Origin of the sequence: Myxococcus sp. AM010 (assembly GCF_013372585.1) — a bacterium.
GTDB lineage: Bacteria > Myxococcota > Myxococcia > Myxococcales > Myxococcaceae > Myxococcus > Myxococcus vastator.
Map to the genome: position 1 here is coordinate 1 of NZ_JABXEO010000080.1, position 40,410 is coordinate 40,410.

General features: G+C 69.7%; 30 protein-coding genes, 3 tRNA genes and 1 pseudogene. 18 read left to right on the forward strand and 16 right to left on the reverse strand.

Going from position 1 to position 40,410, the window contains the following annotated elements:
* Positions 1 to 127: 127 nt before the first annotated feature.
* Positions 128 to 334, forward strand: a pseudogene (locus tag HV826_RS28745) (ATP-binding protein); the annotation flags it as partial.
* A gap of 891 nt (positions 335 to 1,225) precedes the next feature.
* Here HV826_RS28745 and HV826_RS28750 read toward each other — a convergent pair.
* The 7 genes from HV826_RS28750 to HV826_RS28780 all read right to left on the reverse strand — a co-directional run bounded on the left by HV826_RS28750 (position 1,226) and on the right by HV826_RS28780 (position 9,132).
* Positions 1,226 to 1,299, reverse strand: a tRNA-Asp gene (locus HV826_RS28750).
* Positions 1,300 to 1,391: 92 nt separating this feature from the next.
* Positions 1,392 to 1,468, reverse strand: a tRNA-Asp gene (locus tag HV826_RS28755).
* 15 nt (positions 1,469 to 1,483) lie between these two features.
* Positions 1,484 to 1,555, reverse strand: a tRNA-Val gene (locus HV826_RS28760).
* Between the two features lie 146 nt (positions 1,556 to 1,701).
* Positions 1,702 to 5,016, reverse strand: coding sequence for an IPT/TIG domain-containing protein (locus tag HV826_RS28765; protein ID WP_255208053.1), 3,315 nt, complete (start codon positions 5,014 to 5,016; stop codon positions 1,702 to 1,704).
* Positions 5,017 to 5,021: 5 nt separating this feature from the next.
* Positions 5,022 to 5,870, reverse strand: coding sequence for a sugar ABC transporter permease (locus HV826_RS28770; protein WP_163777498.1), 849 nt, complete (start codon positions 5,868 to 5,870; stop codon positions 5,022 to 5,024).
* Positions 5,867 to 8,047 (reverse strand): extracellular solute-binding protein, encoded by a 2,181-nt coding sequence (locus tag HV826_RS28775; RefSeq protein WP_176420166.1) that lies wholly within the window; start codon positions 8,045 to 8,047, stop codon positions 5,867 to 5,869. The genes HV826_RS28770 and HV826_RS28775 overlap by 4 nt, the downstream gene beginning before the upstream one ends.
* Positions 8,044 to 9,132, reverse strand: a complete 1,089-nt coding sequence (locus HV826_RS28780) for an ABC transporter ATP-binding protein (protein WP_176420204.1) — start codon at positions 9,130 to 9,132, stop codon at positions 8,044 to 8,046. The genes HV826_RS28775 and HV826_RS28780 overlap by 4 nt, the downstream gene beginning before the upstream one ends.
* Positions 9,133 to 9,386: 254 nt before the next feature.
* Here HV826_RS28780 and HV826_RS28785 point away from each other — a divergent pair, with 254 nt between their 5' ends.
* The 8 genes from HV826_RS28785 to HV826_RS28820 all read left to right on the forward strand — a co-directional run bounded on the left by HV826_RS28785 (position 9,387) and on the right by HV826_RS28820 (position 22,377).
* The gene (locus HV826_RS28785; protein WP_255208054.1) at positions 9,387 to 11,813 is read left to right on the forward strand and encodes a glycogen-debranching protein; all 2,427 of its coding nucleotides are present in this window, start codon (positions 9,387 to 9,389) and stop codon (positions 11,811 to 11,813) included.
* A 39-nt stretch (positions 11,814 to 11,852) separates the two neighbouring features.
* A complete protein-coding gene (locus HV826_RS28790) occupies positions 11,853 to 13,349 on the forward strand; it encodes a hypothetical protein (protein ID WP_176420170.1) in 1,497 nt (498 codons plus the stop codon).
* A 14-nt stretch (positions 13,350 to 13,363) separates the two neighbouring features.
* Positions 13,364 to 15,709 (forward strand): alpha-amylase family glycosyl hydrolase, encoded by a 2,346-nt coding sequence (locus HV826_RS28795; RefSeq protein ID WP_368671012.1) that lies wholly within the window; start codon positions 13,364 to 13,366, stop codon positions 15,707 to 15,709.
* Positions 15,710 to 15,764: 55 nt separating this feature from the next.
* Complete coding sequence (gene hemE / locus HV826_RS28800) at positions 15,765 to 16,811, forward strand: uroporphyrinogen decarboxylase (RefSeq protein ID WP_176420174.1); 1,047 nt, start codon at positions 15,765 to 15,767, stop codon at positions 16,809 to 16,811.
* A 134-nt stretch (positions 16,812 to 16,945) separates the two neighbouring features.
* A complete protein-coding gene (gene fadI, locus HV826_RS28805) occupies positions 16,946 to 18,247 on the forward strand; it encodes an acetyl-CoA C-acyltransferase FadI (protein ID WP_176420176.1) in 1,302 nt (433 codons plus the stop codon).
* Positions 18,247 to 20,487, forward strand: coding sequence for a fatty acid oxidation complex subunit alpha FadJ (gene fadJ, locus HV826_RS28810; RefSeq protein ID WP_176420178.1), 2,241 nt, complete (start codon positions 18,247 to 18,249; stop codon positions 20,485 to 20,487). The genes fadI and fadJ overlap by 1 nt, the downstream gene beginning before the upstream one ends.
* Before the next feature lie 91 nt (positions 20,488 to 20,578).
* Positions 20,579 to 21,712, forward strand: coding sequence for a mannosyltransferase family protein (locus HV826_RS28815; protein ID WP_176420180.1), 1,134 nt, complete (start codon positions 20,579 to 20,581; stop codon positions 21,710 to 21,712).
* On the forward strand, positions 21,709 to 22,377 hold the full coding sequence (locus HV826_RS28820) for a bifunctional 2-polyprenyl-6-hydroxyphenol methylase/3-demethylubiquinol 3-O-methyltransferase UbiG (protein WP_176420182.1): 669 nt from the start codon (positions 21,709 to 21,711) through the stop codon (positions 22,375 to 22,377). The genes HV826_RS28815 and HV826_RS28820 overlap by 4 nt, the downstream gene beginning before the upstream one ends.
* 251 nt (positions 22,378 to 22,628) lie before the next feature.
* Here HV826_RS28820 and HV826_RS28825 read toward each other — a convergent pair whose 3' ends face one another.
* Both HV826_RS28825 and HV826_RS28830 read right to left on the reverse strand, forming a co-directional pair.
* Positions 22,629 to 23,486, reverse strand: coding sequence for a ChbG/HpnK family deacetylase (locus HV826_RS28825; RefSeq protein WP_176420184.1), 858 nt, complete (start codon positions 23,484 to 23,486; stop codon positions 22,629 to 22,631).
* Positions 23,487 to 23,495: 9 nt separating this feature from the next.
* Positions 23,496 to 24,287 (reverse strand): glycosyltransferase family 2 protein, encoded by a 792-nt coding sequence (locus HV826_RS28830; RefSeq protein ID WP_176420186.1) that lies wholly within the window; start codon positions 24,285 to 24,287, stop codon positions 23,496 to 23,498.
* A 131-nt stretch (positions 24,288 to 24,418) separates the two neighbouring features.
* Between HV826_RS28830 and HV826_RS28835 the strand changes: the two genes are divergently transcribed.
* From HV826_RS28835 to HV826_RS28855, 5 genes are all read left to right on the forward strand, one after another.
* Complete coding sequence (locus tag HV826_RS28835; RefSeq protein ID WP_368671013.1) at positions 24,419 to 25,354, forward strand: GGDEF domain-containing protein; 936 nt, start codon at positions 24,419 to 24,421, stop codon at positions 25,352 to 25,354.
* A 169-nt stretch (positions 25,355 to 25,523) separates the two neighbouring features.
* Positions 25,524 to 27,107: a response regulator gene (locus HV826_RS28840; RefSeq protein ID WP_176420189.1), complete on the forward strand. Its 1,584-nt coding sequence runs from the start codon at positions 25,524 to 25,526 to the stop codon at positions 27,105 to 27,107.
* Positions 27,104 to 28,561, forward strand: a complete 1,458-nt coding sequence (locus HV826_RS28845) for a sigma-54 dependent transcriptional regulator (RefSeq protein WP_176420190.1) — start codon at positions 27,104 to 27,106, stop codon at positions 28,559 to 28,561. Before HV826_RS28840 ends, HV826_RS28845 begins: the two co-directional genes overlap by 4 nt.
* 75 nt (positions 28,562 to 28,636) lie before the next feature.
* Positions 28,637 to 29,482 (forward strand): NAD(+)/NADH kinase, encoded by an 846-nt coding sequence (locus HV826_RS28850; RefSeq protein WP_176420191.1) that lies wholly within the window; start codon positions 28,637 to 28,639, stop codon positions 29,480 to 29,482.
* Between the two features lie 15 nt (positions 29,483 to 29,497).
* Positions 29,498 to 30,274: a YdcF family protein gene (locus HV826_RS28855; protein ID WP_176420192.1), complete on the forward strand. Its 777-nt coding sequence runs from the start codon at positions 29,498 to 29,500 to the stop codon at positions 30,272 to 30,274.
* A 14-nt stretch (positions 30,275 to 30,288) separates the two neighbouring features.
* On the opposite strand, the gene HV826_RS28860 is transcribed toward HV826_RS28855, so the two are convergent.
* Positions 30,289 to 31,899 (reverse strand): bifunctional UDP-sugar hydrolase/5'-nucleotidase, encoded by a 1,611-nt coding sequence (locus HV826_RS28860; RefSeq protein WP_176420193.1) that lies wholly within the window; start codon positions 31,897 to 31,899, stop codon positions 30,289 to 30,291.
* A gap of 243 nt (positions 31,900 to 32,142) precedes the next feature.
* Between HV826_RS28860 and HV826_RS28865 the strand changes: the two genes are divergently transcribed.
* Positions 32,143 to 34,053, forward strand: coding sequence for an alpha-amylase family glycosyl hydrolase (locus tag HV826_RS28865; protein ID WP_176420194.1), 1,911 nt, complete (start codon positions 32,143 to 32,145; stop codon positions 34,051 to 34,053).
* 54 nt (positions 34,054 to 34,107) lie between these two features.
* On the opposite strand, the gene HV826_RS28870 is transcribed toward HV826_RS28865, so the two are convergent.
* The 4 genes from HV826_RS28870 to HV826_RS28885 are packed head-to-tail and all read right to left on the reverse strand — an operon-like array spanning position 34,108 to position 37,164.
* Positions 34,108 to 34,854, reverse strand: coding sequence for an MBL fold metallo-hydrolase (locus HV826_RS28870; RefSeq protein ID WP_176420195.1), 747 nt, complete (start codon positions 34,852 to 34,854; stop codon positions 34,108 to 34,110).
* On the reverse strand, positions 34,851 to 35,348 hold the full coding sequence (gene coaD / locus HV826_RS28875) for a pantetheine-phosphate adenylyltransferase (protein ID WP_140794461.1): 498 nt from the start codon (positions 35,346 to 35,348) through the stop codon (positions 34,851 to 34,853). Before coaD ends, HV826_RS28870 begins: the two co-directional genes overlap by 4 nt.
* Positions 35,348 to 36,559: an MFS transporter gene (locus tag HV826_RS28880; protein ID WP_176420196.1), complete on the reverse strand. Its 1,212-nt coding sequence runs from the start codon at positions 36,557 to 36,559 to the stop codon at positions 35,348 to 35,350. The genes coaD and HV826_RS28880 overlap by 1 nt, the downstream gene beginning before the upstream one ends.
* A complete protein-coding gene (locus tag HV826_RS28885; RefSeq protein WP_176420197.1) occupies positions 36,556 to 37,164 on the reverse strand; it encodes a TetR/AcrR family transcriptional regulator in 609 nt (202 codons plus the stop codon). Before HV826_RS28885 ends, HV826_RS28880 begins: the two co-directional genes overlap by 4 nt.
* A gap of 228 nt (positions 37,165 to 37,392) precedes the next feature.
* Here HV826_RS28885 and HV826_RS28890 point away from each other — a divergent pair, with 228 nt between their 5' ends.
* Together HV826_RS28890 and HV826_RS28895 are read left to right on the forward strand one after the other, a co-directional pair.
* Positions 37,393 to 37,686: a hypothetical protein gene (locus tag HV826_RS28890; RefSeq protein WP_176420163.1), complete on the forward strand. Its 294-nt coding sequence runs from the start codon at positions 37,393 to 37,395 to the stop codon at positions 37,684 to 37,686.
* Positions 37,687 to 37,695: 9 nt separating this feature from the next.
* On the forward strand, positions 37,696 to 38,391 hold the full coding sequence (locus tag HV826_RS28895; protein WP_255217470.1) for a hypothetical protein: 696 nt from the start codon (positions 37,696 to 37,698) through the stop codon (positions 38,389 to 38,391).
* 13 nt (positions 38,392 to 38,404) lie between these two features.
* Here HV826_RS28895 and HV826_RS28900 read toward each other — a convergent pair whose 3' ends face one another.
* Positions 38,405 to 39,235 (reverse strand): alpha/beta fold hydrolase, encoded by an 831-nt coding sequence (locus tag HV826_RS28900; RefSeq protein WP_176420198.1) that lies wholly within the window; start codon positions 39,233 to 39,235, stop codon positions 38,405 to 38,407.
* A gap of 184 nt (positions 39,236 to 39,419) precedes the next feature.
* On the opposite strand from HV826_RS28900, the gene HV826_RS28905 reads away from it, so the two are divergent.
* Positions 39,420 to 39,761 (forward strand): hypothetical protein, encoded by a 342-nt coding sequence (locus tag HV826_RS28905; RefSeq protein WP_176420200.1) that lies wholly within the window; start codon positions 39,420 to 39,422, stop codon positions 39,759 to 39,761.
* Between the two features lie 63 nt (positions 39,762 to 39,824).
* On the opposite strand, the gene HV826_RS28910 is transcribed toward HV826_RS28905, so the two are convergent.
* The gene (locus HV826_RS28910) at positions 39,825 to 40,379 is read right to left on the reverse strand and encodes an adenine phosphoribosyltransferase (RefSeq protein WP_176420202.1); all 555 of its coding nucleotides are present in this window, start codon (positions 40,377 to 40,379) and stop codon (positions 39,825 to 39,827) included.
* Positions 40,380 to 40,410 lie beyond the last annotated feature (31 nt).

A 40,410-nucleotide genomic window follows, 5' to 3' on the forward strand; every position in this document is an offset into this window, starting at 1 on the left:
CTGGTATAACCCGCTCAGGCGCCACTCCGCGCTCGACTACGAGTCACCCGCTGGTTACGAGAAGAAGCACCGCGCTGCCGCTTGAGGGCGAAAGCGCGGAACGCTCTGCGGAACCGGGGCAACTTCAGTCCTGGAGGCCCGCTACCACCAGTCCTCCACGGTGGTGACATCCCAACTGGAGCCCAAGGACTGGCACGCCGTCATTGGCGACGCGACGCTGGCCGACGCCATCCTCGACCGGCTCGTCCACAACGCCCACCGCCTCCGGCTCGCCGGGGACTCCACCCGCAAGGCGGACGCGAATTTGACGAAGGCGCGTAAGCAGGTGAAGTGAACGAACGTCCCAGCGTCGCTGACGCTCCGACTGCTCGCCATGGCCGGAACGGCTGCTCGGCTTGAACTGGAATGGGTGCTCACCTTCGCCGGAATACGCATTGAGGAGGTGGTTGCGTCGTCGCCTTGCGTACTACGGGAGCGTAGAGGCGAATTGCCGGCGCGCCAGGATGCGGACCCTCGTTGGCGCGCCAGCGCTGTGTACTCACGCGCGGAGGTGTTGCAACTCGTCACTGACGGTCATGTACCGGAGGACCGGCGCATCCTGTACGCCATCCTCTTCCTGGCAGGTGTTCGCTCGGGGGAGGCGGCCGCGCTGACGTGGAACGCCTACGAGCAGACGCTCAGTCCTCTGGGGCGGCTGTGGGTGCATTCCAGCTTCAGTCACCGCCGCTTGGCGGTGAAGTCGACGAAGACGGACGTCGTGCGCGCCGTTCCCGTGCACCCCTGGCTTGCACGCCTGCTTGCGTCCTGGCGTGAGGAAGGGTGGTCGCGATTCATGGGGCGAAATCCGGGACTCGAAGACCTGGTGGTCCCTTCCCCGCGTGGACAGCACCGCCGGCAGCAGGCTGTCCTCCGGCTGCTCCACGAGGACTTAGGGGCGCTTGGGCGGCCTCTGCGGCGCGCTCATGACACGCGGCGGACGTTCATCAGCTTGGCTGTCGCTGATGGCGCTAGGCCCGAAATCCTGAAGTGGGTCACTCACGGCCCGCCTCCTGGAATCATCAACGCCTACACCACGCTGCCGTGGGAGGCGCTCTGCACCGAAGTCGAGAAACTGCGGCTCGATCCGCAAGGGGGCATCAACATGACGAACTGCTACAGTCGCGCTACAGGCGAAGCCGGAAACGAAAAAGCCCCCAAGTCTCAGGGACTTGGGGGCTCATTCGAGCGAGGAGTACGGGACTTGAACCCGTGGCCTCCGGCGTGACAGGCCGGCGTTCTAACCAACTGAACTAACTCCCCAGAATGGGAACCGCGAGCGGCAGCGCCGAAAACCGAGCCTCTCACTAAAAGGCGAAGGGCCCGGAACCTTGCGATTCCGGGCCCTTCTTATTTGGCGAGGAGTACGGGACTTGAACCCGTGGCCTCCGGCGTGACAGGCCGGCGTTCTAACCAACTGAACTAACTCCCCACATCGGTACGACAGTGGGCGGAACAGGGATTGAACCTGTGACCATCGCCTTGTAAGGGCGCCGCTCTACCTCTGAGCTATCCGCCCGTCAGGCGTCCGCCGCGCTTCGGTGAGGCGGGCTTTTATCGGCCTCATCCGACACTGTCAAGCATACGCTTCAGCAGCCCCGATCATTCCGGGAGGCCGCCCGGGCCCTGGTGGGCATCCGGGCGGCCAGCCTGAACGCCGCCTGGCTACGGGGTGACCGTGCCGATGTCCCCACCGCTGAAGCCGTTGGTGCTGCCACCCCGGTCGTTCCGGTCGCCGTAGCAGAACGGCCCACCATTGAGGGAGTAACGGTACGTGTAGGACGTCCCGGCCGGCACGCCCGTTGGCAGGCTCACGGAGTACTGGTCATTGTCGCCCTCGTCGCTGAGGTACGTCGCCGCCAGCCATGTCCAGCCGGAGACACCCGGGTCGCTGCTCACGGGGCCATAGCCGAGCTCCGCGACGACGCCCGCGCCCTGGCCTCCTCCGGGGGTGACGCCTTCCGCCCACAACTGGCCATAGACGATACGCGGGTCACCTTCGGCGCCCGCCGCGATCTCGAAGGGCCACTGGAGATTGCAGTAGCCAATCCCCGCGTGGTTACCCACCGTGAGGGCGTGCTGCTGGCCCAGCGTGTAGCCACCCACGTCGCTGCCGTCCTTGTCGCAGTACGTCCACGCGGTGCCATCCGTGGAGTAGCGCAGGCTGATGGCGCGGTCGCCGGTGTAGGCCGGCGTCACGGTGGTGGAGAACTCGTCCGTGTCCGCCTCGCCATCCGCCTCGCCGGTGTACTCCGCGGCCTTCCAGGTGAACGCGGCCGCCTGGGTGGACGCGTTGGCGTCCGCGGCGCCCACGCCCACCTGGACCTGGATGCCAGCGCCCGCACCAGTCCCCGCGGTGACGCCCGGGATGTGCACCCGGCCCACCACGGTGACGGTGTCGCCGCTGCCCACCGTCGTGCCGCTCACGCTCTGGAGGCGGCAGTAGGCATCCGTGGGCTCGGGGTCCGGGTCCTCACTCACCGCCAGGTTGCCCGTCAGCGCCGCGTCGAAGCCATCCGGGCCGGTGCTGTTGCCGTCCGCGTCGCAGTAGAGGAACTCCCCGCCGTTCACCTGGAAGCGGTAGGCGAACCGGTAGCCGCCCACCACGCCCGGGTTGGGCAGCGTGGCCTGGTACCGGTCGTTGTCGAAGAAGTCCTCCGCGAACTGGCCCGTCGTGCTCCAGTCCCACGCACCGGACGTGGCCGGGTCCTCACCGGCGGGGCCCCAGCCGAGCTGGCCCACGATGTCCGCGCCCTCGCCCGTGGTGGTGTCGGTGATGCCCGCCACGTTCACGTACGCGACGATGACGTGGCTGGCCGCCTCACCGGCGGTGTACGCCAGCGACTGCGGCGTGTTGTTCCCGTCCGGCCCCAGCTTGCAGTAGTTGACGACGTTGATGGCCTGCGCCTCCGTCACCGTGAGCGTGCCCGTCAGCGCGGCGTCGAAGCCGGTGGCCCCGCCGCTGTTGCCGTCCGCGTCGCACAGCAGGAACTCGCCGTCGTTCACCTGGAAGCGATAGGCGAACCGGTAGCTGCCCACCGTGCCCGGGTTGGGCAGCGTGGCCTCGTACGCGTCATTGCTGCCGAGGTCCGACGCGTATTCGCCGCTCGTGGTCCAGCTCCACTGCGAGGACGTGGCCGGGTCCTCACCGGCGGGCCCCCAGCCCAGCTGACCGACGATGCCCTCGCCCTCGCCCGCGGAATTCGTCACGCCCTGCACGAACACCTGGGCCTCCACGCGGCGACTGGCCGTGGTGGTCGTCGTGTACGTCACCGTCTCCGGGGTGTTGTTCCCATCCGGCCCCAGCTTGCAGTAGCCGATGACGCGCGGGATGACGGGCTGGCCCGTCACGTTGAGCGTGCCGAGTTGGTCCAGCTCGAAGTCCTGGCCGCCGTCGTCCACGCCGTTGCCGTCGCACACGCGGATGGGGCCGCCGTCGTGGCTGAAGCGCACCGCATAGCGGTACTCGCCGTTGATGGCCGGGTTGGGCAGCGTGCCCTTCCACTGGTCGTTCACCTCGAAGTTGTCCTGGTCGAACGTCAGCGAGGCCGACCAGTTCCACAGGGGCGAGGTGCGCGGGTCCTCGCCCACGGGGCCCCAGCCGAGCTGGCCCGACAGGCCCGGTCCCGCGCCTTCGCGGTCCGTGACGCCCGGCAGGTTGACCTGGGCATGCACCGTCTTCAGGCCCGAGGTCTGCGTCGTCGTGTAGTTGATGACCTCCGGCGGCGTCTGGTCGAGGCCAATCTTGCACCACGTCACCGGCGGCTTCGGCGCCTCGTCACCCACGGTGAGCGTGCCCAGCTTGGACAGGCTGAAGGTCAGCTCGCCCTCGGTGCTGTCGTTGACGCCGTCCACGTCGCAGAAGCGCCACGCGTTCTCGCTGATGCTGAAGCGGTAGGCGACGCGCCAGGTGCCCTCGGTGCCTGGGTTGGGCATGTCCGCTTCCCACTCGTCGTTGTTGCCGTGGTCCGTCTTGTACGTGGCGTTCACCCACGTCCAGCCGCTGTCACTGCGCGGGTCCGAGTCCGCCGGGCCGTAGCCGAGCTGCGCCACCAGGCCCGAGCCCGCGCCGCTGCCCTGGGTGACGCCCGCCGCGTACACCTGGCCGGCCACCTTCACGAGCGTGGTGTCGCCCGGCCGGTAGAAGACGTTGAGCGGCCCGCGGTTGTTGTCCGGGCCCAGCTTGCAGTAGTCCACGCGCGGCCGGGAGATGAACACCCGGCGCAGCATGTCCTCCGACACGCCGTTGGCGCTGCCGTCGCCGTCCGCCATCACCCACGTCGCGCCGTTGTCGATGGAGAAGCGCATGGTGACGACCCACTCGCGGCTCTCACCGCCAATGGCCGGCTGGAGCAGCACAGTGCCCTGGTAGATGTCCGCCTCGCGGCTGTCCGAGTCAGCCTCGTAGGTGGCCTCCTCCCAGGTGTAGCGCTCCGGGTTGAGCAGCTCCGCGTCCGCCGGGGCGAAGCCCACCTGCGCGCGGATGCCGCCGCCCTGGCCCGTGCCGCGGGTGATGCCGGCCACGGTGACGGCGCCGCGCACGGTGGTGCCCACCGGCTGGCCGTTGCTGACCGCGTCCACGTTGCCGTTGAGCACCTCGGCCTGGTCGATGTTCGCCGACGGCGCGCCTTCGTAGGTGAAGCCGCCCACCAGGGTGCCGTGGGCGCTGTCGGGGTTCACCACGCGCACGTCCACCGCGCCGGAGGTGGCCGTGGGGGTGTAGCCGTAGATGCGGTAGGTGTTGACCACCACCACCCGCAGGGCCTCCTGCTGACCGAAGTACAGCTTCGCGCCTTCCTTGAAGCCGGAGCCGTAGACGTTGATGAGGGTGTTTCCCGCGACGGGGCCGCCCGAGGGCTGGACCTCCCGCACGATGGGCGCGTTGTCGCTGGGAGGAGGGCCTCCGTCTGAGTCATCGCCACAGGCGACGACCAGCAGAGGCAGGACGAGGAAGAGGGCACGGAGGCAGCGAGACGACATCGACATCACCCCTTGACGCCGCCAGCGGTCAACCCGCCGACGAGGTGTTTCTGGAGAGCGAAGAACAAAGCCATGACCGGCGCGGAGACGATGAGCGCGCCCGCGGCGAACTTGCCCCACTCCACCTTGTGCTCGCCGACGAAGCGCTGGAGCGCGACGGGCAGGGTGAAGCGGGACGGGTCATTGAGCAGCGTGGCGGCGAGGATGAACTCGTTCCACGCCGTCATGAAGGAGAAGAGCGCCGTCACGGCCAGCGCGGGCCGGGCCAGCGGGAGCACCACGCGCACGAACACCTGGAAGGTGGAGGCGCCGTCCATCACCGCCGCCTCTTCCAGCTCGCGCGGCAGCGTGTCGAAGTAGCCCTTGAGGTTCCAGATGCAGAAGGGCAGGGCGGTGGTGGCGTAGACGAGGACGAGCCCCGTGAGGCTGTCCAGCAGGTGCAGCTTCTGGAGGATGCTGTAGATGGGCACCATCATCAGCGTCGCCGGGAACATCTGCGTCACCAGCAGCGCCTGCATCCCACCTTCCTTGCCGGGGAAGCGGAAGCGCGACAGCGCGTAGGCCGCGGACACCGCCAGCGTCAGGCCCACCAGCGTGGTGGCGCCGGCCACGACGATGCTCGCCAGGAGCTGCCGGCCGAACACCCACCGCCCCGCCGCGTCCGTGCCGGAGAGCACCTGCCGGAAGTGCTCCAGCGTGACGGTGTCGGGGAAGGGGTTGGCGGTGAGCGCCAGCCCATCCGTGGGCGACAGCGCCATCTTCACCACCCAGAGCACCGGGTAGAGCGTGGCCATGCACAAGAGCGTCAGCCCGGCGTGGATGGCGGCCATCTTCAAGCGCGAGGGGCGGTTCATCCCATCACCTCCGAGGACGACCGCATCAGGCGCCTGGTGAAGGTGGACCAGGCCAGCAACACCACGAAGATGAGGACCGAGTACGCCGCCGCGAAGCCGTACTGCTCGTTGCGCTGGAAGGCCCAACGGTATGCCTCGGACACCAGGATGTCGGTGCCGCCGCCCGGCTCACCGCCGGACACCAGGTAGATGATGTTGAACATGTTGAAGGTCCACACGCTGCCCAGGATGACGGCCGGCAGCATGGCGGGCTTCAGCAGCGGCAGGGTGATGCGGCGGAACTGCGTCCACTTGCTCGCGCCGTCCACCTCCGCGGCCTCGTAGAGCTCCTGGGGGATGGACTGGAGCGCGCCCAGCGCGACCACCATCATGAAGGGGAAGCCCAGCCAGGTGTTGGTGGCCACGTTGGCCGCGAAGGCCGTGGAGAAGCGGGTGAACCAGCTCACCGGCTCCAAATCCAGGGCCACCAGCAGGCCGTTGATGGCGCCGAACTGCCGGTGGAACATGCCCTTCCACATGAGCGCGGTGATGTAGTTGGGTACGGCCCAGGGGATGATGAGCAGCACCCGGTAGACACCCCGCAGCTTCAGCAGCGGATCCTTCAACAGCAGCGCCAGGAACAGGCCGATGCTGACGTGGAGCACCACGTTGACCACCGCCCACAGCAGCGTCACGGCGAGCGTGAAGTAGAAGGACAGGGGCTCGGTGAGGCTGTAGCCGCGGCTGGCCAGGATGTCCACGAAGTTGGCCAGGCCCACGAAGGAGTACTCCCCGGCCTCGTGGTGGAACAGCGACAGGCTGAGGCCCACCGCGAAGGGCACGAACACCAGCACCGCCACGCCGGCCGCCGCGGGGGTGATGTACGCCACCGCCTGCGCCACGTCCGGATACCGTCGCTTGAAGGGCAGCGTCGCCGCCGGGCGCCGCAGCACGTAGACGGAGCCGCCCAGCGCCATGGCGCCCACCAATCCCAGCCACGGCAGCGGGCTGGCCTCGGGCGGGCGCTCGCGGTGCAGCGCGCGGTAGCGCCGGTCCGCCAGCGCGCCCGCGTCCTGGGGCTCGGTGCCGCCCTGGAGCACCGCGCGCAGCGCCAGCTTCATGGGCTCCCACACGCGCGCCATCTCCAACGTGTTGGGCATGGGCGTCGCGTGGCGGGCCGCCTCCCGGAAGGAGGAGATGAGCGTGTCCTCCCGCACCTCGCGCAAGCTGTACGCTGCCACGTCCGCCGGAATCTGCCGGCCCACCGTGGCGCGAACGCGGGAGGCCTCGCCCAGCGAGATGAAGCGCGCCAGCGCCTGGGCCTGCTCCGCCCGCGCGGAGCGCGATGACACGTAGGCCGTCTCCACGCCCAGGAAGGGGCGGATGGGGAGGTTCGTGGCGCTCACCACCGGCAGCCCCACCACGCGGTAGTCCACGTCCGGGGCAATCTCCCCGGCAAACCAGGGCCCGCTGATGACCATGGCGGCGCGGCCGTCGTTGAAGAGGCTCTTCACCAGCGCGCCCGAGGCCTCCTGGGGAATGAAGCGCCGGTCCTGCAGGTCCTTCACGAAGGCCAGCGAGCGGGCCATGCCCTGCGTGTCGAAGCTCGCGCGGCCGGAGGCGTCGAACAGCTCGCCGCCGAAGCCGAAGAGGAAGCCCGCGTGGAAGTAGAAGTCACCACTCTCGTAGGCCATGCCGAAGCGGCCCTCGCCCGCGTCCGACAGCGCGGGCAGCATGGCCAGCAGCGCGTCCGTCGTCTCCGGCGGCTGGGGCACGAGCTTCGTGTTGACGTACAGCGCCAGCGACTTGAGCGACATGGGATAGCCGTACACCTGGCCATCCACCTCCAGCGCCTCGATGGCGTTGGGGAAGTAGTCCGCGCGCGCCAGGCCGCTGGCGGGAGCCACCAGGTGCTGCGCGTGGAAGTTGCGCAGCCGCTCGTGGTTGAAGATGAAGACGTCTGGGCCCACGCCGTGCGGAATGGCGTTGGTCAGCTTGGCCGCGTAGGCGTCGTAGGGCAGGGCGAGCAGCTCCACCTGGACGCCCGTGTTCGCGGTGAAGAGCTCCGTGGCCTGGACGAGCGCCGTCTCCTCGCCGCCGCGGTACGCGTGCCACAGCTTCAGCGGCTTCGCCGTCTCCGGCGCGGCGTGCGCGCTCAGCGCCGTGGCGAGCAGCGCCAGGCAGAGCCACCTGCTCACGACGCGACCTCCAACGCGGCGCACTGCTCCGGATGGCGGAGCGCCACCGCGCCGTCCTGGGAGAAGACGTGCAGGGCGTCCGCCACGGGGGCCAGCTGCACCTTGTCACCCACTGCGACGTGGACGCCCTTGTCGAAGCGCGCGGCCACCAGCCCTGCCTCCGTGGTGACGAAGGCGTACCCGTCGAAGCCCAGGCGCTCCACCGCGTCCACGGTGCCGGTGAGCGGCCCCTGGGCCACCACGCGCAAATCCTGGGGGCGCAGGCCCAGCAGCACCGTGGCTTGCTCGGTGGGCACGTCCGCGGGACAGGGCAGGGTGAAGCCCTTGCCGGTGAACAGCGCCCCCTCGCGCCGCGCCTCCAGGAAGTTCATGGCGGGCGAGCCGAGGAACCCCGCGACGAACCGGTTGGCGGGGCGGTTGTAGAGCTCCAGCGGCGGTCCCACCTGCTGGAGGAGCCCGCCATTGAAGACGGCCACGCGGGTGGCCAGCGTCATGGCCTCCACCTGGTCGTGGGTGACGTAGATCATCGTCGCGCTCAGCCGGCGGTGCAGCCGCGCCAGCTCGCCGCGCATCTGGACGCGGAGCGCGGTGTCCAGGTTGGAGAGGGGCTCGTCGAAGAGGAAGACCTTGGGCCTGCGGACGATGGCGCGGCCCATGGCCACGCGCTGGCGCTGGCCGCCGGACAGGGCCTTGGGCTTGCGCTCCAGCAGGTGGCGCAGCTCCAGCATCCCAGCCACCTCCTGCACGCGCGCGTCAATCTCCGCCGCGGGGAACTTCCGGAGCGTCAGGCCGAAGGCCAGGTTCTCCCGCACCGTCATGTGCGGGTAGAGCGCGTAGGACTGGAACACCATCGCCACGTCGCGATCACGCGGCGGCACGTCGTTCACCCGGGCGCCCCCGATGCGCACCTCACCCGCGTCCACCTGCTCCAGGCCCGCGATGAGCCGAAGCAGGGTCGTCTTTCCGCACCCGGAGGGGCCGACCATCACCAGGAATTCGCCTTCGCCCACCTGAAGGTCCACGCCCTTCACGATGAGGTTCTGGCCAAACGACTTCTTGATCCCACTCAGGGTGACTTCGGACAAGTCGTGCTCGGAGAAATTTATGGGAAGACGGTCGCGCACCTTACCCGGGCGCTCGTCTTTTCCTCAAACCTCCTTGGTTGCACGCACTGCGTCATCCAGGGGTGTACACCACTGAACGGAGGGCCGCCCCCGAGGCGACGCCGGGGCCCTGCCTTGTCAGCCACGGAAGGCGCTTGTTATGGAAGCGGAGATTTATTGCCGGGCCGAGTCATGTCCGGACCTCGAGGTCAGCCTACCTGATGCGCACTCCCAGAATGTCCCGTCTCGTGGGCGTGGCGCTGTCCGCCGCCCTGTTCGCCGCTGGCTGTAGCGAGAGCGACTACGTCCGGCTGTACCACGGTGAGGCTCGGGCCCCGAGCTACTCGGTGGATGACATCGAGTCGCTTCGCCAGATTGGCCCCACGTACGTGGACAAGGGCGTGAACTTCGCCCTGTATTCGGAGAACGCCACCCGGCTGGAGCTGCTGCTCTTCGAGGATCCGGAGAGCAACCGCCCGGCGCGCACCTACGAGATGACGCGCTACGGCGACGTGTGGAGCGTCTACGTGGAAGGCGTGGGCGTGGGGCAGCACTACGGCTTCCGCGCGTGGGGCCCCAACTGGGAATATGACCCGCGGTGGTTCCCCGGGTCCATCCACGGCTTCAAGGCGGACGCGGACGTCTACGGCAACCGCTTCAACCCGAACAAGCTCCTGACGGACCCGTACTCCAAGGCCCTGCACCGCGACCACGACTGGACCAAGGGCAGCACGGCCAGTGGCCCCGCCCGCACGGAGGTGACGTACGCGGCCTCCGCCAAGAGCGTGCTCGTCAAGGACGGCGACTACTCGTGGGGCGAGGTGGAGCAGCAGTGGCGCGCCAACCGCCAGGACGAGCACTGGCAGGGCCACGGCTGGCAGGACCTCATCGTCTACGAGGTCCACGCCAAGGGCTTCACGGCGGACCCCGCCAGCGGCGTGCGCTTCCCTGGCACCTACCGCGGCTTCGGTGAGAAGGCGGCCTACCTGGCCGAGCTGGGCATCACCGCGGTGGAGTTGTTGCCCATCCACGAGAAGCCGCTGGACGGTGGCTACTGGGGCTACCAGACCATCAACTTCTTCGCGCCCGAGGTGTCCTACGCGGCCTTCAAGGAGCCGCACCAGGTCATCAACGAGTTCAAGTGGATGGTGGAGCAGCTCCACAAGCACGGCATCGAGGTGCTGGTCGACGTCGTCTACAACCACACCGGCGAAGGCGGCCTGTGGCGCGAGAAGCTGGAGACGGATGACGTCATGCCCGGCGAGCCGCTGGAGTCCCTGGACCCCGCGGAGACGGCCGGCCTCTATTCGTTCCGCGGCATCGACAACCAGGCGTACTACGCGCTCAACCCGGACCGCCGCACGTACTGGAACAACACCGGCGTCGGCAACCAGATGCGGCCCAACCACCGGCCCACGCGCAAGCTCATCATCGACAGCCTGCGCTTCTACGTGGAAGAGCTCCACGTGGACGGCTTCCGCTTCGACCTGGCGCCCATCCTGGGGGAGCGCGACGGCGACTACAACCGCTGGGACGACCCGCGCAACACCGTGCTCCAGGACGTCATCGACGACCCGGTGCTCCAGAAGTACAACACCCGCATCATCGCCGAGCCTTGGAGCGCGGGCGGCTGGTACTGCATGCCGCTGGGCGAGTTCCCCAACGCCAGGACGCAGCCGGGCAACGGCTGGTACGAGTGGAACGGCCGCTTCCGTGACTGGTGGCGCGCGTTCATCAACCAGGACGGCTGGAAGCTCAACTCCAATGAGGGGTCGCTGTGCGGCCGGCCCGGCACGGTGGACGGCGGCTTCCTGATGTACGGCAGCCAGGAGTGGTTCGAGCGCAACGGCCGCCGCCCGTATCACTCCATGAACTTCATCACCGTGCACGACGGCTTCACGATGTACGACCTGTTCGCGTACGACGAGAAGCAGAACCGCTGCGGTCCGCTGAACCCGGTGTGCTGTGACAACCCGAACAGCCCCTTCTGCGACAAGGTCAGCGGCGAGGAGCACAACCGCTCCCGCAACTGGGGGCCCATTGGCGACGAGCGCGCGGAGAGCATGCGCCGGCAGATGATTCGCAATGCCTTCATGTCGATGATGATCAGCCACGGCACGCCGATGATTCTCGGCGGCGACGAGTGGATGCGCACGCAGCTGGGCAACAACAACGCCTACTCCACGCTCTCCGACAACGCCTTCAACTGGTATCAGTGGGGCGCGTACCTGGCGCGCGACGAACGCCACCGCATGTTCGAGTTCGTGAAGGCAGCCATCCGCCTGCGCAAGGAGCACGCCTACGCCTTCGCGCCGAAGGACTACGGCGCGGGCGCGCCCCTGGCCTGGAAGAGCGCCCAGAACACCGAGGCGGCGTGGGACAGCAAGCAATTGATGATTCACTACCACGACGCGTCCTACGGGCCGGAGCTGCTGGTGCTCATCAACATGGAGCCCCGCGCGGTGGAGTTCACGCTGCCCGAAGGCCGCAAGTGGACGCGGCTCATCGACACGCAGGCGTACTTCGACAGCCCGGCCTATCTCACGACCGCGGGGTTGGACAGCCGGTCCACGGGCAACGCGTGGCTGGATATCCCGTCGCCTGTGAACGGCCCGACGTATGGGATGCCGGAAAGAACCATCGTCGTCCTGCGCGCGGAGTAGGGCAGGCAGCCGAGGTTGCGCTATAAGCAGGGCCCGCCCATGCGAGTCCTGCCTGCGCGCCTCGGCGCCCTCCTGTTGACGTTCCTCCCACTCGTTGCCCTGGCCGATGCTCCTCGAGATCGCTTCGGGGCCGCGGGCTACTTCCGCATCATGACCCGCCCGGACTTCTCGGGCGGCTCCGGTCAGCTGGGCTATTACTGGCTCTACGGCCGGCTCCTCAACGAGAGCCCTTACGGCGAGCTCAACCTCCGGCTGGATGCGCTCCAGGCCACGCCGGGGTCCGATGAGGTGTGGGCCGAGGTCCACTCCCGCATCTCCGGCACTTCGTTCCGTTCAGCGGACCCCGGCAACGGCTCGCTGGTGAACTTCAGCGCCGACTACCTCTTCGTCCGCGCCGGCAACATCCTGCTGGACCGGGTGACGTGGCAGTTGGGCACGCTCGAGGACCGCTGGAACGACCTGCACATCTACGACCAGCGTCCCGGCACGGTGCTCTGGGACACGGTGGGCCTGTCCGGCACGTACCAGGGCGACCGCTACGACGTCCTCCTGGCGGTCGGTGACAGCGGCTACACGCTGCGGCCCCGGAACTACAACACGGTGCTGACGGGCGCCGCGTCGTTCCGCTACCGGCTGATTCCCGGGCACCTGGAGGTGGGTATCCGCGGACAGGTGGGCTACGAGCCCGCGGTGAGCGGCAACCGGAACGCGCTCTATGCGTCGCCCGGGACCAGCTACGAGAACTTCGCGCGGCGCGAGGTGGTGCGGCGCTACTTCGAGGCAAACCCGGGCGTGGAGGACCTGGTCCCGGACCTCCAGGCGCGCAGCGCGCTGTCGTACCGGGCCATGGGCTACCTGGGCTTCGGCAATGTGGGGCCGCTGGTGTGGAGCAACATGTACCTCACCTTCGAGAAGCGCCACCCACAGCCCTTCTACACGGAGAACTTCCGGGGCCGGGACTGGACCGTGTACGTCACGGACCAGACCGACGAGCGCTACGACGCCAACCTCGGCAACGAGGCCTACCTGCGCATCATCCCCGACAAGCTGGAGGCGCTCTGGGGCGTGTGGGCCGGCTACTCGTTCAACAAGGACAACGAAATCGTCGCGGGCGAGGACAACCGCGTCATCGCCTCCACGGTGCTTCGCCTCCAGTACTTCCTCACCGACAGGGTCCACCTCCTGGTGGAGAGCAGCCTCGCGCGCGAGAAGAGCCTGAACGGCAACCTCTACCGCAACCACGTGGACTCGGTGTTCACCAGCACCGGCGGCATGGCGGACGCGCGTGGCCTGGAGTTCGGTGACAGCGACACGCGCGACACCTGGCAGTTCAAGGCCGGCGTGGTGCTCAACCCCACGGGCCGCAGCATCTACGCGCGCCCCAGCCTGCGGCTGCTGTACGGGCTCCAGCGCTCCACCCAGCACGCGGCGTTCGGCAACTCCTTCGTGGACAGCCTGGACCAGTACAACGTTTACGTCGGCCCCGAGCGTCACTGGCACTCGGTGGTCGCGATTGAGGCCGAAGGATGGTTCTGACAAGGCGATGGAGCGTGGTGGTCTCCCTCACGGCGGCGCTGGCCGCGGTGACGCTCGCGGCGTGTCTTCCCCGCGCGGCGCCGCCGCCCCTGGCGCCCGTCGGCACGGTGGTCGCAGTGGCCTACGTGCGGGATGACGCGCGGCGGGCCGGCGTGGTGGCGGACGTCCCGGAGGGGCTGAAGCAGCGCATCGCGGAGACCCTGGCCAAACGCAACCTGCGCGCGGAGGTGGTGCCCTACGCGGACTACGCCGCCTACTTCGCGAAGGTGCGCGACTCGCAGCGCCGCTTCGAGATGCTGAAGGCGCTGACGCCGGAGGCGCCGCTGCACCTGCTGGTGGAGACGCGGGTGACGTTCTTCAGCCAGGTGGGCGGCCGCTTCTCGTGGGACATCTCCGTGCGGACCACGGGCGCGCGCGCGGACTCCGCCATGGCGCCCACCGTCGTCAGCCAGGACTACGGCGCCGCCCTCCAGTTCGACCAGCAGCGCGAGGACGACGCGCAGCTGGAGGTGGCCCCGCAAATCGCCAGTCAGGCGGGCGCGCTGTTCGACTCCTTCCTGGCCTCGCCCTTCCTGGTGCCGGACACGGACGGTGGCCCGGGCACGGTGCCGGGCCTCAACGCGCCGGCCGGGCCGGGCATCGAGCCGGGCAAGGGCACGCCGGTCGCGCCCCAGCCCTACCGGGGTTCGTGGGAGCCGCCGGCGGGAGACGCGGTCTACTTCGTGATGGTGGACCGCTTCTCCAATGGAGACCCGAAGAACGACGGCGCGGTGGACCTGGAGGACGCGCAGGCCTTTCACGGCGGAGACCTGCAAGGTGTCATTGACCGGCTGGACGGGCTTCAGCAGCTCGGTGTCCGCACGGTGTGGCTTTCACCCGTCTTCCAGATGCGCACCGACACGTTCTACGGGTACGGCGCCTTCCACGGGTACTGGGTGGAGGACTTCGGCCGGGTGGAGCCGCGCTTCGGCGACGAGGCGCTGCTGAAGACGCTGTCGGCGGAGCTGCGCCGCCGGGACATGCGGCTGGTGCTGGACGTGGTGCTCAACCACGTGGGGCCGGAGACGCGCCTGTCGCGTGAGCGGCCCGACTGGTTCCACGGCCTGGGGCCCATCAAGGACTGGAGCGACTCGCGCGAGCTGGTGATGGGGGACGTGCACGGCCTGCCGGACCTCGCCGTGGAGAAGGAAGAGGTGTACGCGCACCTGCTGGCGCATTCGCGCCGGTGGGTGGACGTGCTCAAGCCCGCGGGCTTCCGGCTGGACGCGGTGAAGCACATGCCCACCTCCTTCTGGGCTCGCTACAACGACGACCTTCGCCAGCACGCGGGGCCGGGCTTCCTGCTGCTGGGGGAGATGCTGGACGGCGACCCGGTGCTGCTGTCGGACACGATGAAGGAAGGTCGCTTCGGGACGATGTTCGACTTCCCGCTGGCCTTCGCGCTGGTGGACGTCTTCTGCAGGGACCGCTCTCCGTCGCACCTGGGCGCCATCCTCTTCAACGACCGGCTGTACCCGGCGCCGGGCTCGCTGGTGACGATGGTGGACAACCACGACCTGCCCCGGGTCATGAGTGAGTGCGGCGGCGACGTGGAGCGGGTGAAGCGGGCGCTGGCGGTGCAGCTCACCGCGCGCGGCGTGCCGGCGCTCACCTACGGCACCGAGGAGGGCCTGACGGGCGCGAAGGAGCCGGAGAACCGAGGCGACATGCGCTTCACGAACCACCCGCTGCGCGCATGGATTGGCGGGCTGCTGGCGTTGCGTCGTGGCAGTGAGGCCCTCCAGCGCGGCGAGACGTTGATGCTCGCCGCCCGGGAGGACCTCTTCGCCTACGCGCGCGTCACCGCCGACGAGGCCGTCGTCATCGCCGTGAATACCCGTGACAGCGCCGTGGACGTGCCGCTGCCGGACGGGCTGGCTGGCTCGAAGCTGGAGCCGCTGGCCCTGGCGCCGCCGCTGGCCGCCGGAGAGGTGGGCTCTGTGCGTGTGCCCGCTGGAGAGGTGGCCCTGGCGCGGCTGACGCCCCAGACGGCGGGCGGCTTCGCCACGGCGGCGAAGCTCGCGGGCCTGCGGTGGCGGGGGATGGGCACGCGGCGCACGGTGGAGCTGGCAGTGGAGGACCCGGCGGTGCGGCTGGTGGGCAGCGGGCCGGAGCTGGGCGGGTGGAAGCCCGAGCGCTCGCTTCGTCCAGGGCCTGACGGCTTCGCGCTGTCGCTGCCCGTTGGCGCCATCTTCGAGTACAAGCTCCTGCGCGACGGCTCCCAGGGCACGCTCGACTGGGAGGACGGCGCCAACCGCTTGTTGTTCGTGGACGAAGGCACCGGGCCGCTGCGCCAGACCTTGGCGTGGAGCCGGCGCTGACCGCACCTGCTTCCTTTCGCCCCGCCTGGAGCGGGGCCCACCTCCGAGGTCCGAAGTGAACGACCGACTCCTCCGCGCGGCGCGCCGCCAGCCCACTGACACGACGCCGGTATGGCTGATGCGCCAGGCCGGCCGCTACCTGCCCGAGTACCGGGCCATCCGCGGCAACATCGCCTTCCTGGATTTGTGCAAGCACCCGGACCTGGCGGCGGAGGTCACCGTCCAGCCGGTGACACGCCTGGGCGTGGACGCGGCCATCATCTTCTCCGACATCCTCATCCCCGTGGAGGCCATGGGCATCACCCTGGAGTTGGGGGACAAGGGGCCGCACTTCCCCAACCCCGTGCGCTCCGCGGCGGACATCGACAAGCTGGGCGTGCCGGACCCCGTGGAGGGCACCGGCTTCGTGGCCGAGGCCATCCGCCGCACGCGCAAGGCGCTCCATGACGCCGTGCCCGTCATCGGCTTCGCGGGCGCGCCCTTCACGCTGGCCGCGTACATGGTGGAGGGCGGCGGCTCCAAGAGCTACATCCTCATCAAGCGGCTGATGTTCGAGCAGCCCGAGCTGGCGCACCGCCTCTTCGGCAAGCTCACCGACACGCTCATCCCCTACCTGAAGATGCAGGTGGAGGCGGGCGCGAGCATCGTCCAGATTTTCGACTCGTGGGGCGGCGAGCTGTCGCCGTGGGACTACGAGCGCTTCTGCATGCCGTACCTCAAGCGCATGGTGTCCGAGCTGAAGGCCACCGGCGTGCCCGTCATCGTCTTCGGCGTGGGCATGTCCACGCACCTGTCGCTGCTCAAGAGCACCGGTGCGGACGTGGTGGGCCTGGACTGGACGCTGCCCATGGACGAGGGCCGGAAGGTGCTGGGGCCGGACGTGGCGGTGCAGGGCAACCTGGACCCGCTGCACCTGTTCCTCCCCCGCGAGGAGCTGGACGGCCGCGTGAAGGACATCCTCCGCCGCGCGGGCCCCGAGGGGCACATCTTCAACCTGGGCCACGGCATCCTCCCGCCCACGGACCCCGAGTCCGCGAAGTTCCTGGTGGAGGCCGTCCACCGCCACGGCGTGGCGCTGCGCCAGGGCACGCTGGGGCCGTAGGGTCGCTTTCACCCCCCGCGGGCAGCCCCGTAGGGAGTGTCAACCGATTGATTTTTGAATCAACGGACGATTGACGCGGCGCATTGCCGCTCGTTAGATGCCCACCTCCCGACGTCGCTGGAGGTGAGGCACACATGGCAAGCGAGAAGCGCAACGGCCCCCGAAGGGTGGCCATCGTCCGCGGCCTGCGGACCCCGTTCGTCAAGGCGGGCTCCGTCTTCTCGGGGCTGACGGCGCTGGATTTGGGCCGCCTGGTGGTCCAGGAGCTGGTGCAGAAGACGGACCTGGACCCGAACGTCATCGACCAGGTGGTGTTCGGTCAGGTCATCCCCACGTTGACGGCGCCGTCCATTGCCCGCGAGGTCGTCATCGCGGCGGGGCTGCCGAAGACGATTGACGCCTTCACGGTGTCGCGCGCGTGCGCCACGTCCATCCAGGCGATGACGACGGCGGCCAACGCGATTGCCATGGGCGAGGCGGACGTCATCATCGCCGGCGGCACCGAGTCCATGTCGGACGCGCCGATTTTCACCAGCCGGCCGCTGGCCCACGCGCTGGTGGCGGCGTCCAAGGGGCGCTCGCTGCCGGACAAGCTCAAGCCCTTCCAGCGCCTCAAGGCCAAGGACTTGCTGCCGGTGCCCCCGGCCATCGCCGAGTACTCCACCGGCATGACGATGGGGGAGAGCGCGGAGAAGATGGCCAAGGAGAACGGCATCTCCCGCGAGGAGCAGGACCGCATCGCCTTCAACTCGCACCGCAACGCGGCCAAGGCGTGGAAGGACGGCCTGTTCGACAACGAGGTCATGCACGTCGTCGTGCCGCCGAAGTTCGACAAGACGGCGGAGCGCGACAACATCGTCCGTGAGGACGCCAGCCTGGAGGCGCTGGGCCAGCTCCGGCCAGCGTTCGACCGCAAGTACGGCACGATTACGGCGGGCAACGCGTCGCCGCTGACGGACGGCGCCGCGGCGCTGCTGCTGATGAGCGAGGAGAAGGCGCGCGCGCTGGGCTACGAGCCGCTGGGCTTCCTGCGCAGCCACGCCTACGCCGCCACGGACCCGGGGGACCAGCTGCTCCAGGGTCCGGCCTACGCGGTGCCCACGGCGCTCAAGCGCGCGGGCATGAAGCTTTCGGACATCGACCTGGTGGAGATGCACGAGGCCTTCGCCGCGCAGGTGGCCAGCAACCTCCAGGCGCTGGCGTCCCCGGCCTTCGCGAAGAAGGCGGGCTGGAGCGCGCCGGTGGGCGAAGTCGACCGCGAGCGGCTGAATGTGACGGGCGGCTCCATCGCCATTGGCCATCCCTTCGGGGCCACGGGGGCGCGCATCGTCACCCAGGCCCTCAATGAGCTGAAGCGTCGGAACAAGAACACGGTGATGTGCACCGTCTGCGCGGCGGGCGGCCTGGGCGCCGTCGTCATCCTGGAGCGTGCGTGATGGCCACCAAGGCGGAAGAGCTCGAGGTGAAGCAGGGCTTCTCGTACCAGGTGGAGGACGGCGTCGCCGTCATCACCTTCGATTTGCCGGACTCCCCGGTGAATACGCTGTCGCCGGAGACGGGCGAGGCCTTCCTGCGCGTCATGACGCGCGCGGAGCGAGAGCCCGAGGTGAAGGCCGTCGTCTTCACGTCCGGCAAGAAGGACTCGTTCGTCGCCGGGGCGAAGATCGACTTCCTGCAGACCATCAAGACGGCGGAGGAGGCCACCGCCATCAGCCGCAACGGACAGGAGGGCTTCGACAAGCTGGACGCCTTCCCCAAGCCCGTCGTCGCGGCCATCCACGGCGCCTGTCTGGGCGGCGGCCTGGAGTGGGCGCTGGCGTGTGACTACCGCATCGCCACCGACAGCCCGAAGACGTCGCTGGGCCTGCCGGAGGTGCAGCTGGGCCTGATTCCGGGCGCGGGCGGCACCCAGCGGCTGCCGGCGCTGATTGGCGTGCAGGCGGCGCTGGACCTCATCCTCACCGGCAAGAGCCTCAAGCCGGCGAAGGCGAAGAAGCTGGGCGTGGTGGATGAAGTGGTGCCGGCGCCCATCCTCCGCGCCATCGCCGTGCGGCGCGCGAAGGAGCTGGCCGAAGGGAAGCTGAAGGTGGACCGCCGTCACGGCCAGGGCTTCAAGGGTGTGGCCGCGAGCGGCAAGGCGAAGGGGCTGGCGGGCTTCATCCAGGGCCTGGCCAACAAGGAGCTGTGGGCGGAGGTGGCGCTGGAGGACAACCCGCTGGGCCGCAAGGTCCTCTTCGACCAGGCGCGCAAGCAGCTCCTGAAGAAGACGCGCGGCAAGTTCCCCGCGCCGGAGAAGGCGCTTCAAGTCGTGCGCGTGGGCCTGGAGTCCGGGCACAAGGCGGGCCAGGAGGCGGAGGCGAAGGCCTTTGGCGAGCTGGTGGTGTCGGACGTCTCCAAGCGGCTGGTTGAAATCTTCTTCGCCACCACGGCGCTGAAGAAGGAGAACGGCACCGCCAACCCCGACGCGAAGCCGCGCGAGGTGAAGAAGGTGGCGGTGCTGGGCGGCGGGCTGATGGGCGGCGGCATCGCCTATGTCACCAGCGTGCTCCAGGGCGTGCCCGTGCGCGTGAAGGACAAGGACGACGCGGGCGTGGGCCGGGCCATGAAGCAGGTGCAGTCTATCCTGGATGAGCGCGTGAAGCGGCGCTCGCTCACCCGCCGCGATGCCACTGCGAAGTCGGCCCTGGTGACGGCGGGCACGGACTACGCCGGCTTCAAGTCGGCGGACCTGGTCATCGAGGCGGTGTTCGAGGACCTCAAGCTCAAGCACCGCATCATCGCGGAGGTGGAGGCCGTCACCGGCGACCAGACCATCTTCGCGTCCAACACCTCCAGCATCCCGATTACGGAGCTGGCCAAGGGCAGCCGCCGGCCGGCGCAAGTCATCGGCATGCATTACTTCAGCCCGGTCCACAAGATGCCGCTGCTGGAGGTCATCACCCACGCGGGCACCGCGGACTGGGTGACGGCCACCTGCGTGGAGGTGGGGCGCAAGCAGGGCAAGACGGTCATCGTCGTCAACGACGGGCCGGGCTTCTACACCTCGCGCATCCTCGCGCCGTACATGAATGAGGCGGCGTACCTGCTGGCGGAAGGCGCGGACATCGCGGAGCTGGACCGGGCGCTGGTCGAGTTCGGCTTCCCCGTGGGCCCGATTACCCTCCTGGACGAGGTGGGCATCGACGTGGCGCAGAAGGTGGGCCCCATCATGGAGGCCGCCTTCGGCAAGCGCATGGCGGCGCCCAAGGCCCTGGAGAAGGTCGTGGCCGACGGCCGCCTGGGCCGCAAGACGCAGAAGGGCTTCTACCTGTACGAGGACGGGAAGAAGCAGGAGGTGGACAGCTCCATCTACGCCCTGTTGCCCCACGGCACGGAGCGCCGCTCCTTCGACCGCGCGGAGATGGCGGAGCGCGTGGTGCTGCAGATGGTCAACGAGGCCATCCGCTGCCTGGGCGAGGGCATCCTCCGCAGCGCGCGTGACGGCGACGTGGGCGCCATCTTCGGCCTGGGCTTCCCGCCGTTCCTCGGTGGCCCCTTCCACTACGTGGACAGCCGCGGCCCCGCCGAGGTGCTGCGCAAGCTGGAGCACTACCACGACAAGCTCGGGGAGCGTTTCGCCCCCGCGCCGCATCTGGTGGAGTTGGTGAAGGCGGGCAAGACGTTCTACCCGCGCTGAGTCATTCCAGTGACCGCACCCGGGAGCTCCACATATCAGGGGCTCCCGGGCTTGACCGGAGGCCGTCACTGGCCCGAGCCTCCCGGGCCGAATGGCACGCTCCGCGTCCCGCACCATCGCCCTCGTCGTCCTGTCGGCAGTCGTGGCCTGTGGCGCAGCCGCCACCGCCGGGGCCTGGCGCTTCTTCCACAAGGACCCCGACAACCCCGTCGTCCGGCTCGACGAGTACTTCACCATGGGCTGGGTGGCCTGGGATTCCAGCTGGTACATGCGGATTGCCCAGGAGGGCTACCAGTTCGTCCCGGGGCAGCAGAGCTCGGTGGCGTTCTTCCCGCTGTACCCGCTGCTCATCCGCGCGGTGGAGTCGCTGGGGCCCAACGTGTACCAGTCCGGCGTGTTCATCACGCTGCTGTGCGGCCCGCTGGCGCTGGTGCTCTTCACCGTCTGGGCGCGCAAGCTGACGGACGAGGCCACGGCGCTGAAGGCCGGGCTGCTGATGGCCTGCTACCCCTTCACGCTCTTCTTCTACGGCGCCATGTATTCGGACGCGCTGTTCGTCCTGCTGGTGGTGGCGGCCTTCCTGCTGCTGGAGCGTGGGCACCTGGGGCCCGCCATCCTCGTCGCGGCGGTGGCCACCGCGGCCCGGCCCGTGGCGCCCGCGGTGGTGCTGGGCCTGCTGGTGCGCCGCCTGGAGTGGAAGCACGCGCGAGGTGAGAAGTGGAGCGCGGTGGACTTCTTGCCGGTGCTGTCGGGCCTGGGCTTCGGCGCGTACATGCTCTTCCTGTGGCACCAGTTCGGTGACCCTGTGGCCTTCGTGAAGGTGCAGGGGGCGCCCGGCTGGGAGCAGATTCCCGGCTGGCACACGTGGCTGAAGGTGAGCTGGTTCGAGCGCGTCGTGCTGGCGCCGCAGGACAAGCGCGAGGCCCTCCGGCTGGCCGCGCATGCCTTCTTCACGGTGCTGGCGCTGGCGCTGGTGTGGCCCACGCGCAAGCTGCTGGGGTGGGGCTACGCCGTCTACGTGCTGGCCATCGTCGGGCTGCCCGCGTGGTCCACCAAGGACTTCATGGGCATGGGGCGCTACCTGCTGTCCGCCTTCCCCGTCTTCCTCACCGCGGCGATGCTGCTGCGCGAGCGGCCCTTGCTGCTGCGCGGGGCGCTGGCGGTGGGCGCCGCGTCGCTGCTCGTCCTCTCGTGGGCCTTCGGCGCGGACTACTACGTCTCATGAGCGCACTCCTCGAACAGGCCCTCCTTCGCTACGACGGGCTGCCCGTCGCCGAGCGCTTCCACGTCCACGCGCGGGCCTTCTCCGCGCCGCTGCTGGCCATGGCCGCGCGCACGCCGGGCGGCACCGTGGCGGACATCGGCTGTGGGCATGGGCTGCTGTCCGCGCTGCTGGCCCTGGAGGACTCGGGCCGCATCGTGCATGGCGTGGACCCGGACTCGCGCAAGGTGGCCTGGGCTCGGCGGGCGCTCGCGGGCCAGCCCAACGTGCGCATCGAGGAAGGCACCGTGGAGGAGACGCTGGCTCGGGGCGCTCCCGGCCGCTTCGACGCGGCGGTGGTGTGCGATGTGCTGTACCTGCTGCCGGAGTCTCGGTGGCCCGGGTTCCTCTCCACCGTGCGGGGCCTGCTGAAGCCCGGCGGGCGGCTGCTGCTCAAGGAGGTGGAGGGAGACGGCTCCTGGAAGCACCGCAAGGCGCTGGCGCAGGAGTGGGTGATGGTGTCGCTGCTGGGCCGAACGAAGGCCAGCGGCGGCATGGCGCTGAAGCCTCGCGCGGAGATGACGCGCTGCCTGGAGGACGCGGGCTTCGAGGTGCGTGAGGTGGTGGACCTGGGCCAGGGCTACACCACGCCGCACGTCCTCTACGTGGCGGAGGGCAGGGCGCCGTAGCTGTGAGGCTGGGCGCCGCCGCGCCTTGTTCCTCGGGGCGAGGAGGAGCGCACCTCAGGAGCTCGCTGTTCGGAAATGTCGGGAGATTTCGCGGCGCAAACCCCCGACATTTCCGAACAGCGAGCCAAGGGACCGGCTCCCCCCGGAGCGGATGGTTCACCTGCTGCGGCGACTCCGGCGCTCCGCTCACCTGCGCTGCGCGATGAGGCGGAGTGCACCGTTTCATCGCCGTGGCGCTGAACGCCGCGCTGTCACTCTTCGGCCGAGGCGGAGAACAGCGTCCCATAGCTGTGAAGCTCGATGCCGCGCTCACGTAGCCGCGACGCGACGCGCGTGCTGGTCAATGCAGCCAGCTCCGCTTCCCAGCCGTAGCGCCACGCCGGGTCTTCGGAGACGTGCGGCGTGCCTTCACCCGGGTGACACCCCAGCTCGAAGTCGCCCGCGGGCAGCGCGTCCACCACCGCGAGCAGGGCGGCCTCGTCCAGCATCCCCGCCTCGAAGACGCCGCCCGCGCTCACCCGGCGCACGCCCTGGGGCGCCCGAGGCGCGGCGTGTGCGAGCACGGCCAGCACCGTGGCCTTCAGCGCGGGGCCCGGCGCCTTCAACCAGCGAGGGCGGGGGAGCGCGTCCGGCCAGCGCAGGGGCAGCCCTTCGCGCGCGGCCAGCTCCTCCACCAGGGGCCGCACTCCGGGCAGCAGGTGCAGGTGCTGGTGCCCGTCCAGGTGGTCCACCGCCACGCCCAGCGCGCGGGCCCGCTGAAGCTGCGCGGAGAGCTCGCGCGCCAGCTCGTCCCGGCGCACCTGTCCGGTGAGCCACGCGCGAGCGAAGTCGGCCCAGCCGCCCCGCATCCGGCCGTCCGGCGCCACCGTGGGCACCTCATGCGCGGGCGCCGCGGGAGGCAGCCGCGTGGAGAGCGCCAGATGCAGTCCCACCGCGAGCCGCGCCTCCTTCGCGCGGGCGGCGGCCTCGGGCGCGGTGGGGCCCGTGGCCAGCAGCGTGGCGCTGGTGACGATGCCGTCGCGGTGCGCGCGGAGGATGCCCGCGTCCAGTGAGGCGTGGAGCCCCAGGTCGTCCGCGTTCACCACCAGGCGCGTGAGGGGGCGCGTCATGCGAAGGGCTCAGCCTCGCGCCGCGCGGCCCGGCGCCGCCGCGTGGAGCTGCTGAACGGAGGGTGGCAGGCGCACCGGATGTACCGGCGGCTGCGGCGCGCGCATCTTCGGGTAGAGCCGCATCAGCTCGCGCACCATCTTCGCGATGACGGAGGGCGAGGCCAGCGTGGACACGCCGCGCGTGCGCGGGAAGTAGTCCACGCCCATCTGGAACACGCGGAAGCCCTGGCGGATGGCCTTCACCACGAGCTCCGCGTCGATGAAGGAGCCCTGGCTGTGCAGCTCCATGGCCTCCAGCACGCGGCGGTGCATCACCTTGAAGCTGAAGTTGACGTCCTTGATTTGGATGTCGAACAGCGACCGGATGAGCAGGTTGTAGACGAACGAGTAGACGATGCGCTTGGGGCCCTCGCTCGTGCGGTCGAACCGGAAGGCGCAAATCATGTCCGCCTCCAGGTACGACATCAGGTGCAGCGCCCGCTCCAGCTCGCGCATGTCCCAGGGCAGGTCCACATCGGAGTACACGACGATGTCCTTCGTCGACGCCGCCAGCCCCGTGCGCATGGCGCCACCCAGCTTCAGATTCACGGGGTGGTGGATGACACGAAGCTGGGGAACCTTCAGGGCCAGCGCCTCACAGACGTCACGGGTGCGGTCCGTGGACGCGTCGTTGACGACGATGATTTCGAAGTCGTCCGTCAGCGCCGGGAGGACCTCCAGCGCCCGGCTGACGGCACGCTCGACGTAGTCCTCTTCGTTCCAGGCCGGGAAGAACAGGCTGATGCTCGGGTATTGGGCCACGGGGGACCTCGGCGGACGGACCTGCGGAGTTGGCGGCTCGCTAGCAGAGAATCCTGTTTTTATCCAATGGCAGGGGTCGCACTCCGCCGCAGGCCTGTGCTACCGTGAAATCATCATTTTGCGGGGACACTGTGAACTCCAGGCCCTTCACCCTGCTGGTAGTGGACGACTCGCAGTCGACGTTGCCTCGGTTGGCCCGCGCGCTGGGCCCGGAGGAGTTCGCCCTCCGAATCACCGCCCACGGCCCGGAGGTGCCGAGGTTGGCGCGGGAGGTCTCGCTGGTGGTGCTCTGCCCGGACGCGGACGCCCAGGCCAGCCTGGACCTGCTCGAACGCCTGATACCCGGGGAAGGCCTGGTGGGTCCCCCCGTGGTGCTCCTGACCCCACCCGAGCCCAGGAACCTCTGGCTGGAGGCCCTTCGTCGTGGTGCTGAAGTCATGTTTGACCCATGGGCGCCGGATGAACTGGTGGCCCGGGTGCATCGCGCCCTGTCCGCGCAGACCCGGATGGAGGCGCTCGCCGCCCAGGTGAGCGAGCTGCAGCGGCTGTCGTCGACGGACGGCCTCACGGGCGTCCACAACCACCGGCATTTCCAGGAGCGGCTGAGGGAGGAGTTCCGCCGCGCCCAGCGTTACGACGACGCCCTGGCGCTCATCCTGCTGGACTTGGATTACTTCAAGGAAATCAACGACAAGTACGGCCACTCCGCGGGCGACGGCGTGCTGCGCGAGGTGGCCGCCGCGCTCACCCGGGGCGTGCGCGAGACGGACCTGGTGGCCCGCTATGGCGGAGAGGAGTTCGCGGTGCTGCTGCCCCGCACCCACCTCACCGGGGCGCTCACCGTCGCCGAGCGTGTCCGCCGCGAGCTCCGCGCCCTGCGGCTGGAGGTGGAGGACGGCCTGCAAGTCACCGCCTCATTTGGGGTTTCCAGCTTCCCTCACCGCACCGTCCTCACCCCGGAGCAGCTGCTCCTGACGGCCGACGAGGCCCTCTACCAGGCCAAACGGGATGGCAGGGATCGCATCTGCCTCCATCCCCAGCTCCCGGTCGGTCCGCTCGGAACCTAGCCCGGGTCAAAGACCCGGGGTCCATATTGACCCATTTGGTGGGGATGGGTCTAATGAGACCCGTTGTTGTTTCGCGCCAGGGAAATGTCAAGGCCCGTGATTCCAGACTGTTGGGCAGGGAGTTCCTGCTGGCAGGGCCATTGCACTTGTCCAGGGGCGGAAACAATTCATGGGTTCTCAAGCCGCACATGTCCACGGCCAGCCGGCCGAATCGCCACGAGGGCGGCTGCTCCTGGTCGACGACGAGGAGAACATCCTCAAGTCCATCCGCCGGGTGCTGCGCCGCGGTGACTGGGACATCGAGACGGCGACGGACGCCGAGCAGGGCCTGCGGGCGGTGGAGGCGTTCCACCCCGAGGTCGTCATCTCCGATTTCCGCATGCCGGGGATGAATGGCGTCGATTTCCTGACCCGGGTGAAGCAGCAGGAGCCGCGGGCCCAGCGCATCATGCTGACGGGCCAGGCGGACCAGCAGGCCATCGAAGAGGCCATCAACCGGTCGGAGATCTTCCGCTTCATCTCCAAGCCCTGGAACGACAGCCACCTGGTGCTGACGGTGAAGAGCGCCTTCGAGCAGTACGCGCTCCAGGCGGAGAACGAGCGGCTCTACACGGTGACGCAGGCGCAGAACGCGGAGCTGAAGCTGCTCAACGCGGACCTGGAGGAGCGCGTCGCCCAGCGCACGCGCATGCTCAGCCAGGCCAAGCGCGAGTGGGAGCTGTCCTTCGACTGCATGGAGACGCCGCTGTGCGTGGTGCGCGCGCGGGACTTCGCGGTGCGGCGGGCGAACCTCGCGTACGCGGACGTGGCGGGGCGCTCCATCGAGGAGATTCCCTCCGACACGACGTGCTACCGCTACCTCTTCGGCCGCAACGAGCCCTGCACGGGCTGCCCGCTGCCGGCGGCGGTGGAGAGCGGCAAGGGCGCGCGCGGTGAGGTCCGCCAGGGTGGGCGCACCTTCGTGGTGGCCGCCTACCCCATGACGGGGGACGAGCGCGTCGTCTGCACCTACCGGGACGTCACCGAGGAGCAGTCGATGACGCGGCGGCTCATCGAGACGGAGAAGATGGCCGCGGTGGGCCAGCTCGCCGGCGGGGTGGCGCACGAAATCAACAACCCGCTGGGCGGCATCCTCGCCTTCGCGCAGCTGATGTCGCGTGACGCGGGCCGCAGCAAGGCGGACCTGGAGTCGCTGGGCCTCATCGAGGAGAGCGCGCTGCGCTGCAAGCGCATCGTGGAGAGCCTGCTCAAGTTCAGCCGCCACAGCCGCGTGGAGGACCGGCGGCCCTTCGACCTCTCCAAGTGCGTGGAGGACGCGGCGGTGCTGTTCCGCGCGCAGCTCAAGTCCATGCCCACGGTGGAGCTGTCGCTGGGGCTCGCGGACGGCCTTCCCCAGGTGTACGGCGATCCCGGCCAGCTCGCGCAGGTGGTGCTCAACCTGCTGCAGAACGGCCTCCAGTCGCTGCCCACGCGTGAGGGCAAGCTGAAGCTGGTGACGGGTCGCGAAGGCGACCGCTGCTTCTTCGCGGTGACGGACACCGGCACGGGCATCGAGCAGAAGCACCTGCCTCGCATCTTCGAGCCGTCGTTCACCACCAAGGCCCCGGGTGAAGGCACCGGCCTGGGGCTCTCCATTGCCTACCGCATCGTCCAGGACCACGCGGGCAGCTTCCACGTGGACACCCAGGTCGGCGAAGGCTCCTGCTTCACCGTTTTTCTGCCCATCCCCCTGCAGTTGGAGAGGTTGCCGTGAACCAAGTCAAGCGCGCCAAAGTCCTCGTCGTGGATGACGACTCCGTCGTCCTCAAGGCCGTGACGCAGATTCTCCAGCGCGAGGGCCACCCGGTGGTGGCCATTGACGACGCGGTGGAGGGCCTGACGGCGGCCAAGGACCCCACCATCGACGTGGTCGTCCTCGACATCAAGATGCCCAACCTGTCCGGCATGGACCTCTTGCGCGGCATCAAGGCCGACCGCCCGGACGTGGAGGTCATCATGATGACTGCCTTCGCCACCGTGGAGACGGCGGTGGAGGCGGTGAAGGCGGGCGCGTACGACTACCTCACCAAGCCCTTCGAGAACATCGACGAGGTCAGCCTCACGGTGGCCAAGGCGGCCGAGCGCAAGGCGCTCAAGGACCGCACCCGCGCGCTGGAGGAGGCCCTCACGGTCCGCAGCCAGTTCGAGGACCTCATCGGCCAGTCCACGCAGATGCGCTCCGTCTTCAAGCTGGTGGAGACGGTGAGCCACTCCACGGCCACGGTGCTCATCCAGGGTGAGAGCGGCACCGGCAAGGAGCTGGTGGCCCGCGCCATCCACTACCGCAGCGCGCGCAAGGACAAGCCCTTCGTGGCCGTCAACTGTTCGGCGCTGACGGAGACGCTGCTGGAGAGCGAGCTCTTCGGCCACGTGAAGGGCAGCTTCACTGGCGCCACCGGCAACAAGAAGGGCCTCTTCGAGGCGGCCGACGGCGGCACCATCTTCCTGGATGAAATTGGCGACGTGCCCCCGGCCACCCAGGTCCGCCTGCTGCGCGTGCTCCAGGAGGGTGAAGTCAAACGCGTGGGCGCCAACGAGCCGGTGAAGGTGGACGTGCGCGTCATCGCCGCCACCCACGTGGACCTGTCCCGCGCCAAGGAGCAGGGCAAGTTCCGCGAGGACCTCTTCTACCGCCTCAACGTCATCACCATCGACCTGCCGCCCCTGCGGGACAGGCCCGAGGACGTGCCCCTGCTGGCGCACCACTTCCTGAAGGTCTACGCCTCCAAGGCGGACAAGAAGGTGACGGGCATCTCCCCGCGCGCCATGGAGGCCCTCACCTGCAACCGGTGGACGGGCAACGTGCGCGAGCTGGAGAGCGTCATCGAGCGCGCGGTGGTGCTGACGGGCAACGAGGTCATCGACGTGGAGGACCTGCCGCCGGGCTTCCAGTCCGCGCCCCAGCCGGACTCCACGGTGGAGGTGTTCAGCCTGGCACACCTGCCCTACGCCCAGGCCAAGCGCCTGGCGATGCGCGCCTTCGAGCGCCGGTACCTGTCCGCGCTGCTGGAGAAGAACAACCAGAACGTCTCCAGCGCCGCGCGCGCGGCGGGCGTGGACCGCTCCAACTTCCGCCGTCTGCTCAAGCAGTACGAGGTGGCCGGCCGGTCCATGAAGCCCCGCGTGGCCTCCCAGGACGACGGCGAGGCGCTGGAAGCCGCGTCCTGACGTGTGTCAGCCGGCGGGCACCCGGGCGTTTCCAATGCCCGCCCGGGGCCCTCCTGGACTAGAAGACGGGGTTGCGTGCAGACCCTGGCAATCGTCGCGAAGAGGGACAAGCCCGAGGCGGCAGCGCTCGCGGCTCAAATCCGTGAGCGGTACCCCCACCTGACGGTGCTGGCGGACCGCTCGCTGGCCCATGAGCTGGGCTGGCCGCGGGTGGATGACCGGGAGCTGGTGGCCCGGGCGGACCTGATGGTGGTGCTGGGCGGTGACGGCACGCTCATCTACGCGGCGCGCCTGCTGGGCGGCCGCGGGGTCCCCATTCTGGGCGTCAACCTGGGCAGCCTGGGCTTCATGACGGAAGTCCCGGTGGAAGAGCTGTACCCCATGCTGGACCAGGTGCTCGCGGGGCGCTCCCAGGTGGACTCCCGGATGAAGCTCACCTGCCGGCTGCTGCGCGGCGGCAGGGTGCTCATCGAGGACGAGGTCCTCAATGACGTGGTCATCAACAAGGGCGCGCTGGCGCGCATCGCGGACCACGAGACGGCCATCGACGGGGTGCCGATTACGACCTACAAGTCGGACGGCGTCATCCTGGCCACGCCCACCGGCTCCACGGCGTACTCGCTGTCGGCGGGCGGGCCCATCGTCCATCCGTCCGTGGACTGCACCGTGCTGTCGCCCATCTGTTCGCATGCGCTCACGCAGCGCTCCATCGTCGTGCCGGCGGACCGGACCATCCGGGTGACGCTGCGCAGTGAGACGGCGGACACGTACCTGACCATTGACGGGCAGACGGGCCACGGGCTCCAGGGCGGGGACTGCATCGAGGTGGTGCGCTCGCCCAACCGGGTGAACCTGGTGCGCAACCCGAAGGTGGCCTACTTCTCCATCCTCCGGCAGAAGCTCCACTGGGGCGAGCGCTGAGGGGCGCCGGGCGCCGTGTTCCTGTTCCTGTCGAAGGTGTTGGACCTGCTGCTGGCGCCGCTCTCCTGGGCGCTGCTGCTGTGGCTGGCGGCCTGGGGGCTGCGGCGGCGCCGTGAGCGGCTGTCGCGGGTGCTGAGCGTGCTGGGCGGGGGCGTGCTGTACGCCTTCTCCATTGAACCGGTGGCCATGGGGCTGATGCGGGCGACGGAGGCGGGGGCGGCGCGGACCTTCCAGCCGGGCACCCCGTATGACGCCGTCATCGTCCTGGGGGGCGGGTTGGATCCATCCGCCACGGAGCGCACCGGCGTGCCGGAGTACAACGCGGCGGTGGAGCGGGTGCTGCGGGGCTTCGAGCTGCTGCGCGAAGGCCGGGCGCGGCAGGTGCTCCTCTCCGGCGGTTCGCTGGACCCGAGGCCCGAGGCGGTGGTGGAGGCGGACGTGCTGCGCCGGCAGCTCCAGCAGTGGGGCATTCCGGAGGGGCGCATCGTCACGGAGGGGCGCAGCCGCAATACGCGGGAGAACGCGGTGGAGTCGGCGCGCATCATCCAGGAGCGCGGGTGGAAGTCCCTGCTGCTGGTGACGAGCGCCGCGCACATGCCGCGCGCCGCGGGGTGCTTCGCGGCGGTGGGGCTGCGGCCGGACCTGTTGCCGGTGGACTCCCGGGCGTCGAAGACGCCGCTGCGGCGAATGAGCTGGTTGCCGAGGGCAGGGGCGCTCAACCTGAGCACCGACGCCCTGCGCGAGCTGGCGGGGCGCGCGGTGTATCGCGTGCGAGGCTGGACGGCGCCTTGAGCGCCGCGCCCGTCCTACTTCAGCGGCGCGCGCGGCTGACGCGCGTCAGGCGCCAGCGCGCCGGTGCCAAGCCGGGAGATGCGGCCATCCGCCTGGGCATGCGGTGACGGCGTGCCGGTGCGGAACGCCTCCGCCAGCACGTCCAGCGGCGAGTTGCCCGTCACCCTGGCCGGTGTGGACGGCTGGTTCTTCAGCATGTCGTAGCCGTCCTTGCCGCTGGCGAGGAAGCTCAGCGTGGCCAGCCGGTACGTGGCCGCGGTGTCCAGCGGCTTGCCGCCCACCTTCACGCCCAGCACCCGCTGTCCGGCGGGCCGGTCCGAATCAAAGGTGAACGCCAGCCCGGACACCTGCGGAAAGCGGCCCGGGCGTGAGTCCTCGCGGCTGAGGCTGACGCCGTTCTCCAGCGCCGCGCGCAGCGTGTCGCCCTTCACCTCCAGCACCACCAGCTCATCGGCGTAGGGGAAGATGGCGTGCAAATCCCGCCGCGTCACCCCGCCCGCGGGCAGCACCGCGTCCGCGCGCAGCGCCCCGGCGTTGACCAGCGCCACGTCCGCCCCGGCCGCCGCGCGGAAGGCATCCGCGACGAACGAGCCCAGGTTCGTCTCCTGCGTGCGCACCAGCGCGGACCGCGCCTCCAGCGCCACCGGGGTGCGGCCCACGCGCTCGGACAGCCGGTTGAACAGCGCGGCGTAGGGCTGCATCGCCGCGTTGAAGGCCGCGTCCTCCGGCACCTGGCGCGTCACCGGCAGCGTCTGCCACGTCACCTGGCGCACCGTGGCCGTCGCCGCGTCCACGTCCAGCGTGAGCCTGCCCAGGTCCACCGCGTCCGCCGCTACCTTGAAGATGGGCGTGCCCGTGCTTCGGTCCTCCAGCGCCTCGTGGTCATGCCCCCCCAGCACCGCGTCCACCCTGACGCAGCGGGCGAGCGCCCGGTCCTGGTCCGCCGTCAGGTGGGTGAGGGCCACCACCACCTGGGCGCCGGCCTCGCGCAGCTTCGCCACCGCGCCTTGGGCCGCCTCGCAGACGTCCCCGAAGAGCGTGTCCTTGCCGGCCTTGGTGGTGCCCTTCGTCTCCTGGAGCACCACGCCGAAGAGGCCCAGCTGGATGCCACCCAGCTCGCGCACCGCGGAGGCCCGCACGCCCGCGAAGAGCCCCCCCGACTTCGCGTCCCGCACGTTGGCCCCAAGCCACGTGAAGCGGGACTCGCGGATGCGCTCGCGCAGCACGTCGTCGCCGAAGTCGAACTCGTGGTTGCCCAGCACCGCGTAGTCCAGGCCGAACGCATTCCACGCGTCCACCATGTGCCGCCCCTTGAGCGCCTTGCCGTCCACCTCCACCAGCGACTCCACGGACGGAGACAGCGTGTCGCCCCCCATCACCGTCAGGACGTGGGGCGTCTCGCGAAGCACCTGCTTGCGCAGCGTGGCGGCGCGGGCCATCCCTCCCCGTCCTCCCTCGACGGCCTGCACCTGATAGACGTCCGCCAGGTGCAGGAGCGTCAGGCGCACCGTGCCGGAGGGCTGCGTGGGTGTAGGGGAAGGGGCGCTCGTGGCGCATCCGCTGGCAAGGACGGCGGCCAACGCGAGCAGGGCCTCACGTCGGGCCAGCGCGGTCTTCTTCGTCATCGTGCGTCGCTCTCCCCAGCGCGCTCCCTGGGTGGGGCGCAACGTGCGGGGCCTATCGCACTCAGGCGTGGATGGCGAGCACCGGGGACTTCACGCGCCGTGTCACACAGCGACCCGGGTGTCCCGACTGATACATCCAACGCGACTCGGTATGGTGGAAAGTTACAGATTCCGGGTAGAGCCGTTTGCGCTGGATTCACGCCGGTTGCTAGGACGCTCCCTGACCAAGGGAGGTTGTCATCCATGATGCACTGCAACAGGTGGGGCGCGCTCCTGCTGGCCGGTCTGATGGCCGGCTGCGGGGAGTCCGCGTTCGAAGCGCAGCAGGGTTCGACGGAAGAGACGGCCGTCATCAGCCAGCAGCTCAGCTCGTCCACGCGGCCCGGCATGGGCGCCACCGTCTATGCGGGGGGCACCACGTTCCGGACCTGGGCACCGCTGGCGAGCCGGGTGTTCGTCTCCGGTGATTTCAATGGTTGGGGCACCTGGATTGAGCTGGGCAACGAGTTCAACGGCAACTTCTCCGGCGACGTGGCGGGCGCGGTGAAGGGCCAGAAGTACAAGTTCATCACCCGCAACCAGTGGGGCAGCGACGCGTGGCGGGCGGACCCTCGCTCGGCGTGGCAGGAGAACTCCACCGGCTCCAGCATCATCTACGACCACGGCGAGTACTGGTGGAACGCGCAGCAGTTCAGCACGCCGGCCTTCAACGAGATGATCATCTACGAGCTGCACGTCGGCACGTTCAATGATTCGCCCGGCTGGGGCCCCGGCAACTGGAACAGCGCGATCGCCAGGCTCGACCACGTCCGGGATTTGGGCGCGAACATGGTCAAGGTCATGCCCGCGTACGAGTTCGCCGGTGACTTCTCCTGGGGCTACAACGCGGCCTTCCCGTTCGCGCCGGAGAGCGCCTACGGCCACCCCAACGACATGAAGCGCTTCGTGGACGAGGCGCACATGCGCGGCATCGGCGTCATCTTCGACGTGGTGCACAACCACTATGGCCCCAGCGACCTGCCCATGTGGTGCTACAGCGGCGACTGCCTCGGCTCGGGCGGCGAGTACTTCTACAACGACTCCCGCAAGAGCACGCCGTGGGGGGACACGCGTCCGGACTACGGCCGCCCCGAGGTGCGCGCGTACATCCGCGACTCGATGATGAACCTGCTCCACAACTTCCGTGGTGACGGTCTGCGCTGGGACGCCACCAAGTACATGCGCACGCAGAATGGCAGCGACGCCACCGCCATCCCCGACGCGTGGCGCGTGTTCCGCTCCATCAACCGGGAAATCAACTCCACGCAGCCCTGGAAGATCAGCATCGCCGAGGACTTCGGCGGCGGTGACTCCATCACCAACGGCTCCTCGTCCGACACCGCGGGCGGCGCGGACTTCGACTCGCAGTGGGGCGGCGACTTCGTGCACGCCATCCGCGCGGCGGTCATCGCGCCGAACGACAGCGGCCGTGACATGAACGCGGTGCGCACCGCCATCACCCAGCGCTACAGCGGGCGGCACACCGCGCGCGTCATCTACTCGGAGAGCCACGACGAGGTGGCCAACGGCAAGGCGCGCGTCCCGGAGGAGATCTGGCCGGGCAACGCGGGAAGCTGGGCCGCCAAGAAGCGCTCCACGCTGGCGGCGGGCGTCGTCTTCACCTCGCCCGGCATCCCGATGATCTTCCAGGGCCAGGAGTTCCTCGAGGACGGCTACTTCCAGGACACGGACCCGGTGGACTGGGGGAAGAACAGCACCTACGGCGGCATCCGGACGCTGTACCGCGACCTCATCCGCCTGCGCCGCAACTGGTTCAACAACACGCGCGGCCTGCGCGGCGGCAACGTCAACGTCCACCACGTCAACAACAGCGGCAAGGTGATTGCGTACCACCGCTGGGAGAGCGGCGGGCCCGGGGATGACGTCGTCATCGTCGCCAACTTCAGCGGCACGTACTTCCCCAGCTACAACATCGGCTTCCCGCGCGGGGGCATGTGGTACACGCGCTTCAACAGCGACTGGAACGGGTACTCGGGCGACTTCGGCAACACGGCGTCGATTGACACCGTGGCCTACAGCGGCGCGAAGGACGGCCTGTCGCACAACGCGTCGTTCGCCATCGGCCCCTACTCGCTGGTCATCTTCTCGCAGTAGCGCCTGGCGGCGCCGGGCGCCCGGGGTGGAGTCTCCCGGGCGTCTGTTCGCGCCTCAGACGTTGTAGCGCCGGCCCTGCGCGAGCGGTTCGATGACGCTCGCGCTGGTGTCGAAGTCATCCGGGTAGTGGATGAGCCGCATCCGGGCGCGCAGCTCGGCGGGCAGCGCCGCCAGCTTCTCGTAGGGCGTGTGCACGCCGTAGTTCGTCTCGTGGATGATGAGGTCCGCCTTGGAGAGCCAGTCGATGAGGCCCTCATCGTAGGCGGTGTCCGCGCTGTACCCCAGGCAGCGCCCCCCCGCGTGGATGCGCAGCGCGGTGGTGGGGACGTGGTGGTACGTCATCCGGCTCTCGATGAGGAAGGGCCCGTGCCGCACGGCGGTCTCCGTGGAGAGCGGCGTGTGGTCGAAGTAGTCCTCGAAGTGCTTGTCGTTCGGCGCCTCCCCGCGTCGCTCGATGAGGCACTCCATGCCCGCGGCCAGGTTGCCCTCCCACAGCCGGTCCGCGACGGCGGGGTGGGCCAGCACCTCCAGCTTCCGCTGCAGCACGAAGAAGGAGAAGTAGCCCAGGCTCTCCAGGCCCGACGCGTGGTCCGCGTGCAGGTGGGTGAGGGCCACGGCGCTGACGCGGTCCGCGTCCAGGGGCACGCCGGAGGACTCGGACGCCTCGCGCATCATCTTCCGGATGGGGTGCGGGCAGTCCACCAGCAGGACCTGGTCCTCCGCCTCCACGGCGAAGCAGGACGAATAGCGCAGGGCGGAGAAGGCGTCGCCGATGCCAAGGGTGAGGAAGGACAGGCTCAAGGCAGGCTCCGGAGGGAAGGGTCGAGTCGCTCCCGAAGCTTCGCCGCGACGGCCGGTGGACAGAAGGCGGAAACGTCCTCGCCGCGCGCCACGCGCGCTTTGAGTCCGCTGCTGCTCACCTCGGCCAGGTGGGCTTCGGCGGGAAGGAAGAGGGTGGACAGCTCGGGCGCCAGCGCGCGGTTGTTCTGCGCCAGCGTCGTCTCGAACTGGGCGTCCGTGGCGCCGCGCACGCCGCGCAGCAGGACGCTGGCGCCGATGTCCCGCGCGAAGTCGACGATGAGCCCCTGCGTGCGGGCCACGGTGACGTTGGGATGGTGCGCCACGGCTTCGCGCAGGAGGGCCACGCGCTCGTCGGCGGACAGCAGGCTCTCCTTGTCCGGGTTGACGGCCACCACCACGACGACGTGGCCAAAGAGGCGGGCCGCCTGCCGGACAACGGACATGTGGCCGGCGGTGACGGGGTCGAAGCTGCCGGCGTAGACGGCGATGGTCATCACGACACCTCGGGAGCGGCCTCGGAGGCCAGGCTCCGGGGCGGGTGGAAGGTGAGGGCGGCGTACAGCGTGCCCGCCGCGCACAGGAACGCGGCCAGCATGAAGTGGCCGGCGTAGCCAAGGGCCTGGGCGCTGAAGCCACTCAGCGCGGCGGCGGCGCCCGTGGCCAGCACCACCAGGGAGGCCTGCACGGTGTAGTCCGTGGCGGCGTGCTCCGGCCGGCAGGCGTCCATCATCGCGGTGAAGACGGCCGCGGTGGCCATGCCGCTGGCCACGTGCTCGACGGCGCAGACGAGGGTGAGCAGGGGCAGGGACGTGGCGCCATGGGCCACCAGGGCGTACAGCAGCACCGCGCCGGCCTGGAGGACTCCGAAGACGAGCAGCGCCCGCCGCCGCCCGAGCCGCACCACCAGGCCGCCTCCCAGCAGCGCGCCCACCAGGCCCGCGGTGAAGCCCACGCCGCCGAGCATCCAGCCGATGGCCGTCAGCGACAGGCCCGCGTCGACCAGGAAGGTGCGCAGCATCCCGGTGGCCAGGGCTTCCCCCGCCTTGTAGACGACGAGCAGCGTGAGCCACGCGCCGGCCCCTGGCCGCTTCAGCCACCACCACAGGCCCAGGCTCTGCGCGGGCGGAGGCGCGGTGGGGGGCTCGCGGAAGAGGGCGATGGGCACGGTGGCCAGGAGCAGCAGCGCGCCCAGCGCGAGGAACGTGGGGCGCCAGCCCACCGCGTCGAAGACGGCGAGCATCACGCCTCCGCCCAGAATCATCCCGACGCGATAGGCCGCCACCTGGACGCCGTTGCCCCAGCCGCGCTCGGACGGCGCGAGCAACTCCACCGCCAGCCCGTCGGTGGCCACGTCCTGCGTGGCGGCCAGGAGGTTGATGCCCAGCACCGCGGCCATCAGCAGCCGCGTGTCCATGCCGCCTTCAGGGAGCGCGAGCGCCAGCAGGAGCCCCGACGACAGGCACTGCAGCGGCAGGATGTAGCCGCGGCGCCGGCCCCACCTCGCCGAGCCGTGCCGGTCCATGGGCGGGGCCCAGAGGAACTTGAGCGCCCAGGGCAGCGCCAGCAGGTGCGCCAGGCCGATGGAGGGCAACGACAGGCCCTGGTGGCGCAGCAGCACGGGCAGGGCCTGGGTGAAGAAGCCGAAGGGGAGCCCCTGCGACAGGTAGAGGCTGGAGAGGAGCCCCAGCTTCGTGGCCGTCCTCATGCGTCCTCCTTCGCGCCGGCCGAGTCCAGCAGCCCCGCGGCCATGCGCTTCACCGTGCTGGCGGCGGAGCCCGCGGGGACCAACCCCGGGACACTGGCGGCGAGCACGAAGTAGCCCTGCACGGCGGCGAACAGCCCGGCCGCCAGCGCGGGCGCCTTGCGCCGCCCCACCACGGCGGCGACGAGCGACGTCAGGTGCTCCAGGTCGGCGCGCACCACCTGCTCGTAGACGGCTTGGACTTCGGGCTGACGGATGGCCTCCGCGCTGATGGTGACCCAGCTCGCGACGGCCGCTGGTGCCGCGTCGTCGCCCGTGGCGAGGAAGGCCTCCACGAAGGCCTCCACGCGAGCTCGGGCGTCCGGGCCCTTCACCCGCTCCAGCCGCGCCGCCACCCGCTGCCGCGCCCGCGCCGCGAGCTGCTCCACCAGCGTGAGGAGAATCTCCTGCTTGCCGCTGAAGTGGTAGTGCACCAGCCCTGGACCCAACCCCGCCGCCTTCGCGATTTCACCCACGGAGGCGCGCTCGTAGCCGCGCTCCGACATGACCTTCAGCAGGCCCGCGACAATCTGCTGACGGCGCTCCTCGGTGTTGGATGGACGGGGCATGGCGACCTGTTTATTGGTTGGTTGACCAACTTATAGGCAGGGTAGAGCTGGGCGTCAACCCCACCTGCCCCTGGGGGCCGCTGCTAGCGTGGGGCGCATGACACGAACCGCCCGCCGCTGCCGCGGGGTGATGCTGACGGGAGTCATGGTGGGCCTCTGTCTGGGCATGCCGGGGCCCTGCCGCCGCCGTGCGGCCCCAATGACCCGCCTGTTTCCTGCGACGCGAAGATGGTCGCCCTGAAGGTGCAGGATGGCCGGGGGACAACCGCCCTCCGCGCCGAGTCCGGAAACGAGGTCCATGTGCGCTGGCCTGACTGGAAGGGCACGTTGCGTGTGCTGGCGACTCGCAATGACTCCGGGCGCTACGAGGTCTCCGTGGGGCTGTCAGGAAAGACCACGTCCCTGAAGCGCGCGGTCCGCAAGAAGAAAGGAGCGGCGCTCACGCTCGTTCCCGGCAAGGACGTGCCCGCGGGCTACTTCGGCGCGGCGGGGCACCCCGTGAAGTTCATGCTCGATGAATGAGGTGTGGCCATGAAACTGCTTCGCCTCGCGCTCCTGGGGCTCGTCGTGGCCTTGTCATTCTCCGCCGGGGTCTGGTTCAGCAGTGATTCCGTCACGTCGCAGGTGTCGGCCGTGTCGGCCGGGGAGGCCTCCGTCCAAGCCTCCGCCGCTGTCGCACCCGCCGCGCGCCCCGCACCTCGTCCGTCGGAGGCTCCGAAGCGGGACGCGACCACGCCGGCGGTGGCAGGTGAAGCCACCGTGCTTCGCAGGCTCCTGGCGCCGGTCACGCCTCCCTCGGTCGAGCCCAAGTCCGAGCAGGACACGGCGCCCGAAGAACGGCCCCTCGCCTTCGCGCCCGAGCTGCCCGAACTGCCCGAGCCCTTCACGCCCAAGGGCTTCGAGCGCGTGGCCTTCCGTGCCGCCAACGAGTGCGGCATGGGGCTCGACGTGGTGGTGGTGGACTGCTCCGAATTCCCCTGCATCGCCTGGACGCAAGCGAAGGACGACACCGTGCAGAAGTTCTCCATGTCGGGGTGCGCCCCCTGGGAGGAGGCCTTCCAGCACCGGACGATGGTCGTCGCGAGCGGGCAGTTCAAGGACGGCGACGCCGGTGCCCGGTACCTGGCGTGGATGCCGCTGCCCGTGGACCCCGAACTCCGGCGCATCGCCATGCGGCGCGCCCGGGAGCGCACCGATGGCATGAAGGAAGCCCTGGGGTTGCGGTAGCCCCCGCGCCGCCTCAGGCCGGAACGGCGCCCGCGTGGATGACGACCTCGCGCGCGGAGACGAGCGCCTCGATGCCCGCGGCCACCATGTCCGGCACCTCCAGCGCCGGGAAGTGGCTGGTGGCGGGGAGCTTCAGCACGTGGAAGCCCGGATGCTCCACGCCGAAGTCCACCTGCGCCGCCAGGTAGTCGTGTGACTCCGGCCGCGCATACAGGTGCATCGTGAGCGGCATGGGCTCCAGCGTCGCGAGCGCTCGCAGTGGAGAGCGCTCGCGGGCGTAGGCTGCGTCAATCTCCCGCCCGGCGCGGGCCCACATGGCCTCGTCGAACGCGCCCATGTCATCGCGCACGAAGCGGCGGATGGCGTCGTCGTCGAGCCCCTTCAGCCAGCCCCGGAGCAGGCCGTCTCGCACCTCGCGCCAGCGCTCCGTCTGGAGTCCTCGCACGGCGCGGAGGAAGGCCGGGCGGGGCTCCGTGGCAATCCAGTCCAAGAGCACCATCCGCGGCACCCGCGCGGGGCCCAACGCCCGCCGCAACTCCAGCGCCCACCAGCCCGCGTGGGACATGGCCACGGGGACGATGTGCCGCGCGCCGCTGGCCTCGATGACGGCGAGCAGGTCCTCCAGCACCGTGGTGCTGTCGAAGTCGGCGCCGCCTCCTTCGGACTCGCCGTGCCCGCGAATGTCCACGGACAAGACGCGCCGGAAGGCGGAGCAGCGGGGAAGCAGCTTCTGGAAGCTCGCCCGGGTAGTGCACCACTCGGGGATGAAGAGGAGCGCGGGCTCGCCCTGGCCTACGTCGTCGTAGCGGATGCGGGCGCCGCCGCGGGTGTGTACTTTCGGCATGTCGTCCCCTCCGTGGAAGCGTCGGTTGGTTCTCGTCGGAGGGTGCGCAGGCCCGGCCTGCATGTCAGCAGGCGACACGGCAGGGGCCAATCCGGCCGGGCGGAGGGCCGCTGTCTCAGTTATTTCATGTTTCGCGTATTATCCTGCTTCGTTTCCCGGGATGACCCCGGCAGGAGATATTCACATGCAACTGAAGTCGCTCATGGGGAGCTGTGTGCTCGCGGTCGCCGTGCTGCTGGCGGGCTGCGGTGGGACGGAGCTGGAGACGGCCGTCTCCGAGGACCTGGGCGTCCAGGAGAGCGCCATCAGCCTCTGTCTGCCGGGGGCTCCCTCGGGTTCGCTCTGTGGCAATGGCGGTACCTGCGTCTATGAATACCGGACCCAGACCTCGGCGCCCTGCCGTCCGAAGTGCTCGACGAGCGGAACGTGTAGCGGCTCACAGGTGTGTTGCCCCGGGCCGAACCTCCCGTACTGCATGCCGGCTTACCCTGGTTGCTTGCCGCTCATCCCCCCGCCCGTGCCGTAGCCCCAGCGCGGCGTCGCGCTCCGGCGGGAGCCGCCGGAGCGCTTCACCGTCTGCAAGCGCCGCTCAGAAGGTCAGCAGCGTCGTCACGCGCTCGCGCCCCAGCCGGTTGGGGCCTTCGAGGAAGTCCAGGCTGAGGAGGAAGCTGAAGCCCACCAGCTCGCCGCCGAGCCGGGACACCAGCTTCGCGGTGGCCTCCGCCGTGCCTCCCGTGGCCAGCACGTCATCCACGACGAGCACGCGCTCGCCCTGGAGGATGGCGTCCTCGTGCATCTCCACGCCGTCGGAGCCGTACTCCAGCGAGTAGCGCTCCACCACCGAGCGGTGCGGCAGCTTCCCCGGCTTGCGCGCGGGCACGAAGCCCACGTTGAGCGCCAGGGCGATGGGGGCACCCAGCAGGAAGCCTCGGGCCTCCACGCCCACCACCTTCGTGACGTGCTGCCCCCGGAAGGGCGCCGACATGGCGTTGACGACGCGGCCGAACAGGCGCGGGTCCGCCAGCACGGGGGTGATGTCCTTGAAGACGATGCCGGGCTTGGGGAAGTCCGGCACGTCCCGGAGCCGGGCCTTCAGGTCGGCGACGAGGGTGGTATCGGTCAGGCTCGGGACGGGCAGGTTCATGGCGTGCGCTCCAGCGGGGGAGGAAAAACGG

Coding starts and splice junctions, on each gene's coding strand:
- HV826_RS28765 (WP_255208053.1), bottom strand. CDS start 5,016: ATGTCGTCTCGCTGCCTCCGTGCCCTCTTCCTCGTCCTGCCTCTGCTG.
- HV826_RS28770 (WP_163777498.1), bottom strand. CDS start 5,870: ATGAACCGCCCCTCGCGCTTGAAGATGGCCGCCATCCACGCCGGGCTG.
- HV826_RS28785 (WP_255208054.1), top strand. CDS start 9,387: ATGTCCCGTCTCGTGGGCGTGGCGCTGTCCGCCGCCCTGTTCGCCGCT.
- HV826_RS28790 (WP_176420170.1), top strand. CDS start 11,853: ATGCGAGTCCTGCCTGCGCGCCTCGGCGCCCTCCTGTTGACGTTCCTC.
- fadI (WP_176420176.1), top strand. CDS start 16,946: ATGGCAAGCGAGAAGCGCAACGGCCCCCGAAGGGTGGCCATCGTCCGC.
- fadJ (WP_176420178.1), top strand. CDS start 18,247: ATGGCCACCAAGGCGGAAGAGCTCGAGGTGAAGCAGGGCTTCTCGTAC.
- HV826_RS28815 (WP_176420180.1), top strand. CDS start 20,579: ATGGCACGCTCCGCGTCCCGCACCATCGCCCTCGTCGTCCTGTCGGCA.
- HV826_RS28820 (WP_176420182.1), top strand. CDS start 21,709: ATGAGCGCACTCCTCGAACAGGCCCTCCTTCGCTACGACGGGCTGCCC.
- HV826_RS28825 (WP_176420184.1), bottom strand. CDS start 23,486: ATGACGCGCCCCCTCACGCGCCTGGTGGTGAACGCGGACGACCTGGGG.
- HV826_RS28840 (WP_176420189.1), top strand. CDS start 25,524: ATGGGTTCTCAAGCCGCACATGTCCACGGCCAGCCGGCCGAATCGCCA.
- HV826_RS28860 (WP_176420193.1), bottom strand. CDS start 31,899: ATGACGAAGAAGACCGCGCTGGCCCGACGTGAGGCCCTGCTCGCGTTG.
- HV826_RS28865 (WP_176420194.1), top strand. CDS start 32,143: ATGATGCACTGCAACAGGTGGGGCGCGCTCCTGCTGGCCGGTCTGATG.
- coaD (WP_140794461.1), bottom strand. CDS start 35,348: ATGACCATCGCCGTCTACGCCGGCAGCTTCGACCCCGTCACCGCCGGC.
- HV826_RS28880 (WP_176420196.1), bottom strand. CDS start 36,559: ATGAGGACGGCCACGAAGCTGGGGCTCCTCTCCAGCCTCTACCTGTCG.
- HV826_RS28885 (WP_176420197.1), bottom strand. CDS start 37,164: ATGCCCCGTCCATCCAACACCGAGGAGCGCCGTCAGCAGATTGTCGCG.
- HV826_RS28890 (WP_176420163.1), top strand. CDS start 37,393: ATGGTCGCCCTGAAGGTGCAGGATGGCCGGGGGACAACCGCCCTCCGC.
- HV826_RS28895 (WP_255217470.1), top strand. CDS start 37,696: ATGAAACTGCTTCGCCTCGCGCTCCTGGGGCTCGTCGTGGCCTTGTCA.
- HV826_RS28900 (WP_176420198.1), bottom strand. CDS start 39,235: ATGCCGAAAGTACACACCCGCGGCGGCGCCCGCATCCGCTACGACGAC.
- HV826_RS28905 (WP_176420200.1), top strand. CDS start 39,420: ATGCAACTGAAGTCGCTCATGGGGAGCTGTGTGCTCGCGGTCGCCGTG.
- HV826_RS28910 (WP_176420202.1), bottom strand. CDS start 40,379: ATGAACCTGCCCGTCCCGAGCCTGACCGATACCACCCTCGTCGCCGAC.